The organism is uncultured Dokdonia sp. (genome assembly GCF_947492535.1).
Taxonomy (GTDB): Bacteria; Bacteroidota; Bacteroidia; order Flavobacteriales; family Flavobacteriaceae; genus Dokdonia.
In genome coordinates, this window is sequence record NZ_CANLNH010000001.1 from 230,686 (window position 1) to 288,356 (window position 57,671).

The following is a 57,671-nucleotide window of genomic DNA, read 5'->3' on the forward strand; positions in this document are numbered from 1 at the left end:
TTATGATGGTATTTTTTGAAAGGTTAACATAAGGCATGTAAATTTTAAAACTTTGAATATTGATATTGTAAGGTATGATCGCTTCACTAAGAATGATACGTGTTATTTAATTCAAACGATAATAAGCGGCTACTTCATTATAATTATTGCTGTGAATACCTTTTTCTTCAAGTTAGTTTTTGATAATAGGTATGATCTATTAGTTAGTGACCGACGTAGGTTGATCTGCAATAGTGATATTTAAAACACCTTCTGTAATGTTAAAAGGAGGACCACTTTCACCTCCAAAATCTTCTACACGTATATAGAAGGTGTCAAGAATTAGATCTTCATTCATAAGCATAGTTGTAAATGATCCAGAAAGTAGTTGTGCCGTAATCGCATTGTTTGGGTCTCCGTTAAATCTCATAGTGGTAGTAAGACCATTATTGATTGTTACCCACGGAGCTGGTATGGGAGTTGTAATCTGAGTAATATCTGGCGTGTGTTGAAACTGAATTTGACGTACACCTCCATTATCAATACCGCCTAACAGAAAATCGTACGAGACGCCTGCACGTAGATTAAGTTGTATGTTTTCAAGATCATCATCTTGTGTAAATGTCCTGTCAAATCCATCACCCGTCACTTTAAAAGAAAAAGCAGGAGCAATGGTATCTACTTCTGGCACATCTGTTTCACAACTTGAGATGCCAAATGCGATGAGTGTTAGATAGAAATATATAAGTGTTGTTTTCATGATATATTGGTTTAATTAGTTGAATTTTTTTGTATACATTTTTTGTGCTTTGACAGGCTAGTGCAAACTTAATTTTTGCGAAAATGTTATTATTATTAATTCAATATCATCACTTAGGACGCATCTAAGTCTAGCACCACACAAATACTTAGATGAGGTGTCCTTTGTGATTATATTTATATCTGTTAAAACTCAAAATGAACTAATATTTGTTTCTGTTACTTTTATATTTAAGTAGAAAAAAACGTAATTATTGATGATGCTGTATTTGTGATTCAGTGGTTCTGACTAATAATATTTAAACAATTTAAAGTATATAGTCTTTCGCGAAAGCGTATAATGAAAAGCCCAATAATAGTTTAGTGAGATCGGTCTTATTGACTGTAATACCGTGAGTTTTTTATTATTGGGCTAAGATCTAGACTGACTATAGGTAATCTGTTACTTCATTTAAGAGTGAACGGCTCATGAGTCTGCCATTTTCTTTATACGTTTCTTGTTTTACCATACCGATTCCTTCTGCAATCCAATCAGTGCATTGGTAACTTCTTGAAGCGACTCTTCCTCTCATTTCATTGTTGTATGTAATGACATAGCAGTCAAAGGTGCCAGCAGGCGTTTCTATTTGCTCTCTACGTACTACTCTTCTATTTGATAAAACGATATCAAAGTTGATTTCTAGAATCTGTGCATTTAAACTAATCGAAGCACTCGCATCAGGCAAGGTTTGTCCAATCTCTAAATCATTAGGAATCGCAAGCCTATCTGTAGTGGTCACCGTATATTCCATATCTTCATATTGACTCAATAAATCGGTCATGATAGATTCTGGAGCTAGGTATGTTGTTCTGTTGTTACAACCTAATTCTAGCTTACCTCCTGTAATATGTTCGCCGCGTTTATCCCAGAGATTAAAATTCATTTGGATTCCTGAAGAGTTGGCACTCTCTACATTATATTCTGTGGTCATGCTATGACGCTCTCTCTTGTCATATACTTTGTGAATTAACTTTCTTCCAGGTTTTGAAGCATAGTATTTACTACAATTACTTTGTGCAGTTATTGGTGCAAAGACCAATACCGCAATAACAATTAATATTGTTTTCATGAGTTTCTTTTTAAAGGGTGAGATTGGTTTTTATAATTTGATGAGAACCACTAATAATAGACGATGCATTGATCCAGAAATTTGTACCATCAAAGGCGATTCCATTTGCTCTGAATCCTTCTAGTTGAATAGCTTCAAGAATCTGAAAGGAAGAAGAGACGTCACATTTGTATATATTCCCATTGGAACATACATACAATAGACCATCTTGATAATCCAATCCATTTATACTTGCTTGTTCTAATGGTATCGTTCGTTCTATAACTTGAGAATTAATAAATGTATAATCAAGTAGGCTCAATGAACCAGGACTAGATAGCCATATTTGAGTGGAATTAATGGATGCCAATCCAAAAATACTAGAACCAAGTTCTATAGAGGTAAATGCTTCTTCATTTGTGTTTTCAAAGTTGGCTTGAATAGTTGTAGATACGCCACTAAATCTTTGAAAAATGTATTTATCAGGTAAATCAAACTTTTCAACTTCGACAGCTTGGGTAGCTAGAGTAGTTATAATCTCACCATCAAGTGTTAAAGTTTCTGGATTCAATAGGTCAATATTGTTTCCTGACTGAGAATTACTTAGCAGAATATGCGTCCCATTAAAGGCAATATCTGTAAATGCATTTCCAGCGGGTGCATCTACTTGTGCTAGAATCTCTAGTTTTGTAATCCATTCATCACTAGAAGGAGCTTCTGTATTTCTAATAAATGTACTTATAGTACCATTAGCTTGAAGTAATTCTAGTATATTATCTTCAATAGTATAATTAAGTATATTAGGATTTCCAAGGCCAAATTGTATAGTTATTTGCCCTTCTGTGTTTGTAAAATTTCCTTTTCCTTCACCCCTAAATCCTAGATCATCCTCTAGTAGCATAGTTACAGTGTTATCAAGTGCTATATGGAGATAATCTGGTTCCGCAAATAGTAATGTTCCAGAAATTCGCTCCCAACTTCCTATAATAGAGGCTGTTTCGATTTCCATTTCTTGAGGTGAATTGGAATTGTCATCATCGTTTCCACAACTTATGAGTATAAGAAGTAGGAATAGGCTTGTGGTTTTTAAAAGTGTTTTCATATCTATTAATTTTAGCCTTTTAAAGTTTTATAAACTCAACACGCCTATTAAGTGCTTTTCCTTCTTTTGTGGTATTAGATGCGACAGGCTCACTGTCACCCATTCCATCTGTACTAATTCTAGATGCATCTATTCCGTAGGCAGAAGTCATCATTTTTTTTACAGCTTCGGCACGCTTTCGCGAAAGCGTACGATTGCTCTCTTTCTGTCCATCAGAATCGGTATGTCCTATAATTTTTATGCGTACCTCTGGATTTTGCTCTAAAACATTAGCAATTTCTCGAATCGTAGAAAATGAAGTGTCTTTAAGTGTTGCGCTCGCCGATTCAAAAAGAATATTATTGGTGGTGAGACGTCCTTCAGTGAGTAATTTACTACGATTATCCTCTCCAATTTTTGTCATGCTGAAATTGGCAATGTAGACTTCATCAAGCCCTTCAGGATCTCTAAGACCTCTCGTAGCAAGTTTAAAACTATTAGCTCCTTCAGGAATGAGTCTTGGTATATCGATAATCTTATTTTCATTAAGCCATACACGCATACGTGTTTTATTTACGGCAATAGAAATATGTGACTTCCCATTAATCGCATCTCTGTAGTCTTTCCCTATCTGATTACGAAGCTGTCGTTTTCCATTGGCTACTTTTTCTACTACACCTTGATTTCCTATAAACTGACAAACGGAAAGTTCTGTCATACACCAATTTTTAGATCTTGTAAACCCAGTATTATCTTCGATGAGTAATGTTAAGAACGCTTGAGAGCTTGTTTTTTTATCAAGGCCATTGGTAAATAGATCAAACTCTATGGTATAGTTTTCGGGAAGAGCTTCTTTAAGCATAGGCACATACTTAGATTTCCCACTTAGACGCATCCATTTTTCATTATTTATCATAGCGACTTCACCACTGCCATTGGTGTCCCATTGTGCTGGAAAATCCCCCGGATTGTCTCTAGTAAATCGATCCTCAAATAGGATGATGTTTCCAGGTGTGAAATCAGAGCTTCGCTTTATTGTATACGTAGGTTCTGTAGTCTCATTGTCTGATGTTGAGCTGTCTTCTTTTCCTTTTTTGTTCTTGTTTTTACGTTTCTTTTTCTTCTTCTTTTTTTTCTTTTTCTTACTGAAGACACTATCAAGTGCTTGATCTGTTTTTTTGGTAGTTTCTTTTTCTACTCTTCGTTCTACTGCACGTTCGGCAGATTTTTCAGCAACTTCTCCTAATTTTTTTAAGAGCTGTGCTTTCGCTCCTGAACCACATAAAAGAAGACAGAAAACGAAAATGATTTGTAATGCTTTCATGATGTTATCCTTTGGTTTTTAAGTTGTCTTTTTCTTGACCTTCCTTCAGTGCTTTTTGTAGCATTTGGGATAGTTTACCTTCCATTTCTTTCTTCTTTTTTGGATCGTCACTTAAAGCCATGATTTTATACTGTTCAGTAAATTTTTGCTTGAGTTCTGGAGATAAATTACTTTTCTTGAGAAGATCCATATATCCATCGATACCTTGCATTTCTTTTACGCCTCCGATATCCCCAAATACATTACCTAATACCTGTGCTTGTTGGTCTAGTAAGTTTCCATCTGCAGGAAGGTTGTTTTGGGTTTTAGGTTTTTCTGTTGTTGAAGTAGTCTGTGCTTTCGCGAAAGCGCAAACCCCTATTATCAAAATTAAAGTGAGATAAAATTGTGTTTTCATGATATTGATTGTTTTGTGTTAGTTATTTATTTTTATAGAGCCAATAGCGCCAGAGAGTCCATCTTCTTGTACGCCTCCAAAAATCCATAGTTCATCTTCATAGAAAAGAGTTTCATGCGCATAGAGTCCATCAAAAGGAATTTCTCCATCGTAGTTTATCCACGTAATTCCGTCTTGAGAATACCAGATATGATTGTTGTATTGATTGGTACTACTCCATCCTCCTATAAGCCATAATGCATTGTCATAAGTGTTTAGGGAGTGAAAGACAATAGGATTTACAAAACTTCCAGATGGGGTGACTTGCGTCCAGGTAATTCCGTCGTCAGACGTCCAGATATCGTTTAGGAAGTTCGTGTCATTAGTACCTCCAATGAGGTATATTTTATTATTGAATACAACAGTTTCTGCGGCTGAACGAACAGGAAATACATCAGTAGCGATGAGGTCCCAGTTAAATCCATCATTAGATCTGTATATAGCCATCATTTGAGTGCCATCATCATCTTCATAATCGTCTGTAATTAGATAAAGTTGATCGTTAAAAGCAACAGTACTATGAAACGATACAGAACCAAAAGGGAGAATATCGGATCCTAAGGTCCAGAAAAAACCGTCATTACTTATCCATATTTCTTCTAGTTCGTTATCATCATTGTCTGCTCCTCCGATAAGAAATAAATCCCCATTAAATTCAGTAACCGAATGACCTCTACGCTCACTTCCAAATGATGCGTCAGAATACCAAGCAACACCATCATCACTGTGCCATACGCCAAGGTTGTAAGGTGTTTCAGTAGTTGCGCCAAGTCCAGCTCCGTAATAGGAGTGTACACTTCCATTAAATACAGCCATTTGATGAAATGCAAAATCTCCTATTTGGTCTTGCTGCGTATGCATGGTAAATGTGAGATCAAGATTTGCAACATCATCATCATTATCAGGAGTGTCATCCATTGGATCTTCCATGCCTATTTCTGGTTGTGTGGCATCATCATCACTATTACAGCTCGAGAGTAGTACAATTAGCGATAATGGGATAATGAGTAATTTGATTATTGTGGTTTTCATAATTAATTGTTTTAGTAAAATTTAAAAGAAAGAAGAAAGTGCATATCGGTTATTTTCTAAGAGTATATTTGCTCTTAGAATGGAAATATTATCGATAGTAATTTCATTTTCCCAAATAAGGTTTTGCGTTTTATAATTAAGAAGTTGTGAGCGTGTAGCGCCTGTGTTAGGATCTGAAATAATGAGGAGGTAATCGTCAAAATTTATGAATTCTATTTCGCTAGCATCATTTAATGCAGGAATTGCGAAATTAGAATTAGCAGTTCCGTTAGTTATATCCAGTTCATTGATTAAGAATGTATTATCTGAAAAGTCTCTAGTGACAGACCATGCCGTAGTATTCTCTGTAAAAAAATCTGATATAAATAGGTCAGGAAGATGTTGAGACCAGTTTATAAATCCGGTTTGAAGGTCAAGTGCGTAGATGAATTCATCTCTTGAATGAAAGAGAAATTGATTCCCTACAATAGCCCCTCGTTGTACATTTGAATTGTCAGTTTCAAATGTCCAGTTGATAGACAGGTCTTCGTCAATACTATAGACCTTATTACTCCAAGACATGACAATAATTTCATTAGCACCTGGAATTATATGTGAGATACGTTCATCAACTTGCCATTGGTTTAGAATACTTCCATCTGAGATATCACGACTCGTAATGCGTGTTTCATTATTAAAAGTTTCTACCGTGATCATTCTATTATTGAGGATGGCGATACGTGTAAACTCATATTCCGTTTGATTTTCTACCCAAATAGTAGTTCCTGTAGTTGCATCTACAGCTAAGAGTGTGGGAAATGGTGATGGTAAACTAGGGTTTTCAGTTACATAGTTTAGGTATAATACACCGTTATGAATGAGCATTTGAGATCTATTAAAATCAAACTCAATATCACTTCCGTCTACAAAATCAATTTCCCACAACTGCTCTCCTAAGAAGTCTACATCACTATTACGGACGATACGATTTTCTAATAACCCTATAAAAGAATTTTCATAAGTGACGCTAGCTATAAGTCTTTCGTTTTGTGTAGTAATGGGATTGCCTGTTTCCAAATCTATAGTAGCAAGTGTATTAAATGTGGCAACAGATGCTGTGGCATTTACAAGGTTTGAAGTATCAATTTCTTCATTAACTGCAGTATCATCATCATTATTACAAGAGACATATATGATGCATAGAAATAGGAATAATAGTTTGTATGTTCTCATATCCTTATTTTTTAAAAGTTGTTTTTTTAATGACCTTATTCTTATTAATAATCTTTAATTCATATTCACCTTCATGCAATGCATTTACATTGAGGTAAATTTTATGATCAGGCATTGGAGGGAGTTTACCTTTGAGTTTTTTAGACTTTTTATTCATAGATTCTAAAAAGGGAGATTACTAATGTTGAGACAAAACTATTTTAGAACTACCCTGAAGATTAGCACAGATGTAACAAAGCCTGTCACATATGTAACAGGCTAGTAATAATGGGGCTTTAGCCCCGATGAGAAAGGGGTGTTTTTAAGCCTTTTTGGCGTAATCAGAAGGGGAAACCCCGTAGTGTTCTTTGAAGCATTTTGTAAAGTAAGAGTGGTTATTAAAACCAACAGCATACCCTACTTGTGATACATTTATATCAGATTTTTTAAGTAGTTGTGCGGCTAATTTTAGACGCTGACTTCGTATAAATTCAGTAGCAGAAAGTCCTGTAAGTGCTTTTAGTTTTCTATGCAATTGCATACGACTCATACCTAATGCCTTTGAAAAAGATTCGGTTGTAAAATCAGATTCTATGATTTGTGTATCGACTATTTCTTTAAGATTGTCAAGAAAACGTTCATCGGCACTATTAACAGCAATGTCTTTAGGAATTAATACCACTTCTTGGCTAAATCGTTCTTGTAATCTTTTGCGTGTTTCTAATAGATTATGCGTAGTGGTTTTAAGAATCTCTGTATTAAACGGCTTTGTGATATAAGCATCTGCACCAGTTTCTAAACCTATAAGTTGATTTTCATCACCTGCTTTAGCGGTAAGCATTACAATAGGAATATGAGAAGTGGTCTCAGAAGCTTTACAATTTCGCGTAAGCGTAATCCCATCATCTTTCGGCATCATCAAATCTGTAATGATCAAATCAGGAACGATAGAAGATGCCATTTCAAATCCTTCCTGACCATCTTGCGCTGTGTGAATAGTGTATTGATCTTCAAATAACGAACTCACATACGTTCTTAAGTCTGCATTATCATCTACGATAAGAAGGATAGGATTGGTGTCTTTAGAGAAAATATCGACTTCTTCTTGGATGATTTCTTCGTTAGAGGTTGTTATTTTCGCTCCTGCATCGTTGGCAGGCAGGTTTGTGAAAGTGGACATTTCCATAACTCCTGGTGTTTTTTCACTATCTAAGAATGCCGATTCTGTCACTGGAATTGTAATGGTAAATGCCGTTGTGTTATGCTCACTTTGCGCATGAATGGTTCCTTTGTGTAAAGAAACTAACTCTTTTGAAAGCGCAAGGCCAATTCCCGTTCCTGCGGTCTGTTCATCTGTGCGGGCAAAACGATTAAATATGGTCTGTAATGCCTCGTCAGAGAGTGTAGCTCCAGAATTTTGAATAGTGAAGTGTAGTTTTTGATTTTCTATAGCGCCTGTAATTACTATAGATTCTCCATCTGGACTATATTTTAGAGCATTACTGATCAGATTTGTGATGATCTTTTCTAAGGCGTCAGCATCAAAATAATAGGTGTTTTCTGGGACGTTAATAGTAGCAGTGTATTCTTGATTGTTTTCTTGGGCTAGGTAAGTAAAAGAACTGGTTAATGATTTTAAAAAAAGCGGGAGATCACCTTGTTGTACGTTGAGTTTAAAATGCCCTGCTTCTACTTTTGAAAGGTCTAGTAATTGATCTACGAGGGTGAGTAAGCGTTTGGTATTGCGTTTTGCGATGCTTAGATTTTTCTTTTCAGACGTGTCAATATCAGGTTTCTGTAATTGTTCTTCTATAGGACCAGAAATGAGAGATAGCGGTGTTCTAAATTCATGAGAGATGTTTTCAAAAAAGCTAGATTTCATAGTATCTAACTCACGTAATTTGTTATTTATTTTTTTGCGGTTTCTAAATCCTAAAAAGAGGAATATTCCTGCGATAGATGTGAGCCCAAGACCTCCTAATAAGAGGTTGCGTTGGTTTTTTTTCTGAGCTTCTACAGCTTTATTTTGAGCTTGAAGTAAGGCAATTTCTTGTTCTTTTTTTTCGGTTTGATATTTGGTTTCGAGTTCTTTGGCTTTGTCTTTTCGATCTCGATTTGCAATGCTATCGTCAACTATTTCATTTAAAATGATATACTGATAAGCATTCTTATAGTCCCCTATTTTACTATAAACATCTGATAAGTTTTTGTAAATACCAGATAAACGACCATAATCAGGCGGATCTAATGAAGCAAAGAAATCGGCGCTTTGCTTATTCATAGTTATACTTTGATCGTATTTTTTAGAGAAAAAAAGTGCATTTGCATATTCCTTTTGGCCTAATGCTCTTACAAAATTAGATCTGCCATTATTTTTAATGTCATATGCAAGTTTAACATACTTAATATAATTAATTGTATCACCCATTTTGAGGTATAGCGATCCGTAATCATTATAATAGTTTCCTAGGTAAATATATTTTAAATAATGGTTTTCTACTTTATTAAAATATTTTTGCGCTTCTTCAAAATTACCTAGGTTACTTTGAACACTGCCTATTCTTGTATAAGTCTTTCCGATGTCTATAGAATCTTTTAAATCTTGTGCTACAATTAGTGCTTTCTTATAATAAAACATAGCATTGTTATATGCTTCTTTTTTTTCACTATCGGAGGTTATAGAACGTCTATATAGTTCTGCGCGATCTGAATGTGCTATGTATAAATCTCTGTTCTTTATATTATGTTCCGTTAAGATAGAGTCAACTTTTTGATAATAACCCATTGCATCACCTATATTCCAACGATAGAATTCTACAGCACCCATAAATAGATAGTTTCGCCCAATGGTTTCAGGGTCATTAAAACGTAATGAATAGGTTAATGCTTTTTTTGCATACATCATTGCGCTATCGGGTTTTGTAGCACGTCTATATTGGTTGCCTAGTTTTATGTAGTTTCTTGCAGTTATACTATCATTAGTTGAATTTTTTATAATAAAATTTAAGGAATCTATTTTCTGTTTGTTTTGCCCATTGGTAGAGTAGATAGTTAACAAAATAAGCGTTAGTGAGTATAAAATCCGCATGGCAATAAGAAGTTAGTAAGTGTTATAAATGTACGCAATTATAAAAATACCAACTACTTACTAGTATCAGTTATGTAACAGATATGTGTTACATATATTATAATATGACTAAGATGTATGCTTTAACAAGGGTCAAGCGAAGATTTATGATAAATAAAAGGCTATCTAAAATACATTTTAGATAGCCTCTACTATTTTTAAACCATATATAATATGATTCGATTAGATTTTTGTTTTATAATAACCTAATTGTCAAAAAGGAGTGCCAGGTTGGTTAACATATCCTCCATCAAATCTATGACAATCTGCACTTATATTTCCAAGATCATCGGTACAAAAGTTAGTGTCATTACCTCCATGTATTACTTTTAAACTAGAACTTTTCAATTCTTTGATTCCTTTAATTTGTAACATTTTCTTTATCATAATTTTATTTTTTAAAATTAGTGTCTGACTAAATATACAAAAAAGTATTGCTTTTAAAGCTTGTGTATCTATGAGATACTAAGGTGTCACCCTAAGATTATTTAATTAATCTGATAAATCAAAATACTATTCGCATCTCCTTGTGTAACAAAACCTACATTTTTATTGCGTTCTAAATAATCAAAATGTGCGGGACCAATTCCGTATACTGGGAAGTTGTCTATAGATTCTCCTTTCTCATTAAAACACAATACCTGACTCGTTTCTGTATTGGTAAGTGTAATATATATGTTCTTACCTACTTTAAAAATTTCTGGGGTTGTATAGGTGCCGTATTCTAATTCTATGGCTTTGTTATTAATGATTAAGTTGTTTTCTAATAAAGAGGTCATGGTATTTCCCCATGTGTTTACAATAGTGTTAGTGGTATTGTCACTTTGAGTGCGTGTTAGTTTCCCACTGGTATTAATACTTATTTTGCCTCCATTGATGTCATAGGTGGTAAATGTATTTTTCTCTTTGAAAATGGGTGTATCTCCAAATTGTATCGTTTCTTTTACAGTAACACGTGATTTTCCTGTACGACTTAAAATATTGAGTTTCCCACTGTTTTCTGCAATAACGATATAATCTTTGTTGCTTATTCGTATGTGTTTAGGCGGGTAAATAATAACACTTTCTGCTTTTGTAAAGCCAAATCCTTTGACAATTTTTGCTTCTTTATCAAACATCTGTAATTGTGTTCCTTGTGTGATGATAAAACGATACTTACGATTGTTTTCATAATCAAATACAGCGAGTGGCTGTGTGATCGTCTCATTAAAGCTAATAGGAAAGGGTTTTACTTCATTACCATTACGATCTAAAATATAGAATGTCTTTGGAGTGACAAAGGCTAATTGGAGTCTGCCATTACGATATAAATCTACTTGCTGTACATCTCCTAAAATAGGACCATCCAATTCTTTTTGCCACAATAATTTTCCACTATTGCTTATAAGGTGTAATGCATTTGACTCGTCTTGTAAAAGCACATCTGCGCCCTTGGTACGGTGGTTTTTGACAAGTTGAGGAGCGCGTGCAATAGATTTTTCTAGTTTTGTACTCGCAATTTGTGTAATAGCCCCTTCTTTTTGGGTGTTTTCATTTTTATTGATTACCGCATTCAAATGCATGAAATTTGAATCTTGAATAAGCTGTAATGCAGCAAATGGATAGGCCGTGATTTCTATATTTTTAAAAGCCTTTGCTTCTTTCTCAGAAACCAAATCTTGATAAGCAATCTTTTCTGTATTTGTGATTCTCAGGAAGCTAGCAGCATCGCTTAATTGGGATTTCGTATTCTTATACGCTCCAGAAAATAGTAGCGTTGCGTTATTCTGATAGTTTGCAATAATAGTCTCTAAGTGTTCTTGCTCTTCTGCAAACACATAATAACTATCTAAAACGCAGTATCGTTGTGCGGAAGGTGTTTTGATAATAGACTCATACGTTTTTGTGAATAGTGTTTTCTCTTTAAAACGATATATAGGAACCTGTCTATATACCGTTTCTTCTTCTTTGAGAGAAGCAACAGCATCTTCTGTAAGTGTAGGGTCTATGGTATGTGCAGCAATTACAACCCCAGCATCTAATTGGATACTTCCTATTTCATCAAAAGTGCTTAATACATCTTCTGCTTTTATGTCAAATTTTAAAGGATCTATTTTACGAAGATCTGCCAAGTTGTTTTTAAAAGCACTCCAATTATCATAAGAGATTGAGGTGACACTTTGAGCAACAATAGGTGCTATCTGATCTATCGTATTGGTAACAGGTTTCGTGTTTTTAAAGACTAATAAACGTTGCTCTGTCGAGTCTTTTGTAAGTGTAACACCGCTTATTTTAATATCATTCTGAGAAATGTCTAAATCTCCTAATGACCATGAAAAAGCCTCTCGTAATGGATGCTCTTTGGATGTTGGATATAAGGTCGTCCATAGATCATCCATTTCACTCCCTTTTAAGAGAATACTGGCTGTTGCATTACTCGTAGCATTATAAGCGGTTATAAAATCCTTGTCTGTTGCAAAGCTGTTATCTTCTTGCTCTCTAAGGGTATTCTCTAACAGTAATTGAGACGTACTCGCTATAAAAACATCATCTATGATCAGGGTATAAAAAGTAGCGTCAGGTGAGGTTATTTTTGTAATTGCAGGCGTTGTATTGCCTATGGTCGTTTTTTTAATTTTAGTACTGTCTGGAGTAAAAACTTTTGCTGTTGCTTTTGTGATAACACTTACATCATAGGTGTTATTTCCTATTTGGGTGTAGCAAATTAAGGTTTCGTTTTTTGATTTTATATCTTGTAATAACGGAGTGCTACTGGCTAAAAAATCCTGATACCTTGTTTTTGCAAAAGCTTGCATAAGATCATTATTCTTAATGGCAGATCGCAACCCTTTAAGATTAGTAGTTTTTACAATAACACTCGCTTTACGGGGGATATATTTTGTAAGTGTTGATGTTGCCGTAGATTGCTCTTGCTCACAAGCAATAAAACATAAGACCATTGCAATTAAAAAAAATCGTTTCATACGTGTAAATCCCTTTACTCAAATGTAAGGACTTGTATAAAAGAAATAAGCGTTTACTTTGAGGAGTTATCTACTGGGTTTTTAACAAGAGAATATCCTTCAAAATCTAGCTCATATTGCTCGGGAAGGAGTTTAAAGCTTTTACGATGATACTTGGTGATGCCATATTTTCTGATAGCTTCACGATGTTCCTTGGTAGGATATCCTTTATTTTTTTTCCAATTGTACATGGGATATTCTTCATGGATACGTTCCATAAAATGATCTCTTTCTGTTTTGGCAAGTACAGAGGCTGCGGCAATCGGTAGATATTTCCCATCTCCTTTGATAACACATGTGTGCGGAATGTCTGGATACGGTTTAAATTTATTTCCATCTACAAGAATATGTTGTGGTATACGCTTTCGCGAAAGCGTATATAGCATCGTATCAATACTGCGATGCATTCCCAATATGGAAGCATTTAAAATATTAATTTGATCAATCTCATCCATCATAATATGTGCAACTCCAAAGGCAATAGCTTCATGTTCAATAATAGGTTTGAGCTTTTCTCTTTTATGTTCGGAGAGTTGTTTTGAGTCGGTAAGGATCTCATTTTTAAAATGATCAGGAAGGAGTACGGCAGCTGCAGTCACAGGGCCAGCAAGGCATCCGCGACCCGCTTCATCGGTGCCACATTCTATAAGATCTGGATGAAATTTAAGCTTTAACATGGTTTTAGAGTTGTAAAATACGTGATTACGGGTAAAAAAATTAACTTTGGCTCTTCAAAATTATCTATGAAGGCATTTTTCATTTTATTTTTTATACTCGTTGCGTCGTCTGTATATGCGCAATTTCCTACGCTGCAACAAGGAACTAGAAATACAGGAGCTCAAGGCAACATAAGTAATAATAAGGTCGCAGATTTTGTGAGGCCTCCTATCGAAGATTATAAAATAATATCTATTAAGAGTGATACCATTACCGTAGATACATCACTTACCATTGCAAAAGATTATAAATTTAATTACTTGCGTAAAGATCGTTATGGGTTGTTACCATTTGCAAATACAGGACAAACACATAATACATTGGTATATCATTTTGATAAGCAATCGACACTTCCTAATAGTGTCGCACAATCCAGACATTTTAATTATTTAGGGGTAGAAGATATTAAGTATTACTATTTACCCACGCCTGTCACTGAATTGTACTTTAGAAGTGCCTTTGAACAAGGGCAACAATTGGATGCTTTTTTTACAATGAATACGTCACCAAGACTTAATTTTTCTGTTGCTTATAAAGGATTGCGAAGTCTTGGAAAATATCAAAACGCATTAACAAGTACAGGGAATTTTCGACTTGCGGGAAGTTATAGAACAAAAAATAATAGATACCGAATTAACGCGCATTGGGTTGCTCAAGATTTATTGAATCAAGAAAATGGTGGGTTGCAAGAACAAGCTATAGAACAGTTTACAAGCAATGATGACCAATTTAATGATCGATCAAGACTCTTAGTAAATTTTCAAGATGCCGAAAATATTCTTGATGGAACACGCGTATATGTAAAACATCATTATAAATTAATTGGCAAAAAAGATAGTATTGCTGATTATGCTCTCAAAATAGGACATGTTTTTAATAGTGAAAATAAGTTCTATGAGTATCGACAAAATGCAGCTAATGCTATTTTTGGAGATGCATTCCAGCAATCTAATTTTAGAGATAGAACCGATAATGAAGAGACCTATAATGAGTTGTATGCTGAATATAATGATAAGAATTTAGGAACGCTTACATTTCAAGCAAATACAACATATTATAACTATGGTTATAATTCAGTATTGATACAAGATGTTGATAATGATGGGATAGAAGAACGTATTCCTAATAGATTACAAGGAACCATTATTGCCGTTGGAGGCGGGTATAAGAATACAATTGGAAAAATAAATATTGAAGGTACTGCTCAGGTTAATGTCACTGGAGATTTTGATGGATTTAATGTCTTTGGGAGAGCTTCTTATGATATTGCGCCAGATAAAACATTTTCGGCAAGTATACTGAGTAATTCTAGACCAGCAGCCTATAATCATTTATTGTATCAGAGTAATTATATTAATTATAATTGGCATAATGCTCCTACCTATGAAAATGTACAAACAAATACACTCGCTGCGCGTTTGGAAGCCAATAAATGGATTAATATAGATGCTTCGGCGAGTACGATTTCTAACTATGCCTATTTTGGAATAGATGAAACAGATGGTTTTGTAAATTCTTTTCAAACAGATGAAACTATAAATCATCTTAAGGTAACTGCAAATAGAGAAGTCACCGTTGGTAAATTTGGATTAGATGCCACCGTCACTTTCCAGAATGTAAGCGGAGCAGAAGGTATTCTTAATACACCAGATATTTTAACAAGAGGAAGTTTATATTTTACGGATAGATTATTTAAAAGAGCATTGTTTTTACAAACAGGATTTACCGTACAGTATTTTACGGAGTATAATTTGAATTCTTATGACCCAGTTCTTGCAGAGTTTTATGTGCAAAATAATCAAGAAATAGGTGGTTTTCCTTTGATAGACTTCTTTGTAAATATGAAAGTGCGCCAAACAAGAATATTCTTTAAGGCAGAACATTTAAATAGTGGTTTTACAGGGAATGATTTCTTTAGTGCACCTGGATATCCTTATAGAGATTTTAATGTACGATTTGGGATTGTATGGAATTTCTTCTTATAACATACTGTTGAATTCTAATTGTTTAACTTTTTATTATACATAATCTAGCTTTTTTTGTTTTATTAAACAATTAATTGGGTTTTTATTAGTTTTAATAATTATGATTTTAGATTATGATTTAGCAGATAATACGATTGCGTATGTATTTGATGGGCCTATGGATGCTTCAACCATTGAAGCATTACAAGGTCAAATAGAGCGTAAATTAGAAATTCACGCACGTATTAATGTCTATCTAGAAGATAGAGGCGTTGAGTATTTTACATTATATTCTGTCATAGTAGGGATTATTTTTCCATTACAGCATTATAAGCGTTTTAATAGAGTTGCTATGGTGACAGATAGATCATGGATTCATTTGTTGTCAACTATTAATAATCAGTTTATTAGTGGAGATATACGTAATTATACCTCAGAAAAAAGGGTAGAGGCTATGCAATGGGTTTCAAATAGTTAATTCTTATTTTGTATATTACAACATAATCGACTCCCCTAGATTACTATGTTAGCAGATTTTAGCTTTGCCGATAATACTGTAGGTTACCTAATAGAAGGTACTATGAATAAAGAAGCCATCTTAGAGCTTCGTTCTCAAATTTTAGAGAAGTTTGAGACACACGATAAAATTAACTTGTATTTAGAAGATAGTAATATTGAGCATTTTTCATTGAGTGCTGCCACTATAGGTGCTCTTTTTCCATTAGAATATGCAAAACGATTTAATAAGATTGCGTTGGTAACAGATCGAAAATGGATTCATGCTCTTGCTGCGGTAGATAATGTCTTAATAGGCGCAGATCTTAAATATTTTCCTGTAAAAGATCGCATGTCTGCTATCTCTTGGATAGCAGAAGTAAATAGCTGATATATAGTAATTCATTCTCTTGTTTTTTGCCGCTAAAATCAATTTTTAAAAGAATAATAATTTTTTTTATTAAAAAGTTGTTTCTAACAAAAAAACGGTTGTATATTTGCCGTCCGCTAGCGCAGTACTGATGGCCTAATCAAGAAAAGTGTTACTGGAACATATATCGCGGGATAGAGCAGTAGGCAGCTCGTCGGGCTCATAACCCGAAGGTCACTGGTTCGAGTCCAGTTCCCGCTACTAGAAAAATCAAGCCTTCACAGAAATGTGAGGGCTTTTTTTATGAAATTTTCCCAACCTAAAATATATTGATAGAAAACGGTCTTCTGCTTTAAAACCAAGTAGTTCTACGTATTTAACAATGTGAAAATTTTGTTAAGTTTGTAATACCCTGAAAATGAAACATTAACCATTAACCGACTGAGTAATGAAATTTAAATCTATTATTTTAAAAAGTGTATTAGCCTTAGGGCTTGTATTACTTTCTTTTAGCGCTTGTGATCAGAAAAAACAAGAAAAAACAACACCAGAAGCAAAACTTGAGGCCTATAGTGATTTAGCGGTAGCTACTTCTACGGCATCAACCTCTTGCGATTGTGAGACAAATTGGTTCCCACATTCACAAACTCCAGCACCTGAAGAAGGAAAAGGGAGTCCTTTTGACACAGAGAATACCACCAATTGTATGTTTCAGCAATGGTCGTTTCAAAAGTTTTTATGGTTGACAAAACCTGAAGCAAATGGAAAACCACTATTCTTAAATACCTTAAAACAAGTAACAAACCAGATGGAAACTGTGAAGATTCCTTCTGGAACCTCTGTCGCATTATCTAGTATTAATCAAGCAGGACTAGATGCTGTTTTGCAGACAGTCCCAGAATATAGCGCAGATGGTAAAACATCTGATACGGTCTACTATTCTATACATATTAATGCTACGCTAGAAACTGCTATTACCAAGTATGTAGATAGTATAAAAAAGGGAACGCTGTCTAGGAATAACAATGCAACCTTCCCGATAGGATCTCTAGAAACTAAGGTTTCATGGGTGCCCGTAACATCATTACCAAGTGAGGATATTGCCAAAAACAACTATTATACAACCATGGCTGCTGTGACACAAGGAGATGGAACAGTCGTAAAAGAACAAGTAGCTTTATTAGGAATGCATGTAGTAGGCGTTGTCATTAATCACCCAGAATTTATCTGGGCAACTTTTGAGCATAATTCTTTAGCTCCTGTATTTGATGTACCATCAAATACAGCAAGTTCAGATGTCAATACACTTATCTTTAAGAAAGGAAGCGTTACAGGTGTTGATGGTATACGTTGGAAATCTGGAAAAGCAGTAAAAGCAGAACAAACTTTCGGTCTGTTTAAATATGGAGTAGCTGCAAAAGGACCTAACAACTATGTGAAAACGAGTCAGCCAGAGCCAGATAACTATAATAAAATAGATAGTCTTAATATGTGTGTATCTGCTAATCTTAAGAAAGAAAGCGATGTATGGCAAAATTACCAATATGATGGTGCTATTTGGCTAAATATGGATGGTTTAACAACGACACAACAAGCCGATACTATTGTGTCATTGTATAGACATATTAAAGATGCAACACCAGGATCGATGGCAAGAGGATCACTAGCTTCGGCAAATCTAACGATGGAAACATTTACGCAGACGTATCAAACAACTACAGATGAAATTACAGATGCATCAAAACTAATAAATTGCTTTAGCTGTCACCGTGGAGCTCCAGATACAGGAAGTGATACGATACGATCTCCGTTGTATTTAAGTCATGTGTTTAGTGGAAATGTTTCTCTTATTGTAGACGAGCAAACGCCAACAGAAATTGAAGCTAATAAACTAAAAGCCTTTATGAAAGTAATGTCTAAATCTAAATAGGTGTAGAAATTAGTTTTATAAGGTGTAATAGGATTCGTTCGCATTTATAAAATAAGAAAGAGGCTGTCTAAAAAGATGTAACTATCGTCAAACTGAAATGAATTCAGAATCACGTATTAAGTTGCTTTTTAGACAGCCTCTTTTTTTCATATGCTAGTTTCATTCATTTTCTTCTGAATTTTATCCAAACACAAATTCCCCATACTTCCTATATGTGTATGCTCTTTTGCAGATTCAGGACTATACATTCCAGATTGTACTTGAGATCCTATCTGTTGATAGGCATCCCTAAAAGAATGACCATCTATAACTAAAGTATTAATACTATCTACAGTATATAAATATTGATACTTTTCATCCTGTAGGTCAATATCTTTGATAATAATCTGTTTGATCGCATAATTAAAAATGTCTAGGATGCTTTCTACTTCTTGAAAAGCAGTTATACTATGTTCTTTCAATAGTTGAAAATCTCTATGATAGCCACTTGGAAGGTTATTTGTGATGAGAAGCATCTCTGTATGTAACGCCTGAATTTTATTGCATTTTCCTCTAATGAGTTCAAATACATCAGGATTCTTTTTATGTGGCATAATACTACTTCCCGTTGTTAATTGATCTGGGAAGGAAATAAATCCAAAATTCTGACTCATATACAAACAAATATCCATAGCAAACCTTCCTAAAGTATTACATAAACTACCTAAAGCACTTGCAATAGTACGTTCATTTTTTCCTCTACTTAATTGCGCTGCAATGACATTGTATTTAAGGGTAGAAAAACCAAGTTCTTTTGTGGTGAAATTTCGATCAATAGGAAACGAACTCCCATAACCTGCCGCCGATCCTAGTGGGTTTTGATCGACGGTTTTTAAAGCAGCATTTAGAAGATATATGTCATCTATCAACACTTCTGCATAGGCAGAAAACCACAAGCCAAAGGAAGATGGCATCGCTACTTGTAAATGAGTGTAGCCTGGAATTACTGCATTTTTATGCGTTTCGGCGAGTCCTAAAAGTGTGTCAAATAAGGTTTCAGTTTTTGAAACAACCTCTTGTAAATGCTCTTTGTAAAATAACTGTAAAGCCACCAAGACCTGATCATTTCTAGAACGTGCTGTATGAATCTTTTTGCCTACATCCCCATATCTAGAAGTAAGTTCATATTCTATCTTAGAATGCACATCTTCAAATTGCGTTTCTATAGTAAACGTTCCTTCTTCTATATCTTTTGCAATGTCGTGTAATCCTTTTTCTAGAAGTTGTAATTCTTCCGAAGAAATGATCCCAATGAACGCTAGCATTTTTGCATGAGCTACAGAAGCTTGTACGTCATATATTGCAATATGAAGGTCGATTTCTCGGTCATTTCCTACCGTAAATTGTTCTATTTGTTGATCTATTGTAATTCCTTTATCCCAAAGTTTCATACTACTATTTTTAAGGTGTTTTATACGCTTTCGCGAAATGAAATGAAGCAGAAGTTTATGCTGAGTTCATCGAAGTACGAAAGCGTACTCAATATTATTCGTGTTTTATATAATCGCTTTTTCTAATAAAGCAGTGTATAGTTGAATCGCCTCTTCAATTTCGGCGATATAAATAAATTCATCTGCGGTATGTGATCGTTTGCTTTCTCCTGGACCTAATTTTAAAGAAGGACAGGTTAATATCGCCTGATCAGATAAAGTTGGAGATCCATAGGTCTTTCTACCTAATGAAATTCCTGCTTGTACAAGTACATGTGCTGGTGAAATGGAAGACGAATTTAAGCGTGTGCCACGAGGTGTGATTTGTGTACACGGACTCTCTCTTTCTAAAATATCACAGATTTCCTGATTAGAATATGCGTCATTCACACGCACGTCAATCACTAAGTTTACTTCTGCCGGAATTGCATTATGCTGTATGCCTGCATTGATTTGAGTGACCGTCATTTTCACATCTCCTAATACCTCTGACGTTTTTTTGAATTGATATTCTTGAAACCATTTCAAAACTTCAATAGTGTTGTAAATAGCATTGTTGTTATTAGGATGTGCTGCATGACTAGGAGTACCTTTTACGACAGCATCAAATACAACCAATCCTTTTTCGGCGATAGCGAGTTGCATATTTGTAGGTTCTCCTACAATTGCAACATCTATTTTTGGAATTTGGTTAAGGATACTATGTAACCCTTGAGGTCCGCTATTTTCTTCTTCCGCCGAAGCGACAAATAGTAGATGATACTGTAGGTCTTCTCTATGATAATAATAGGTAAATGTAGCAAGCAAAGAAACCAAAGCACCTCCTGCATCATTACTGCCTAAACCATATAATTTTCCATCTTCAATAATAGCTTTAAATGGATCTTTCGTATATCCTTTATTCGGTTGTACGGTATCATGGTGTGAGTTTAATAATAAGGTAGGCTTGCCTTTGTCTACCGACGAGGTAGTTTCGCGAAAGCTTTTATTAACCGCCCAAATATTATTATTGATCTTGTTATACGGAATCTTATATTTAGTAAACCATGCTATAATAAGTGCAGCCGTATGATTTTCTTCTCCAGAAAATGAAGGTGTCTCAATTAAGCTTTTGAGAAGTGTAATGGCATTTGTTGTAAGCTGTTCTAGTGTTTTCATTTTTGTATAGAAGTATAAATAGTGTTGGTAGTAAATAACATATCAGATAAACCAATAGATACGCTATGTACATTGTGGTTAAGTGCATAAAAGCAGTTGTCAATTTTTGGAATCATACCTTCTGTGATAATTCCTTGATCGATAAGTGTTTTATAGTTGTTTTGATCTATCGTTTGAATCACAGAGTCTTCATCTTCGATAGATTGTAACACTCCTTTCTTTTCAAAACAGTAATACAACTCAACTTTGTATTTGTTTGAAAAAGCAATGGCTAATGCTGACGCTATGGTATCTGCATTCGTATTTAATAACTGTCTTTGGGTATCATGAGTAATAGCACAAAAAACGGGAGTGATGTTATTCTTTATAAGAAGTTCTAACGTCCTTGTATTCACTTGTGAGACATCGCCTACATATCCAAAGTCTATTTCTGTGATGGGTCTTTTTGTAGCAATGATAGTATTTCCATCAGCGCCAGAAAGTCCAATGGCATTACACTGATGTGCTTGTAAAAGAGCAACTATATTCTTGTTGATTTTACCAGCATAGGTCATCGTGATAATGTCTAATGTATCTGCATCCGTAATACGTCTTCCTTGATACATTTTTACCTCAATATTTAGCTGTTGGGCTAGGGAAGTAGCTAATTTCCCTCCTCCATGAACTAATATCTTTGGACCTTGTAAAGAAGCAAATTTCTCTAAAAATGGTAGTAATTTTTTAGTATCATTAATGATATTGCCTCCTATTTTTATAACCTTAAGTATTTTCATGACGATAGCTGTTCTAATAGGTTTTTTAATACAATTTGAGCTGCAAAGGTTCTATTGTTTGCTTGCGGTATGACAATAGAATTTTCACTGTCTAAAACAGCGTCTGCGATCACCATGTTTCTACGTACAGGTAGACAATGCATACAGGAGGCATTTCCTATCTTTTCTTTTGTGATCATCCAATTAGGATCTTGACTTATCACCTGTCCGTACTGATCGTAACTACTCCAATTTTTCACATAGACAAAATCGGCATCTTGTAGAGCTTTTTTTTGATTGTAGAAAACAGGCGTGTCTTTTATAATCTCAGATGCTAGATCATATCCTTTAGGATGTGTAACCGAAAGATCTACATCTAGTAATTGCATGGTTTTTATAAAAGAGTTTGCAACAGCATGTGGCAATGCTTTAGGATGTGGTGCCCATGACAAAACTACTTTTGGTTTCTTTTTGATCGCATGTTCTGTAATAGTGATGGCATCAGTAAGTGCTTGCAACGGATGTGCGGTAGCACTTTCCATATTAACAATTGGAACCGAAGCATACGTTTTAAAGCTATTCAAGATATACTCAGAGGCATCTTCTTCTTTGTTTTTTAAACTAGGAAAAGCTCTTACAGCGATGATGTCTGCATACTGAGAGATGACTTGCGCTGCTTCTTTGATATGTTCGGCGGTTTGTAAATTCATTACCGTACCATCTTTAAATTCTAGATTCCACGTATTACTGATGTCTAAGATCATCACATCCATACCTAAGTTTTTTGCTGCTTTTTCTGTACTTAATCGGGTACGTAAACTAGAATTAAAGAATAACATCACTAGTGTTTTATGTTTTCCTAGGGTGTCAAATTGAAACGGATTTGCTTTCAGTGTAATGGCTTCCTGAATGGTTTTAGATAGGTTTTTGATGTCGTGTATAGAAGTATAGTTATTCATCTATTTTTAGTTTATTCAAAATATTGTCAAATGCCCATTATGGGCCTCATAATTCCTGTTGTAATGCGTGTATAAGTTGATCTACGTGTTCTTTCTGTATGGTTAAAGGCGGAAGAATTCGTAATAGGTTTGGATTTTTAGAATTCCCTGTGAATATGTGATGTTTATGAATGAGTGTTTTTCGAAGTTCTGCAATTGGAAAATCAAACTCTAAACCTAGCATGAGTCCGCGACCTTTAACTGTTTTAAGTTTAGAAAGTGACTGTGCTTTTTCAATAAAGTAGGTAGAAAGCGCTTTTACGTGTTGCATCAATTGCTGTTCTTCTATAATAGCTAGTACTGCAATAGAAGCAGCACACGCCAAGTGATTTCCACCAAACGTAGTTCCTAACATTCCAAAAGAGGCTTTTAGATTCGGATGAATCAAAATACCTCCTACAGGAAATCCATTTCCCATCCCTTTTGCTATGGAAATAATATCTGGCGTGATGCCATGCTTTTGAAAAGCAAAGAAATCGCCTGTTCTCCCAAAGCCTGATTGTACTTCATCAGCAATAAATAAGGTGTTATATTCTTTACAAAGTTTCGCGACAGCGGTATAAAACGCCGTAGGCATTTCATCCAGACCCCCAACTCCTTGAATACATTCAACAATCACAGCACAAGTCTTGTCTTGTTTTAAAATAGCTTCAACCGTTTGAAGATCTCCTAACGTCACAAAATCTACTTCTTGTTGTGCATTAATCGGAGCAACAATTTTAGGATTGTCTGTTGCTGCAACGGCGGCAGAAGTTCTTCCGTGAAACGAATTTTTAAAGGCAAGGACTTTTTTCTTTCCAGTATAAAAAGAGGCTAGTTTCAATGCATTTTCATTGGCTTCGGCTCCAGAATTACAAAGAAATAGTTGATAGTCCTGACAGCCTGATAATAGCCCTAGCTTCTTTGCTAATTTTTGCTGTAATGGATTCTGTACCGAATTACTATAAAATCCGATTTTTTGTAATTGCTCACTAATAGATTGCACGTAATGTGGATGTGAGTGGCCGATAGAAATAACAGCATGGCCTCCATACAAATCGAGATATTTCACACCCTTCGTATCATACACAAAGACATCTTTCGCGGAAGCGGGAGTAATATCAAAGAGTGGATATACATTAAATAAACTCATAACTGTTCTTTTTTTATAGTGTTGATTTTATTGAAAGATGCTACCATTCCTTGAATGAGAGAAGAACTCAATCCTTTATGCTCCATCTCATTTAATCCTTCGATGGTGCATCCCTTTGGTGTAGTCACTCGGTCTATTTCCTGTTCTGGATGTCGTTTGTTTTGAATCAATAAACTGGCAGCGCCTTCACTCGTATACATAGCGAGTTGTTGCGCTTCTTCAGCATCAAACCCTAATTGAATAGCAGCCTGAGTAGTCGCTCTAATCAAACGCATCCAAAAAGCAATCCCACTCGCGCAAACTACTGTTGCAGCTTGCATTTGAGGTTCTGGGATTTGTAATGAGTGTCCTAGTTGATTGAATATCGTTTCGGCTATTTTAATATGTTGTTTTCCTTGTGTATTACTGCATAAACATGTCATCGATTTTCCTACAGCAATAGCAGTATTAGGCATGGCTCTTATGATCGCTTTGTCTTGACCAATACTATGTTCTATAGCTGCTATTGAAAATCCAGTGATGGTGGAAATGATACTGTGATTTTTAGTTAATAATGGTTTTGCATCGATGAGTATTTGTGCAGCTTGGGCTGGTTGAACTGCTAGTAGGATAACATCAGATTTTTGAATCGCCAAGGCATTGTCTTGCGTTATAATAACCTGTTTGTTATCTTCAAATTCTTTGAGTTCTTGTATGTTTCTTTTTGTGAGGTAAAGACTAGTTACATCTTGATTGCTTAGCAACCCTTTTGCAATAGACTTCCCTAAATTCCCTGTTCCTATAATGGCTATTTTCATATCTGTTATTTTTTAAAAATGAGACCCTTTTAAGAGTAGTCCATCTGTTTCTACAAGACCAAAAGCTACATTCATATTCTGAATTGCTTGTCCTGAAGCGCCTTTTAATAGATTGTCAAGCGTACTTGTAATTAATAATTTGTCTTGATGCTTTTCTATATGGAGGACACATTTATTGGTGTTTACTACCTGTTTTAAGTGAATACTATTATCGGATACGATGGTAAAAGGAGCTTCTTGATAATAGGTTTTATATATACTGGTTGCTTCTTCTAAGGTTCCTTTAAAATGGGTGTACGCTGTCGCGAAAATGCCTCTCGAGAAATTCCCTCGGTTAGGAATAAAATGAATTTCACTATTAAAGTTAGACTGTAAATGCTTCACCGTCTGGTAGATTTCTCCTAAATGCTGATGGTTAAATGCTTTATAGTGAGAAAAATTATTATCTCTCCATGTAAAGTGTGTTGTTTGTGAAAGGGAAACTCCAGCGCCAGTCGCCCCAGTAACTGCATTGACATGAATATCTGATGTTAATAGATTCTGAGATGCTAAGGGAGCAATGGCTAACTGAATCGCCGTCGCAAAACATCCTGGGTTTGCAATATGTTGCGCCTTTTGAATACTCTTTTTATTTACTTCTGGTAAACCGTATGTAAACTGCTTTGCTTTATAATGTGCATCTTCAGAAAGTCTGAAGTCATTGCTTAGATCAATGATTTTTGTGTCTTGAGAAAAAGAATGTGTGTCTAAAAATTCTTTTGATTTCCCATGACCTAAACATAGAAATACGACATCTACCTGTGGATTGATTGTATTTGTGAATACTAGATCTGTATACCCTAAGAGGTCTTGGTGGACTTTATGTACATTATTTCCAGCATTAGATGTGCTAAAAATAAAATCAATACTTGTTTTAGGATGATGTAATAAGACTCTTATGAGTTCTCCAGCAGTATAGCCAGCACCTCCTATGATTCCTGCTTTGATCATGATGTTGTGTGTATTTGTTGGTATATCTTGTTTTGATTTCCATTAATTTTTATAAATCCCTTTGCTTCTTCGGCAGTCCACTGTGTGTTCATTTCGCCATAACTACCAAACTTAGAACTCATTAAATCATTCTTAGAAATGATGCCTTCTAAGAAAAAGTGATATGGTTGTAATGTTACAATCACTTCTCCAGAAACTTTGTCTTGACTATTCGTTAAGAAAGCTTCCATATCTCTCATTACGGGATCTAAGTATTGGCCTTCGTGTAAATGCATTCCATAGAAGTTTGATAGGTATTCTTTATGTTGTAATTGCCACTTGGTAAGCGTGTGTTTTTCTAATAAATGATGAGCCTTAATAATGATGAGTGCAGCAGCAGCTTCAAACCCTACACGTCCTTTAATACCCACAATCGTATCACCTACATGGATATCTCTTCCTATAGCATACGGAGAAGCTAGGTTTTGTAAGAGTTCAATGTTTTTTTCTGGAGTTTGTTTATTTCCATTGATAGCGATGAGTTCTCCTTTTTCAAAGGTTAGGATAACATTCTCTTTTCCATCTTTGGTGAGTTGGGAAGGGAAAGCTTTTTCTGGTAATCCTTTTTCTGAAGTTAATGTCTCTTCTCCTCCTACACTGGTTCCCCAGAGACCTTTATTTATAGAGTACTTTGCTTTTTCCCAAGAGGCATCTATATTGTGTTTTTGTAAATAGGCTATTTCTTGTTGTCTAGAAAGCTGTTGGTCTCTAATAGGTGTGATGATTTCAATTTCTGGAGCAAGTGTTTGAAAAATCATATCAAATCGTACTTGATCATTTCCAGCACCAGTGCTTCCATGTGCAATATGTGTTGCTCCGACACTTTTTGCATATTCAATAATCTCAATGGCTTGAACAATACGCTCTGCACTTACAGATAAAGGGTAGGTATTGTTCTTTAAGACATTTCCGAAAATCAAATACTTTATTACTTTTTCGTAGAATGAAGTAATAGCGTCTATATTTTTATATGTGGTTACTCCTAATGTATATGCCGTTTTTTCTATACTATTGATTTCATCAGAAGTAAAACCTCCTGTATTAATACTTACTGCATGTACTTCAAATCCTTTTTCTTTTGATAAGTGAACGGCACAATAGGATGTGTCTAAACCGCCACTGTATGCAAGTACTATTTTTTTTGATGTATTCATTTCTTTTTGTTTTTTAAAAACAAGGTTTGTTTGATGCTTTTTAGTCTTGTGAACGCTTTTGTTGTTATCTTTTTAGGTGTTGTACTTACCTTGTTATTTGGATCGTATAACATTCCTGTACAAAGACACATTGATTGATTGGTGCGTTGGAGTACATCATAATTTTTACACGTTTGACAGCCATCCCAAAAGGTTTGATCTTTGGTGAGTTCAGAAAAAGTAACAGGCGTATATCCTAGATTGCTATTTAATTTCATAACGGCAAGTCCTGTAGTGATGCTAAATATTTTTGCATCAGGAAACTTACTTCTTGAATGTTCAAAAACATGTTTTTTGATTTGTGTGGCGAGTCCTTGACCTCTATAATCTGGATGGACAATCAAACCAGAATTTGCAACAAACTTTCCATGACTCCATGTTTCTATATAACAGAAGCCTGCAAATTTATTTTTGTCAAGGGCAATAACAGCATTCCCTTTTTTCATTTTTGAAATGATATATTCAGGCTTTCGTCTTGCGATACCTGTGCCTCGTGTTTGTGCTGCTTTTTCTATAGTCTCACATATGACTTTTGCATATGCGATGTGTGTTTGATCAGCAATAATGATTTCCATTGTTGTTGATTTAAAAAGTTAAAATGTATTGTGATGAATTTTGAAAGAAGAACCGGACTCACCTAAGTTCCATAAATAGAAGTGCACCCTTACGGGCGGCGAAAGAAAAAGGGGCGTACCAACCGTGTGCTATTGTTTAAAATAGCATTGGTGATAAAATAAGATTTGAAATTTAAATGGTACACAATAAAAAAATAAAAACGTAATGAATATAACTCGTCGAACTAAAAAGAATTAGCGTCGGCGTCGCACGGGGGGTGCGATTGTTATAATACGTGTTTTATTTTTTGAAGTATTCATACTGCAAATGTAGTACATTTTTGAAATAATAACAGGGTTGAATATGTTTTTTCATGAAATAACTGAAAATTCATGATAAGTGACTCTTCAGTTAGCAAATGGTGTTATATATTTTTGAAGGATATTTTGAATCATATAAAATAAAAAATAGCGACCTGTTCGGGACCGCTATTTTTTTGAATAATAAAACATACTTTAAGAATGAAGTACCAGTTTATTCTTATTGTACTATTTTAAACTAAACTAATTTATATAGAATGTTGCTTAATTCAATATGAATTAATCTTCAAGAGTGATTTGAATAACACTTTCCATTCGTACTTTTTTTCCTTCAATTTTTGCTTGTAGGAAGATATCTTCTGCTTTTATTTTAGCAGCTTCTAGTTCTACAATTCTATCTCTGTCTGATGCACAAGAATCACTGTGATCTGTTTCAAAGAGCGACATACGCTTTATTTGGTGAAAGTTTATTTTTTTAGCAATCATAGGCGTAAGGATATCTTGTGCTTCTGATGCTGTAAAACAACCATCTATCAAATTAATCTGATGTTTGTCTTTTGCTACTTCTGGAGATGATACTAATGTATTCATAGGTGTTTATTTTAAACTGCATTAATTTTATAGTACAAATGTCTTATTAATTATTTATATATTTTTATTTATATATTTAATGTATGTTATAAATAAAAATTATGATCATTGAATGAGGTGTAAATATAATGGCATTCCAAGAGTGATATTGAAAGGAAAGGTAATTGCTAATGCCATGGGGATGTATAAACTTGGATTTGCTTTTGGTGCAGCAAGTTTCATCGCTGCGGGAACTGCAATGTAAGATGCACTGGCAGCTAGTATTGCAAATAAGAGTCTGTTTCCTTCACTTTCTATAAATAAACCACTAATTATTGCGACAGCACATCCATTTATTATGGGGATTGCAATAGCAAATATGAGGGCAAACCAACCTTTCTTTATGAGGTCTGATAATTTTCGTCCACTTGTAATTCCCATGTCTAGTAAAAATACAGCTAGAAAGCCTTTGAAAATATCCGTAGTGAATGGTTTTATGCCTTCGGCTTGGGCTTCACTGGTTAAGAATCCGATAATTAGACTTCCTATAATAAGGAGTACACTCCCATTTGTGAGTGCATGATGAATTACCTTTTTCATGGGGACTCTATCTTTCTTCTTGTTTTTTGCAAAAATGGTAATAAGTAATAACCCAACCATAATAGAGGGTGCTTCCATAAGCGCCATAACGGCTACCATATGCCCATTAAAAGCAATTTGCTCCATCTCAAGAAACGAAATGGTAGTCACAAAGGTTACGGCACTTACAGACCCATAAGCTGCAGCAATAGCACCAGAGTTTTCTAAAGAAAACTTTTTTCGTAAGATGAAAAAAGTGTAGCAAGGAATTACGATGGCGAGTAACATTCCAAATAATAATGACCATAAAATTTCATTGTTAAATGTACTGTGAGCTAATTCTTGACCTCCTTTAAATCCGATACATAAGAGTAAATAGAGGGATATGAATTTTGAAGAATTTCCTGGGATGCTTAAATCACTTTTTACTTGTACTGCGATGATTCCTAGAAAGAAAAAAAGTAATGCAGGGTTAGTTAAATTGTCAAATAATAAATGTAGATCCATTTTAAATATGTACTATTTGTAGTTGTATTGTTTACTGTTCTTTTTTAAATAATAATAACATGCATATAATACTGGATCCAATTAGTATTTCTTTTAGGAATAGATGATTGCTAATTAAGGATAGCCCTATAAAAAAACTAAATATTAATAGTATTGCTATGTTGCTTAAAGATACTTTAGAGCCCTTTTTGTTAGATTTTTTTAATCTTGTGATTCTTACTTGATCCTGTGTGTAATTTTTATGTTTCATAGGTATATGTATTTTGTGTAGGCAAAGATTATTTCTTTAATTCATATATTTTTATTTATATTTATTATAAAATACATAATCATTAATTATGAATTATACATTACATCAATTAGAGATTTTTCATAAAATAACAGTGCTTAAAAGTGTTACAAAGGCTTCTGAAGAACTGTTTTTAACACAGCCTGCTGTTTCTATTCAGCTCAAGAAATTTCAAGATCAATTCCAGAACCCTTTATTTGAGGTAGTAGGAAGAAAAATCTATATCACTGAATTCGGAGAAGAAATTGCAAAAGCAGCAGCAAATATTTTAGAAGAAGTACATGCGCTTAATTATAAAGCACTTTCTTTTCAAGGAGAATTAGCTGGGAAGTTAAAAATAGCTATTGTTTCTACTGCAAAATATGCAATACCTTATTTTTTAACTGATTTTATAAAAGAACATGCGGGCGTAGATCTGATAATGGATGTGACTAATAAAGCAGAGGTAGTACGTTCTTTAGAAAATAATGATGTAGATTTTGCTATGGTATCTACAATCCCTAAAAACCTTAAGATAGATCGTGTCCAACTTATGGAGAATAAATTACACTTGGTAGGTGGGAAACAGTATCAACATACAGGTGATAATTTAAATTCAAAAATATTTGAACAATTACCTCTTATATATAGAGAACAAGGGTCTGCTACTCGTAATGCCATGGAACGATTTATAGCTTCTAATAAGATATCTACCTATAAGAAAATGGAACTAACCTCTAACGAAGCAGTTAAGCAAGCAGTGGTTGCAGGTTTAGGGTTTTCTATTATGCCACTTATTGGTATTAAAAACGAACTCAATAATGGGGATTTACAGATCATTCCTGTAAAGGATTTACCAATAGTAACTAATTGGAATCTCATATGGTTAAGTTCCAAGAACCTTTCTTCTATAGCAAAACACTTCGTAGCACATATTAATGAAAATAAATCTACTATTATGAAGGACCATTTTAATTGGTTTAATGATTATTAATTTTTTGGTATTTATATAGGTAGAGATGGGTAATAAAAATATTTTTTGAATAGACGTTAATGTTAATATTTTAATAAATAAAGTTAGATTGTTTAATATTTATGTAATTTGGTTGAACAAAATATAATTTTAACTATCCATCATGAAATTAATTTTATTCAAAATCAGCACCTTAGTTCTTCTATTATTGTTGTCAGTAAGCCCTAATCCGGTTCAAGAATTTCAAGGTCAAGCCTATTATTCTTCCAAATCTACCATGGAGCTTGGTAACTGGGGAGCACGATTAAGTGAGGCTCAGAAAAAAGATGTTCAAGCACGTCTTAAGAATAGATTAGAAAAAACGTATGTATTAAATTTTAATAAAGAAGAATCTCTATTTATTGAAGAAGATAAACTAGATGCCATGTCTGGTGCTACAGATTCTTGGGGGCAAAATTTTACCCAAGGCAGACAATATAAAAATGTGAAGGAAAATGCCTTAGTACAGAGCCAAGAATTTTATGGAAAGCAGTTTTTAGTAAAGGATAAACTGCAAGCTATAGATTGGAAGATGGGGACAGAATCTAAACAGATTGGCAAGTATATGTGTTTTAAAGCTACGGCTTCTATCCCAACAGCTGAATTAACATGGTACAATTTTTCTTGGGGCGAATTAAGGCAATCAGATTCAAAAGAATCAGACTTAGCCGATGGAGAGCCAGAGGTCAACATGACCGAAGTTGAAGCATGGTACACTCCTCAAATTCCTGTAGGACATGGTCCTAGTGAATATTGGGGACTTCCAGGACTTATCCTAGAAGTGAGCGCTGGGAATACAACATTACTATGTTCTAAAATTGTGATGAACCCTAAAGAGACTATCAAAATTGAAGCTCCTAGCAAAGGAAAAGAAATTACTAAAAATGCTTACAAAGAAACGATTACAGGTAAAATGAAAGAAATGCGAAACAATAGAGGCCGAAGAAGAGGCTAATATTGATGTGTTCAGAATACCCATTTAACAAGTAAGCAACTCATACCATGAAATATATTTACTGTATACTACTATTCTTTATAGTAGCTATTTCTTACGCTCAAATAGAAGTAAAGGGGGTTGTCACAGATAGCTTAAATACGCCATTAGAACTAGCCAATGTTATTGCAATAAATCAGGCAACAACAGGATTGGAATCTTTTAGTGTGACTAATGTGAATGGAGAGTATACATTAGAATTAAGCCCAAACACAACGTATAAAATCCAAGTGAGTTATATAGGTATGAAATCCTCCGAAGAAATCCTTACTATAAAAGAAAGTGGATTGACTAAAAATTATAGCTTAGTATTTGATAATTCATTAGATGAAATTGAGCTTACCTATGAAATGCCAGTGACTGTAAGAGGTGATACATTGATTTATAATGCAGATTCATTTAAAAATGGATCTGAACGAAAATTAGAAGATGTACTAGAAAAACTCCCAGGTGTAGAAATTAATGAAGATGGACAGATAGAAGTAGAGGGGAAGGTGGTGAGTAAATTGATGGTCAATGGGAAAGATTTTTTTGATGGAGACACCAAATTAGCTACAAAAAATATTCCCTCCAAGGCAGTTGATAAAGTACAAGTACTCCGTAATTATTCGGAAGTAAATCAATTAAGAGGCGTTACCAATAACCAAGATAATGTAGCTTTAAATATAAAACTCAAAGAAGGCAAAGAAAACTTCTGGTTTGGTAATGTGACAGCTGGAGCAGGAACTTCTCCAGATAATGAACTCTATTTAGTACAACCTAAGTTGTTTTATTATAATCCAAAATACAGCCTTAATTTTATTGGAGATATTAATAATATAGGAGAAGCGGCTTTGACTCGACGTGATATCCGAAATTTCGGAGGAGGTTTTAGAGCGCCTAGTAGAAGCAGTGGTACTAATATTAATTTAGGAAATAATAGTCTTAATTTCTTGACAACTCAAGGAAATGCGTTAGAAATTGAGAATAAATTGGCTACAGGAAACTTTAGTTACTCTCCAAATAAAGCATTGGATTTAAGTGGGTTTCTTATTTATAATAGTAGTCGTATTCTTTCTAGAGAAACAAGTCTTATACAATATACAGATCCTAGCTTAGGCATTCCAGATGAAGCGACTGAACAATCAAGTAGAGAACGATCCGATCAAGGACTATTAAAATTGAGTGCATCCTACCAACCTAACATTAATAATCAATTAGATTATGATGTATTAGCTCGGATATCTAACGATACGCAAAATCAAAATGTTTTTTCTTCCGTTATTGGAACTACCAATCAACTAGATGAAGTAACTCCCTATAGTATTAATCAAAATCTAAATTATTACTATACGCTTAACGAAACCAATATATTCTCATTTGAAGCTCAGCATTTAATCAAAAATGAAGATCCATTTTATAATGCTATTCTAACAAATGATCCTAACGATGAAGATGCGTTTGATACTACAGCAGATGCTTTAGGATTAGATACCTCTTTAGCGACCTATGATTTAGGACAGAATAGACGTATTAGATCTAATCAAGTAGATGCCAAGCTAGATTATTTCAATATCCTTAATGCAAAAAGTAATTTGAATGTGACTTTAGGTACGATCTTAAGTCGTCAGCAATTTAATTCTTCAATTTTTCAATTTTTAGGAGATGGCTCTCAACTCAATCCAACACCAACATTTAATGATGGACGCGCAGTCAATGATGCCGAGTATAATTTTAGTGATGTCTACCTAGGATTACATTACCGTTTGAAAACTGGTAAGTTTACCATTACACCAGGTTTTTCAGTACATGCTTATGGAAATAAAAACACACAGTTTGGAGAAACCTTTGAAGACAATTTCTTTAGATTGTTACCAGATTTCGAAACCCGAATCCAGTTTAAGAAAAGTGAAGCCTTGACATTGCGATATGATATGCGTAATCAATTTACAGACATAACACGACTGGCAGAAGGACTCGTATTGAATAACTTTAATAGCATTCAATTTGGAGAATCAGATTTACAAAATGCCTTGTCTCATAATGTAAGTTTAATCTATAGTAGTTTCAATCTATTCAATTATACCAATGTTTTTGCCAGAGCATCCTATTCAAACAATATAGATCAGATACGAAATCTAACTAATTTTGAAAATGTGATTAGAACGAGTACGTTCTTCAATTCAAACTTTGCGGATGAAAATGCTACTGTTTTTGGGAGAGTACAACGTACTTTTGGTAAAATTAGAGCGACATTAAATGCTAGTTTCAATTATAGTAAAATCAATCAATTTATTCAAGAACAGCAATCACTTAATGAAGGGTATACACAAACCTATACACCAGGCATACGAACAAACTATAAAGTAGCACCTAATGTAAGCTTGAGGTATCGTTATAGCGTGACAGATAATATTCAGGGAGGACGTAAAACAACATTTACGACCAATTCACCGTCTGTTGAGGTAGATGCCTATATCTGGAAGTCTGTTACCTTTCGTACTAATTATAGCTATACCAATCAAAATCTGGGAAATGGAAATTCTCAGTCATTTCAAAATTGGGATGCTACCCTTTCGTATAGAAAAAATAGAGATGCCAAATGGGAATATGAAATTAAAGCTACTAATATTTTAGATATAGATTCTCAAGTACGAAATAGCGCAAATAATCTTTCAGTGTTCTCATCAGAAACATTTATCCAACCACGATTTGTAACCTTTAGGTTTGTGTATACGTTATAATTCTATACATAATATACTTTATATATAGCATCTAGTGCTAGCTAGATGCTATTTTGTATAAAATACCTAAAGATGACAAAAGTCATCTTTTTCTCGTCTTCCATATCATAGTTTTGACCTGTAATTAAAAAACAGATACAACTATGAGCACACTATATGCAAAAATCAGTACCGATTGGCAAGAGAACTTTTTACTATACGCAGCTTCTGCTATTATTGTTTCTACGTGTTTAGGAGGCATTACCGTATTGTCTATTTTTCAAAACGGTAGCGGGTTATTACAAATGATTCAACTATTTATAGTCGTTGTATTATGTAATGCTGTTTTAGCTTCCATACTGACAGTGCAAAAACCAGAAGTTGTTTTAAAAGCATCTATTGCTAGTCTTTCTATATGTTCATTACTAGCGACTATTAATTTTATTTTCTAAACACTGTGTGTACACTCATTTCAAAATATAATGTCGCAGGACCTAGATATACAAGCTATGCTATAGGACTATATTGATACATGAGTTACTTTTATTTAAGTAAATCAATACAGGAACATTGTTTTTAACTCTTTGTCTTTGGTTACGATATCGAGTATCTTTATATCATTATACGAAAGGGATGGAGGACCACCATGAAGGGAGATGTGAAAACTGTATTATACGGCAGTTAAATGCACTAAAAGCCTTAAGCAAAGAAGAGCTTAAAAAGATATCAGATAGTAAAGTCACAAAGTCTATAAAGAAAGGAGATGCTCTTTTTGAAGAAGGCGAAAAACTCAATGGTGTTTTTTGTGTGCGTAATGGTGTGTCTAAACTTTCTAAAATGAGTGATAATGGCAAAGATCAGATTGTAAAAATTGCTACAAAGGGTGAAATACTTGGACAACGTTCTGTAATTACGGAAGAGAGTACCAATTTAAGTGCTGTAGCACTTAATGATATGGAGGTGTGTTACATTCCTAAAAATCATCTTACAGATACTATTAGTAATAATGTTGCTTTTATAAAAGCAATCTTAGTACACATGGCAAATGATTTAAAATTTGCCGATGACGTGATTGTAAATATGGCACAAAAAACGGTGCGTCAACGTATAGCAGAAACATTACGATACTTAGATAAGAATTTTGGAGTAGATCAGGATGGGTATATTGCGATGACGCTTACGCGAGAAGATATTGCAAATGTTGTAGGGACAGCTAAAGAAGCCTGTATACGTACCCTTACTTCGTTTAAAAAAGAAGGATGGATCACCACAGATGGGAAACGTATTAAGATAGAAGATGACAAAGCCCTCCATAAATTGATAGAAGGCTTGTAATCATATTTATCTACTACTTCAACAACGTCAGTATTTTATTTCGCGAAAGCGAGAATAACAAAAATCTTTTGTAATATAAAGAAGCCTGATAATATATCAGACCTCTTTGAAATATTGAATATTTAAAAAGTGAAGACTACTCCATATTTTTCTTATGCCATTGCGCCCATTTTTGTAGACATGGAAATAATACATTCTTTCCGTTGGAGCCATTTGTGAGCATAATGATGCCTGAATTAGTTTCAAAGTTGAACATCATTCCCGATTGCCATCCATCATTAGAACCTGCATGTCCTATAATTCTAAAACCAAAACGATCCATAACCATATATCCTAAGCCATAATCGTTATTAGCCACTTCTGTAGGGGTAATGAGTGTGGTGAAACTTTCTGAAGACAAAATTGGATTTTTAGAAAACGAAGCTTTAGAAAATAAAATTAAATCATCTAGTGTTGTATGTAAGCCCGCGGCTGCTTGTGCGGTAAAACGCACAAGATACATTTCGTTCCCTTCTTCATCATAAGGCGTTGCAGAGTCTTGAAGGATATGTGAACTTAAATTAAAGCTAGTATGCTTCATTTTTAAAGGTTTAAAAATTGCCTTATCCATATATGCCGAAAAAGACATTCCAGTAACCTCTTCTATCACTAATTGCAAGATTGTATACCCTCCTCCAGAATATTTGAATTTAGTTTGAGGTTCTAGTATAATGTCTACCTTTTCGTTTTCATTTGCAGGTCCGTTTTCTCCATTAAGGGACGCTTCTAGTGTAGGTAAGTTTTTGGCAGATGAGAAGCCAGGATATCCATGTACAGACAGCCCGGCTGTATGATTTAAGATGGCTCTTGTCGTTACTTTATCAGTATCATATTTTGAGGCCGGAAATTGCCATCTGGTTAAGTATGTAGTGACTGGAGTATCAAGATTGAGCTTACCTTGCTCCACGAGTTTCATAACGCCCCAAGCGGTAAATGTTTTAGAAATAGATCCTATATTAAAACCTGTATGAGTACTAATCACCTCTTGTTTTTGAGTATTTCCATATCCAAACCCTTTCTTGTAATAGACCTTTCCATTTTTTAAAATGGCAATAGCAATTCCAGGTGTTTTATGCTCTTTTAAAAGTATTGGGATTTGTGCTTCAAGAGTAGCTTTAATATCATGTTGACTAGAAGTCTGTCCATATACTTGTGTGAGTATACAAGCTAATAGAATATTAAAAATAAACTGTTTCATTTTTATGTTTTTTGATGAATATGAGGCAAACGTATAGGGAGTGAAAACGATAACATATTTTTTTTGATGAATCTTATGTTTCTATGGATGATTCCTTCTTTTAAAAGGATCAATAGGGTTATCAGGTAGTACGATTTGTTTATAATAGGAAATGACCAGTTGATCAAATAAATGAGGCGATCGCCCATAACTACGTATATTTTTGAATTTCAATATTTAATACATTTGAATTATGAATTTTAAAAAACAAGTGATTATTGCGGGTATTGGCGTTGCTATACTTCTTATTTTAAGGGTTGTTTTTGCAAATGCGCAAAGTGAGTTGCCTATTTTTATTACGCTTTTAATAGGAAGTACACTGGCATATATCATTTTTTTATACCTATTTAAAATTGGGAAGTTGAAAGGGGAAACCCATTGGAACTGGAGACGATTTATGGTATATGCCATAGGAATTATCTTGTTAAGCGTAGCATTAGATTATACGTCAAAGATTCATAATCATGAGTTGAGCGATAGTATATGGATAGATGCTCATGGAAATGCTTGGATAAAGGATGTATTTGGTGCGCTTCTAGCACTATTGATTTTTTATATTATTTTTTCTTCGTTATACGAGCATTTTAAAGGAATTCAGAAACTAAAGTATCAGAAATCGACGGCAGAACTAGCCTTATTGAAAAATCAAATGAACCCTCATTTCTTTTTTAATACATTGAATAATCTATATTCTTTAATAAAAAAAGACCCAGAAATTGCTCAAGAATATGTATTGAAACTTTCTGATGTCATGCGATTTACAATAGAAAAAGGCCAAAATGATATGGTAAAACTAAAAGATGAAATCAGTTATTTGAATAATTATATAGAACTTCAAACATCGCGGTATCATAGAGATATACGTGTTAATTTTGAGCATTCAGTAAAAAATCCTTCTTATGGAATTGCGCCATTACTTTTTATTAATCTTGTAGAAAATGCATTTAAACATGGGGTAGAAAAAATGACGCATGATGCGTTTATACATATTACATTAACTGAAGATGATATGACTGTTCGTTTTAAAATCGAAAATAATTTTGACCCAGAAACTATAGAAAAGAAAGAAGGGATAGGTTTGATAAATTTAAAAGAACGACTTCATTTGTCATATCCTGATACGCATGAATTATGTATTTCTAATAAAAATGAAATATATTCAGTGTATGTAACACTTTTTAAATAATGATTAGATATATCATAGTAGATGATGAAATTGCTGCTCACGAGATTATTACTGAGTATGCTAAAGAATTGCCTCAATTACATTTTGTGAAGAGCTGTTATAATGCATTAGAAGCCATTACCTATTTACATACGCATGAAGTTGATTTGATCTTTCTAGATATTAACATGCCAAAACTTTCTGGATTTGATTTTTTAAAAACGCTAAAGACATATCCCAAAACGATTGTAACATCGGCATATTCTGAATATGCCCTGGAAGGGTATGATCTTAATATTTCAGATTATTTATTAAAACCATTTAGTTTTCAGCGGTTCTTGTCTGCTATTCAGAAAGTTTCAGAATCAATGTTAAAAGTGTCTTATGATAAGAATATGACAAAGAGCGAAGAAACCCCTTCTCATATTTTTTTAAAAGATGAAAAAAAGCACATCCAAGTAAAAATAACAGATATTTTATTTCTAGAAGCTTATGGGAATTATGTGAAAGTTCATTTTGATGATCAGGTTATTATAACACACCAGACACTATCTTCTTTTACGGAGGTTCTTCCAACGCATCAATTTATGCGCGTACATAAATCGTTTATGATAGCTATACACAAAGTAACATTGATTGAAGGGAATAGGATAACGATTGCAGAGCATAAGATTCCTATTGGACAAACGTATAAAAATGCTGTAAGTACATTATATCATTATTGAGTACGCTTTCGCGAAAGCGTATAAAGCAACATCTAAATCATTTAATGTGGTAATTTATCTTTAAGTAAACCATATAAAAAAGTGCCTAAGACAGCTGCAATAATAACAACCAAAATAGGTGTAAAGCCAGCTCCTATAAGTGTAAACATAGGGCCTGGGCAAGCACCTGTTAATGCCCATCCTAATCCAAAAATAATTCCACCAATTAAATAACGTTTCCACCCTTTTTCTTTAGAAGGAATCTGTATTTTCTCCCCATAAAATGATGAAATATTAAAACGCTTTATGAGGTAAGTAATCGTAATACCAATACCTAACGCCGATCCTATAATCCCATACATATGAAATGAATCAAAGGAAAACATCTCATAGATTCGAAACCAAGAAGCCGCTTCAGATTTGTACATGGTAATTCCAAATAAGATGCCTATACATAAGTAAGTGAATGTTTTCATAGTGTAAATACTAAAGGGAAAAGAAGATGAATCATGATAAGTCCTCCTATAAAGAAACCTATAACAGCAATAAGGGAAGGGCGTTGTAAATTACTTAAACCAGAGATCGCATGTCCTGAAGTGCATCCTCCTGCATATCGAGCGCCAAACCCCACCAATAATCCTCCGATACTCAGTAAAAGAAGTGTTTTTGGGTTTGTGAAAATAGCATTGTCAAATAGCTCTGTAGGAAGGTAACTACTTCCTGCGCTTTCAAAACCCATGTTTTTTAAATCCGTAATTGTATCAGGATGGATAGCTACCACTTCATTGTTTGATAGCAAATGTGCACCTATATAGCCTCCTATGACGGCACCTATCACAACGATAAGATTCCAACGGTGTGCTTTCCAATCAAACTTAAAAAAAGAGGATGCATTGCCTGCACCACATAGTGTACAAAACGTTCGTAGGTTAGAAGACATTCCGAAGTTTTTACCAACCATAAGGAGTAAAAACAAAATCAAAGCAATCATAGGTCCTCCTATATACCAAGGCCAAGGATCATATATCCAATTCATGTATAAAGTGTTTTTACAAAAAAACACCTTTTGATCATGATACTTGGTAACCTAAGTTACATAGCGAAAAGATAAAAAGAATACGATCTATGTTTCTTAATGACGCTCTAGAATTTTAATCATTTTAAAAGACTTTAATAAATGAAAAAGACCCGGCAAAATGACACAGCCGCCTATCAAAAGCGATATGCCTAAAACCTTAATCACACTATCTGGTGCGATATTTTCTAAAATACTGATACCTCCGTCTGTGGTAAATAAAATCATTGGGTAATGTGGTATAAGCGCCGCTATTAAAATAAGAAGTACTTGACTGCCAGCAAATAATCGACTAAGAACTCTACGTCCTTTACGTATACTAGACCATAATGGGATAAGCAAGATAGCAGATATTAAAATAATTGTCATTGCATAGAGATTAGATACAAAATCAATCACAAACTGTATTTCAGAAATATACCCATACAGTATGGTGATAAATCCAAAGAGAACCACAACAATAGTCGCAATAGTTGCTTTTTTTACATATATTTTTTTATCTCCATAAGAAGCTTCTCCAATAAGTAATACCGCCGATAAAAAAGCACATAATGCAGCAAAAAAGAATCCGGTTAGTATTGAAAATATATGCAGCCAAGAGTCTATATATAAGATCTTAAAGCTATAATCTATAGGTGTAGTCGTATGAATAATTTTACCGCTAATCATAGCGCCAAAAGTGATTCCTAAAAAGATAGGAGTGACTAAACTGGAAATTTTAAACATCCAGTCATATAAGATTTGAGATTTGTCTTTATAAGCATCATAATGTCTAAACACAAAAGCAACGCCTCGTAATGTAATACCTAGTAACATAAGCGTAAGCGGAATGTGTAAATAGATCACTATAATGTTATAATATACAGGAAATGCCACCCATAATATGACAATCATAATAATGATCCAGATATGATTTGCTTCCCATACAGGTCCCATGACTCTATACACTGTTTTTTTAGTAATTGCTTGATTCTTTTTAGAAGAAAACAATTCGATAATGCCTGCGCCAAAATCGGCACCAGCTAAAAGGACATATAGTACTAACGAAAAAGCTAGAAAAAAGAGAACGACATAAATCATACTGCTACAGATGTTGGGTTATTCAATGCTTTTATTTGTCTAGCCATAAGCCAAGTCACTGCAATGGTTAGCATACTATATAAAGCCACATACATATAAAAGCTATATACAATACCCGGAACAGGTGTAACGGCATCTTTGGTTTTCATGATATTATGAATAATCCAAGGTTGTCTTCCTACCTCAGTGACTATCCACCCAGCTTCTAAGGCTATAAATCCCATAGGCGCCAATACGATAAATAATAACCAAAACTTTGGGGAGTTAAGCCATGTACGCTTTCGCGAAAGCGTAATAAAAAACAATACTCCTGCGAGTAATAATAACGTTCCTAAACCAATCATCACCTGAAAAGCGTAATGAACAATGGCTACATTGGGATGTTCGTCTTCTGGGAAGTCATTGAGTCCTTTTACCTCAGCATCAAAATCTCCAAAAGCTAAAAAAGACAACGCCTTAGGAATAGCTATTTTATGAGTAACCTCTTGTGTTTCTTGATTTACAATGCCTCCTATATATAAAGGCGCTCCTTTAGACGTCTCAAAATGCGCTTCCATCGCGGCAAGTTTTACAGGCTGTCTTTCGGCAATGTCTTTTGCAGATAGATCCCCACTTATAGGCTGCAAAATAGCAGCAATAGCTCCAAATGTAATGGCAATTTTAAACGCCTTTTTATGAAGCGCTACATTTCGTTTTTTAAATACCTGATAGGCATGTATTCCAGCTACAGCAAATCCTGTAGCTGTAAATGCAGCAAGTGTCATATGCAATGCTTGTGTAAACCAAGCAGGATTAAATAATGCTTTTATAGGATCTATATTTAAAAACTCTCCGTTGATATAATCAAAACCAGACGGGGCGTTCATCCATCCATTTGCAGAGACCACCAAAATCCCAGAAGCAACTCCGGAAATACCTACAATTACACCTGTCCACCAGTGAAACTTTTCAGGTATTTTATTCCATCCGTAGAGATAAAATCCAAGCGCGATAGCTTCTACAAAGAAGGCGGCGCCTTCTAGTGAAAAAGGCATTCCAATGATAGGGCCTGCATGTTTCATGAATTCAGGCCATAAAAGACCCAATTCAAAGGAAAGTGCAGTGCCAGAAACAGCTCCTGTAACAAAGAAAATAGCAACACCTTTTTGCCATGATTTTGTAAGTGTTAAGTAAATTTGATTTCGAGTATTTAGCCATTTTTTATGTGCGACGACCATAAAAAAAGGCATTACCATACCTACGCAGGCAAATACGATATGAAAGATAAGAGTAAACGCCATTTGAAGTCTTGCAGCATCTAAATTTTCCATACGATATCGTCTTATAAATGTAACATAGTAAAGATACGATACACTAAAAGATTGTATAGGACCCTATAGGTTCTAAAAAGAACGATCAACGGTTTATTTTTGGTAAAAACCGACCTGTTCTTTTTTTATAGCGAAGATAGTTCTTAAAGGTGTATGTTAACCGCTGTTCTTCATACCGAGATTTGAAAACAAATAGAATGTAAAGGAGGAGTGTAATCAATACTTTATATCCTGATGAGGTGTAGAGGCTATATCCTGAAAAAACAAATAAAATACCTGTGTAAATAGGATGACGTATGTATTTGTAAAGTCCACTTTGAATAAGTTGCGAACCTGATTTTGGAGATGGGAAAGGAGATAGATTTTTATTGAGTTGAAGTAACGCAATACCAATAATGACACTTCCTAAGATAGCAATGCTCAATCCTACGAGTGTAACTATATACGGAAGTTCTAATTGTAATTGAGAGATGTCAAAAATGAATAGAAAAAACAATACGAATTGAATTAACACAAAAGTAATATCAGCGGTTTGTAATTTCATAATGACAAGATACTATAAACATGCTTTATGCATTAGAAAATCTATTGCGTATTGAGTTTTCAATCCTCATAACGAATCCCTAATGCATAAAGCGGGTTAAAAGCTCGGTTGTCAATAACACGAGCTTTTAAGATAAATTATATGTATTGTTTCTCGACCTAATTAATTGTCTTTAGGAGTTTCTTTTGTGGTCTTCAATCCAACTAAAGCATACAGAGGACAAAAACTAATAAAACTTGTAAGGAGGAATATAGCAGAAGCAGCAAGAAGCACATATGCTAATGTACCGCTGATTATATTTTGCCAGTAAAGTATTCCAACTACGGCAGCAATTAAAATTCGAACAACACGATCTGTAGCACCCATATTCTTTTTCATAGGATATATGTTTATATATTATACGTTTTCTATTACGAAATAAGCTATTGCAAATATGCTTGAACATATCAAACAGACAAGTAGTAACTTGATTCCTTTCTTCATTGTGTAAATGTATTCTATGGAGATATCAATTCCTGTGACATATGTTACATGTGTTACTTGATAGAAATGATGCATGAGTTTTTCCGACTAGTTGGGAATAATAATACTATGATTGGTGACTTTTGTTACATAATAGCTAATTACTTATTAGTATTTTTGGAATAAACTATATGTTAGGAAGAATGAAAATGGTTGTATTCATAGTTGCGATGTTATATATGGGTGCTTGTAATCAAGATGATCGTTCAGGAGCATCTGAAGTTATAGCTCCAGAAAATGAAGTAGAGGCAGCTGTTGTAAGTGTTGTAGTTTCAGGAGAAGGAGATACCTATACATTTAATGTAGGTGTTTCAAGTCCGGATACAGGTTGTGATCAATATGCCAATTGGTGGGAAATCGTCTCTGAAGATGGAACATTAATGTATAGAAGGATTTTAGCGCATAGTCATGTAAATGAACAACCTTTTGTACGTTCAGGAAGTACAATGAATATAAATGCAAATCAAGAAGTTATTGTCAGAGTGCATATGAATACGACAGGCTATAGTGTAAAAGGCTATAAAGGGTCTGTTGCTAATGGATTTGCTGAATTTCTGATTTCAGAAGATTTTGCAAGTGAATTAGCAAACCAATCACCACAACCAGATGGTTGTGCTTTTTAAAACAAAAGAATGATGATGAAGTACGTAGATGCATTTATAAACGCTTTTTTAGGAACGATAGATTGGACGTGGAAATCTATCCTGTTTGAAGTGCCTTGGTATACCAATTACTTTTATGGACTTATCCTAATTTCTGTTGTTATATGGGGATTGGAAATTGTATTCCCTTGGCGAAAAGAACAATCTATATTTAGAAAAGACTTTTGGCTAGATGGATTTTATATGTTCTTTAATTTCTTCATTTTCTCTATTGCAATTAGTGGGTTTTATAAAGTACTAGAAGTATTATTTAGCGATATTTCTATCACTGCGAAAAGTCTAGCGGTCATAGATCCATCAGGCTGGCCAATGTGGTTACAGTTACTCGTGTTTTTTATAGTACTAGACTTTGTACAATGGTTTACACATACATTACTTCATAAGTTTCCATTGCTATGGAAATTTCATAAAGTACATCATAGTGTGAAAGAGATGGGCTTTGCAGCGCATTTACGATATCACTGGATGGAGAATGTACTTTACAAGCCTTTAAAGACTTTTGGAATTATGATTTTAGGAGGCTTTGAGCCAGAGCAAGCCTATATTGTTCACTTTATAGCTATTGTAATAGGTCATTTTAATCATTCCAATATTAAGATTACGTGGGGACCTTTAAAGTATATTATCAATAATCCAGTAATGCATTTGTATCATCATGCATATGTATTGCCAGAAGGAAAATACGGAGTCAATTTTGGGATTAGTTTAAGTCTTTGGGATTACCTGTTTAAAACAAACTATATCCCTGAAGATAGTGGACAAATTACATTAGGTTTTGAAGGAGATGAGAATTTTCCAAAAGATTTTATAGGACAAAATACCTATGGTTTTCGGAATAAGGAAGCTAAGTAATATTAGGCGTATGATACTATTTCTATAGTACCTTGTTTTAATTTGACCATCCCTTCATTTTCTAGCTTTTTGAGTAACCTAGAAATCACTTCTCTTGATGATCCTAATTCATAAGCGATCTGTTGATGTGTGGTATGTAAAATAGCACTCCTTTTAAGAGCCACTTCTTTTTTTAAGTATTCTAGTAATCTGATATCTTTATTTGAAAAAGTAAGAATTTGTATAACCGTAAGTAACTCTTCAAACTTTACATTAAAGAGATCATAAATAAACTCATTCTATTTAGGATATTTTTTAGCAATTTCCATGGCTTTATCTGAAGGAATCACAACGACCTGTGCATCTTCTTCAATAACTGCTTTTACTTGACTAGCTTCATTGCGTACCATGGTAGTAACAGACATCACACAACTCTCACCAGGTTTGATATAGTATAGAAGTACCTCATGACCATCTTGGTCTTCTTTAAATACTTTTGCGAGTCCAGAAAAAAGTAAAGGGATGAGCTTAACATATGCACCTTGTTTTAAAATAACAGTTCCAGCTTCGAGTGTAACAACCTTACTTATTGCAATAATATCTTGCTTAAGTTCTGGCATGGTTGCTAGTTTAGGAAAGTATGTATCTAATGCTTTTGCAATCAATGATTTTACTTTTTAAACATTTTTATAAATAACTCTCTTTCTGCCCTACTAGTAACAGAATTTGTAGCAGGTTCCATAATTTCAATATCAAAATAAGGACTGAATAATGCCTGATATTCTTTTTTGTTTCCACCAAAAGGCGGATGGTCTTCATACAAAGGAGCATCAAACAATAGTCCTACAATTTTCCCATTAGGGACTAATACGCTATGCATTTTTTTTACATACGCAGGTCGTAAACTAGGTGTTAATGCGCAAAAGAACGTCTGCTCAATAACAAGATCAAATGTCATATCTAGTTCAAAAAAATCAGCTTGAATCAATTGGTCTTTTGGAAAGTCAGGAATTCGCTGTTGAATATTTTCCAAAGGTGATGTTGCAATATCAATGACATATACATTTTTGAACCCATTGTTAAATAGATATTCAGCTTCGTGAGAATTGCCACCTCCAGGAATTACAATTTTTAATTCTTTATCCTCTAATTGATCTATATATTCTTTTATGGGTGTAGAAATTCTTCCTAAATCCCAACGGGCAGTTTTCTCTTGGTATCTGTTTTCCCAATAATCTTCATTAAGTTCCATAGTAGATACTGTCGGTTTTATTGTCTATTCCATGCACTCCAACCTCCTTTAAAATCATAAATAGTTGTAAATCCTAGTTCAGTCATCAGTTTACTAGCTCTATGACTACGTACGCCTGCATGACAATAAATGTAAACAGGTTTTGTTTTATCCAGTTTTTGAATTTCTTTTGAGAATGTAGCCTTATCGGCAATATTAATATTAATTGCATCATCTATATGGCCTTGACTGTATTCTTTTTCGGATCTAACATCTACGAGTTGTACATCTTTACCAATCACATCTGTTTTTAGTGTTTGGAGACCTATGATATGAGCGTCTTTACTTTTTTGCGCATTACAAGAAAGGCATAGTATAAACAGGGGTATGAAAAATAAGTTTTTCATGGTTATTTTTTTATAGTTGTTGGACATACATACGAAGTTACAGGAATTTGAGCATCTTTAATAGCTTTAAAACCACCTGCAATATCAATACTATTATGAATCCCTCTACTTTTTAATATAGAGATGGCAATCATACTGCGATAACCTCCTGCACAATGTACATAAAAGGTAGTATCATTAGGATATGTATCTAAATAATCATTTAAAAAGCTCAAGGGTGTGTGATGTGCATTTTCAATATGTTCTGATGTGTATTCTCCTTGTTTACGTACATCAACTATAGGAACCTCTTTTTCTTCTATAATCTTTTTGAATGCTGTAGCTGTGATAGAAGTCACAGTATCGTATTCCATAGCAGCTTTTTTCCAGCTATCAAATCCGCCTTTTAAATATCCTATAGTGTGATCAAACCCTACACGAGATAATCGGGTGATGGTTTCTTCTTCTCTACCTTCAGGAGTGATTAATAATATAGGCTGCGTTACATCACCTATCAAAGCGCCTACCCAAGGTGCAAACCCTCCATCTATTCCTATAAAAATAGAACGAGGAATATGGCCCGCTGCAAAGTCTTTTTGATGACGAACATCTAATAGTATGGCACCAGTTTCATTAGCGGCAGTTTCAAACTCTTTTGGAGAAAGTGCATGCGACCCTCTTTGGATAACCGTTTCTATATCTTCATATCCTTCTTTATTCATTTTTACATTGAGCGGAAAGTATTGAGGAGGAGGCGTTAATCCATGTGTAACTTCTTTGACAAACTCAGCTTTTGTCATATCTGCCCTTAATGCATAATTACTTTGTTTTTGACCACCTATCGTTCCTACAGTTTCTTTACTTAAGTTTTTTCCACAGGCAGAACCAGCTCCATGTGCTGGGTATACAATAACATCATCAGCAAGCGGCATAATCTTGGTGCGTAAACTATCATACAACGTTTCAGCAAGTTGCTCTTGTGTCATGGAAGCCGCTTTTTGAGCAAGATCTGGACGTCCAACATCTCCTAAAAATAAAGTGTCTCCGCTAAAAATAGCATGATCTTTTCCCGAGGTATTCCTTAAAAGGTAGGTCGTGCTTTCTATTGTGTGACCTGGTGTGTGAAGTGCTATTATGGTAATGTCTCCTAGTTGAAATTCTTGGCCGTCTGTAGCAATAATGGCATCAAAAGAAGGATTGGCATTTGGACCATAAACAATCGGAGCACCTGTTTGTTTTGACAGCGTGACATGACCACTCACAAAATCGGCATGAAAGTGTGTTTCAAAAATGTATTTGATCTTTGCATTTGCTTTATTTGCTTTTTCAATATAAGGTTGTGTTTCACGTAAGGGATCTATAATAGCTACTTCTCCATTACTTTCAATGTAGTAGGCTCCTTGGGCTAAACACCCTGTGTAGATTTGCTCGATTTTCATGATATATATGTTTATGAGTACGCTTTCGCGCCTGCCTGCCGGTAGGCAGGAAAGCAAAATTAGTACGCTTCCCATTGGTATGCAGTAACATTAGTTACAAAACTACTTCGTAAATTCTTTGAAGATGATATAAATTCCCATAATGAGGACAAACCAGCCAAATCCTTTTTTTAATTTCTTGCCGTTTATAAAGTTTGTAAGCCACATCCCAATAAAAATACCTGCGATAGAAATACTCGTAAAACTTAATAAAAAGGACCAATCTATTGTTAAGTTTTCAATATCACCTATAAATCCTATTAATGATTTTATGGCGATGATTAATAGGGAAGTAGCTACTGCTTTTTTCATAGGAAGCTTTGCTAGTAATACAAGTGCAGGGATAATAAGAAAACCTCCTCCAGCTCCTACAATGCCTGTGAGTACTCCTACAGCAATACCTTCTATAAAGATAATGGGATAATTATAACGAATCGCGGTCTCTTCTTGTTGCTTTTCACGTTTTGTAATGATCATTGAAATAGATGCTAATAGCATGATTACAGCAAAAAAAGTCATAATCCCAACATCTTTAGTAACGACATAATCTCCTATAGAAAATAGCCTTTCAGGAATAGTAGGAACAATAAACTTTCTAGTCGTATATACAGCTAGTAATGCTGGAATAGCAAATACAATAGCAGTTCTAAAATCAACGAGTCCTTTTCTTATATTATGGATAGCGCCTACCAGTGCAGATACACCCACCACAAAAAGAGAGTATGCGGTAGCGATTACAGGATTAAAATAGAGAAGGTATACTAAGATTGGTACCGTTAATATAGAACCTCCGCCTCCTATAAGACCCAATATAATACCTATGCATAAGGCACCAATGTAACCAAAAATTTGGATGATATCCATTTAATATTAGTAGGAGTAGTTTGTTGTAAATGTACTAATAGTTTTCATAATCAGATTTAGGAAATTTGCTTTTACAATGATTTTATATGTATACTGTTTCTATGTAATTCTATTTTACCTTGATTCTCTAAGTTTTTTAAAAGTCTAGAGATGACCACTCGTGATGTATGAAGTTCATAGGCAATTTCTTGATGTGTACTATGAATTATGCTACTATCATTTACTTTAGATTTGTCTTTAAGGTACTTTAGTAAACGTTCATCCATTTTTAAAAAAGCAATACTATCAATAGTTTCTAGCATTTCCATGAGACGTGTATGATAACTTTCAAAAACAAAATTCCTCCAGCTTTTATAGGTTGCTGTCCAGGTTTCCATTTTTTCTATAGGAACCATAATGAGTTTCGTATCGGTTTCTGCAATAGCACGTATTTGACTTTTTGTTTCTCCAAGACAACAACTCAATGTCATTGCGCAAGTATCTCCTTTTTCTAAAAAATATAATAATAATTCATCCCCATCTGAGTCATCCCTTAAAATCTTAATAGCACCACTTATTAATAAAGGCATAGATTTTACATATTGGCCTATTTCTATCATCTTAAAACCTTCAGGTATTTCTTTAAAAGTACCTACTCTAGATATTTCTTCAAGAAGCGTTGCTTCAAAAAGATGCCCGTAACTATTTTTTAGTTCTTGAATCATCTTGTGAATTTACAGTTTTTGTGGACCATATTTTCCTTTAAAAATAAATCTAATGTGTTTTAAACAAAAGTAAAATGATCTATATGTTCATACAGTAACAATAGTTACATAAGTAAAATAATAGGAGAACTATCATCAAAAGAATAGCTCTATATCATAAAAGGATGTGTAGCTTTGCAAGTCCAAAATAATATGATGATAGCATTTAATTCAGTAGAGGTAGTAGGGTATTTAGCTAGTTTATTTGTATTACTATCTTTTTTTAGAAAAGATATAAGACAACTCCGAATTGTAAATTCAATTGGATGTGCATTTTTTGTAGCGTATGGAATCTTACTCACAAGCATCCCAATTATTATTACAAATGTGGCCATTTTAATAGTAAATGGATATTATCTTTTTATGAAGAAACCGTCTTAAAGAAGGAATAAAAGCACTCCAAAAGGTAAGATATAGCCATTTTTCTGATGTATTTTTGTTTATAATTTGAGGTGATTAATTCTTTAAATCTCCATGTTTTGTTAAACAAAAAATGGATTATAGTCACTATTTATTGACTATAATAGGAAAATTAATAGTTTTTTTATGATTAAAAGAAGCTATTTGATTACTATCTTATTTGAAAATAAGTATTTGAAAAACAGTTACTTAATAATAAATTTATGTATCATTGTATAATAGTGTATATAAACAAAATGTTAACATAAACATAATCAATAGATCTTTTTTGTCTAATAAACTTTGTTTATTTACATTTACAAACTTTCAAACAACTATTGAATAAACAAATAATAAGTATGGATATTTTAACTGAAGCGGAAGCTTTTGAAAATTCCAAAATGAGTCATATGTCGACAAGTGATCGTGTGGTAGCTTCAAGAGAAGCGAAACGACTCATTTTAGCAATTAATGAAATTTATAAGGAAACAAAAGAACCGGAGCTGATGGATATGATGAAGAGGCTTACAGAAAAAAAACGTAAGATAGAAAAGCGTCTTAAAGGACGTCCAGATACTGCTTAAATATACAATGGCTCGCAATCGCGAGCCATTTGTTTTTTAATGAAATTCTACATTGAGAAGTCTGTAAAACGAACTCAATATAGCATATTGAATTAATCTTGTAGAAAAGCAAGACGTAAACGTATTACGATTTATAAGAAATTTGCAACCTTTTGGATGCTATTTCTTCTTTAGAGATAATAATTCTTGTGCTGCACTAAAAGGTGATATCGTATTTTTAGATAGCTGTGCTAATACTTTAGGTAAATGCTCTTTTACTGTAGCGTCTCTATAGAAATTTTCTTTTAAGCTATTTTCAATAGTTTGTAATAACCAGTAGGTGTTTTGCTTATGGCGTTTTGTTGTAAAATACTCATTTTCTTGTGTGAGTTCTTTATAAGAAAGAATGAGCTCCCATATTTCTGAAATTCCTTTGTGTTCTAGCGCACTACAGGTACTTACTTTAGGCGTCCAGTTGCTATCTTTTGGTGGGTATAAGTGTAACGCTTTCGCGAAAGCGGTCTTAGCCAGTTTTGCAGCTCTTTCATTTTTACCATCAGCTTTATTAATGACGATAGCATCTGCCATTTCAATAATTCCTCTTTTAATTCCTTGTAGTTCGTCGCCAGCTCCTGCCAATTTTAAAAGTAAAAAGAAATCTACCATAGAGTGTACCATAGTTTCGCTTTGGCCTACTCCCACAGTCTCTATAATAATGGTGTCAAAACCTGCGGCTTCACATAAAATAATAGCCTCTCGGGTTTTACGTGCCACACCACCTAAAGAATCTCCAGAGGCAGAAGGTCTTATAAATGCATTTTTATCTTGAGAAAGTTCTGCCATTCTCGTTTTATCACCTAGGATACTTCCATGAGATAATGAACTAGAAGGATCTACTGCGAGGACCGCTACTTTTTTTCCTAAACCTGTAAGATAGTTTCCAAAAGACTCTATAAATGTGCTTTTTCCAACCCCAGGAACACCTGTAATACCTATACGGATAGATTCGTTGGTCTGTGTTAGGCATTTCTCTATAAGCAATTGTGCTTGGTCTTGATGCGTAGCGACAGTGCTTTCTACTAACGTAATTCCTTTAGATAGCGCTGTGTGATTACCAGCAATAATATTTTGAGCAAGAAGAGGTATATCAAGAGCAGGTTTTGCCTTTTGTCTATTCCCTCTTGTAAAGGCAGGATTGATACTTCTGTGTATATCAGATTTCTTAACTGTCATAAGAAAAGCTAAGGTACAATTTTACTGTTTTAAAAAATAATGGGTAAGAAATATGATAAGGCATAACATAAGAGTATAAAAACTTTTAAAAATTAATATTATGAAAAAAATTATTTTAACATCAATGTGCCTTTTAACAGCTTTACTAAGTTATGGACAATGGGCAGGAAGTACAAGTACGTCAGGAAACACCTATAGGTTTGGAAATGTAGGAATCGGAACTAGTAACCCTCAAGCGAAGCTTCAAGTTGGAACGGGTATATTTTTTCACAATGGAGGAACACAGCAAATAGGTTTTCGATTTAATCCAGATACAGGTTTAGATACAGATTCATCTAGATATGGGGGAGCTATTAGGTTTGATCCAACTTCAGGACAGTTTAGCCTTGGGGTTTCTTCTACGTTTACAAATACTCCATCAAGAATTTTAGTTGCTACCAGAACACTACGTGTAGGAATACGTACAGCACTTCCTGATGCAACGTTAACTGTAAACGGTGATATTCACGCAAAAGAGGTGCGTGTGGATTTAAATATTCCTGCAGATTATGTATTTGAAAAATACTATACAGGGGAATCTACTTTAAAAAGTGATTATGTGATGCCAACATTAGAAGAAGTAGCTGCCTATACTAAAGAGAATAATCATTTACCAGGTGTTCCATCTGCACAAGAGATCCAAGAAGAAGGATTGCATCTTAAAGAAATGACAAACTTGTTATTACAGAAAATAGAAGAGTTAACACTCTATACAATTGAGCAGGAGAAAAGAATTCAAGAATTGGAAGCTAAACTATAAGATTATGAAAAGTTATACTATACAACTATTCATAGTTTTGTTTTTAATTTCTCATGTAAGCAAAGCACAAGATTCTTTTTTTAGAGCTTCAACTAATTCTGAATTTGAAATAGATGAAGAAACTAGAGAGGCGATGACGCGTTTTACTACTAGTGAAGATAAGACGACTAATATTAATAGAAGTTATGTTTTTAATATAGAGGAAGATATTTTCAATAAACGTACTATTTCTTTTCAAATTGAAGGCACAACTATTTCTGCCAGTCTTCTAAAGCAAAATGTTAGAGGCGGAAATGGCGATTTCACGTGGTTTGGAAAAACAAGTAATGGGCAAGGCATCTTTTTTAGGATAAAAAATGGATCAGTGGTGTCTTACTTCTCAATCAATGGGTTTAACTATGTATTAACCCCAGTTTCTGGAAAAAATAAAATGCACATACTTTATGAAGTTGCAGATAATGACGAACATAATGAATGTGGAACCATAGGGGAAGTAACACGAGAACGTGTACCTTCAATTCCACCACCTTTACCAAGTCTTGATGATGAAAATTGTACGTTAAGACTACTGGTTGCTACAACACCAAGTGTACGAAATGCCCGAACTGATTTTGAAATACGTAATAGAATAAATACGAGGATAGATTATGCAAATATGGCTTATATTTTAAGTGGAATTGATCTTACTGTCGAATTAGCTGTTTTAGTTTCTACAAATTATCAAGAAGTTACGACATCTAGCGGAGATGGAAATATATTTCAAGATTTAACAAATTTCCGAAATGGTTCTGGGGTGTTGCAAATAGTTCATGAGTATCGTGAGAGATATCAAACCGATTTAAACATGCTCTTGACTAATACAGATACACCCGGTTCAGATGGTATGGGTACTATTGTTGGTCTTGCAAATGGCTTACAAGGCGCTCCTTTTTTGACTAATGCTGCACGAGGATTTTCTGTATTGGGACAAAATGCATTTGTTTTTGGAACTAATGTAACTACGTTTACTCACGAATTGGGACACAATCAGGGAGCATTTCATGATAACAATTCACCCAATCCCTCTTTTGCAAGAGGATTTAGATCTGATGCTTCTTCGGAAAGTACTATTATGGCAGTTTTTCAAACAGGATTTTCGAGAATTCAGTATTTCTCTAACCCTAATATTTCTGTTAGTGGCGTTACTATTGGCACATCAAGTAGAAATAATGCTAGAAGACTCAATAACACAGGAAGATTTATCAGAGGTTATAGGATAGTTCCTGTAAATAATAATTTAGATAATGAAATTATACCCTCTGGTTTCATTTCTAATCATTTAGGAAAAAATACTGTGAGTACTACAGGCAGTACGATTACCTATAGGAATGGAAGTGTTGGAGAGATACGAGCTTCAGAAGAAGTTATACTTTCTCCAGGGATTACTATCGAATCAGGGTCAGAATTCAGAGCTTACATTGACAGAGAGTCTTGTTTGGTGAATACAAGGAGTAATATTGAAGTAGAAGTTCCTTCATCTCAAGTACTAGATGAAACAATTAAAACAGTCTCTCTATTTCCAAACCCTGCACAGGATATTCTCCATATTGAAAGTGATGAAGACATAATAGGGATAGAAATCATGAGTCAAATTGGTGTTCTAAAAGAACGTAGAGAGTCATTTATAGATCCTAGAAAAGGAGAGTTTGATGTGAGTAGGTACAAAACAGGTATTTATTTTATAGTCATCACTTTTAAAGATGGGAGTACCTTGAATAAAACAATGATTAAGAAGTAGTAGGTTTTTTGAACCTAAGATATGCTGAATGAAAATCCAGATGTAAAAACCTGGATTTTCATTTAATAACTACTGAAATAGAATGTGTATTCTAACAATACATGGTAATAAAAAAGAATTAGTAACTAATTGAAAATTAATATTATGAAAAAAATTATTTTAACATCAATGTGTCTTTTAACTGCTTTACTAAGTTATGGACAATGGGCAGGAAGTACAAGTACGTCAGGAAACACCTATAGGTTTGGAAATGTAGGAATCGGAACTAGTAATCCTCAGGCTAAGCTTCAAGTTGGAACGGGTATATTTTTTCACAATGGAGGAACACAGCAAATAGGTTTTCGATTTAATCCAGATACAGGTTTAGATACAGATTCATCTAGATATGGAGGAGCTATTAGGTTTGATCCTACTTCAGGACAGTTTAGCCTTGGGGTTTCTTCTACGTTTACAAATACTCCAACAAGAATTTTAGTAGCAACAAATACATTACGTGTAGGAATACGTACAGCACTTCCAGATGCAACGTTAACTGTAAATGGAGATATTCATGCAAAAGAGGTGCGTGTGGATTTAAATATTCCTGCAGATTATGTATTTGAAAAATACTACACAGGGGAATCTACTTTAAAAAGTGATTATGTAATGCCAACACTAGAAGAAGTAGCTGCATATACTAAAGAGAATAATCATTTACCAGGTGTTCCATCTGCACAAGAGATCCAAGAAGAAGGATTGCATCTTAAAGAAATGACAAACTTATTATTACAGAAAATAGAAGAGTTAACACTCTATACGATTGAGCAGGAGAAGAGAATTCAAGAATTAGAAAATAAGCTTAAATAATTTATAAATAATCATTTAAATATATATATGATGAAATTTATAAATTATAAACTTTTGTTGCTGTTTCTATGTATAGCTACTAGTAATACTATAGAAGCACAAGTGAGAAAAATTGACGGGATACCACAAAATAATAGAAATTATAGTGCTGTAAAAGAAAAGCTCACAGCGTTTGATGTGTATCAAATAGATACTGAAGAACTAGTATCATTTATGGGCGATAAAACAAATGCAAAGCAGTATATAGAATTTAATTTACAACTAGGAGATAAACACAATTGGAACATTTCTTTGTTTGAAAACGATATTAGAAGTGAAGATTATAAAGTTACTTTTGGAAACTCAGGTGAAAGTTCTTATCAAGCTAAAACAAATAACATCACGTATGAAGGATATGAGAGTTCTAAAAATGAAGTGCGACTTACGATAACAGAAAACTTTATTAGTGGTTTTGTAGAAGTAAATAATCTTGTTTACTATATAGAACCTCTTGGAAATTTTACAAAGAATAATAATTCACAGAATTTATTCATAGTATATACAGGATCATCTGTAATTCCTAATACTAAAGAGAAATGCATTTTTGAAAGTATAAAAGAGTATAACGTATCCTCTATAAACTTAGAAAATAAGAGCAGTACATCAGATTGTTTAATTGCAAGAATAGCTCTTGCAAATGATTATCAAATGTATTTAGAATATAGTTCTAATGTTCAAAATGTTATTAATCAAAATTTTGCAGTTATTAATGCGATGGGATCTAAGTTTGATGACGAATTTGACGCAACAGTAATTTTTCAATTAGTAGAGCAATATTTCAGTACGAGTCCCTTAAGCGATCCTTGGGATAGTACTATAGAATGTATTCCTTTATTAGATTCTTTTAGGAACTGGACGATTACAAGTGGTTTTAATAATGAATTTGATTTTGCATCATTATGGACAGGAAGAGATCTAGTACAGGGGCCTATAAATGCTGGCGGATGTACTTATCCGTTTGGGTTAGTAGAAGACTGTCCTAATAGTAGTAGGCAAATGCATGTTTTAGAAAACTCAAGTAACCTTACTTTAAATACGATTAGACAGACCCACGAAATTGGTCACAACTTTATAGGTAATGGTCATAATAGTCCTTCAGTAAATCGAATTATGGATCAGAATCTAGGTAGTAATACAAATCTTGAATGGAGTTCAAATTCAGTAAATCTTATAAATAATAGAATTGCAGTATTTGAAAATGCATTATCAGATACTCCTTGTATCTTTGATTGTAATTGTCAAGAAGAGATTACAGTGAGTAATACAGTGACTACATCACAAAATAATCAAGCCTTTTCGCAATTGAATGTTCGTAGCAGAATAAACAATGGCGCTTCAGCTACGTATAAAGCAGGAGAGACGGTAATACTTGAACCTAATTTTCATGCTCGTCCCGGATCTACGGTAAGTGTTTCTATAGGAGAATGTACTTTTTCTACCAGAGATAGTGAGACAAAAGATCGCTTTACAAATAGGGAAGTAGAAAATGTTGATGCATTAGAGAAAGTAGTCTCTTTATATCCAAATCCGGTACAAGATATTCTTCATGTTGAAAGTGATACAGATATGGTAAGCATAGAGATTACAAATCAGATCGGTGTTTTAAAAGAACGTAGAAATACATTTTTAGACTCTAGGAAAGGAGTATTTGATGTGAGTGATTATAAGACAGGTATTTACTTTATGGTCATCACCTTTAAAGATGGAAGTACTTTAAAGAAAACAATGATTAAAAAGTGATTTATTTTAAGTAAATAGACTACTAAATATACATTTTTGTTAAACCCAGATTTTAAAATCTGGGTTTTTTGCATGTTCTAATTATAAGATATATTGCCTATATTATAGGTTATTACGACATGATAGTACATTTGAATCAAACTTTTTTTATTTTTTTTGCAACATCATAAAATTCGTATCGTCTTTAGATCGAATAGCAAATAAAAAGCACCTCATTTTAAAAGGTGTATGCACTAACCAAAAACGACATTTTGCTTACAACTGATATAATAGAACAATGTAAACGCAACGATCGAAAAGCACAGTTGCAACTGTACAATAAATACTGTGATGGTATGTACCACGTGGCTTTCCGATTTTTGAAAAACACATTTGAAGCAGAAGAAGCGATGCATGAAGGATTTATAAATGCCTTTGCAAAGTTACATCAGTTTACCGGTGATGTTACTTTTGGAGCCTGGTTAAAACGTATTGTGATTAATAAAAGTCTCGATATGATTAAGGCAAAAAAAGCAACCATTATCCCACTTAATGAAGAA

The 57,671-nt window shown here is 34.0% G+C and carries 57 protein-coding genes and 1 tRNA gene (1 of these 58 running past the window's edge); 21 read left to right on the forward strand and 37 right to left on the reverse strand.

The annotated features are described in order from the left end of the window. Positions 1 to 199: 199 nt before the first annotated feature. The 11 genes from Q1A60_RS00995 to Q1A60_RS01045 form a co-directional block, all read right to left on the reverse strand. Positions 200 to 739, reverse strand: coding sequence for a hypothetical protein (locus Q1A60_RS00995; protein ID WP_299763053.1), 540 nt, complete (start codon positions 737 to 739; stop codon positions 200 to 202). Between the two features lie 427 nt (positions 740 to 1,166). Further along, on the reverse strand, positions 1,167 to 1,847 hold the full coding sequence (locus Q1A60_RS01000) for a hypothetical protein (protein WP_299763055.1): 681 nt from the start codon (positions 1,845 to 1,847) through the stop codon (positions 1,167 to 1,169). A gap of 10 nt (positions 1,848 to 1,857) precedes the next feature. Then, complete coding sequence (locus tag Q1A60_RS01005; protein WP_299763057.1) at positions 1,858 to 2,928, reverse strand: hypothetical protein; 1,071 nt, start codon at positions 2,926 to 2,928, stop codon at positions 1,858 to 1,860. Positions 2,929 to 2,947: 19 nt separating this feature from the next. Then, complete coding sequence (locus Q1A60_RS01010; RefSeq protein ID WP_299763059.1) at positions 2,948 to 4,231, reverse strand: OmpA family protein; 1,284 nt, start codon at positions 4,229 to 4,231, stop codon at positions 2,948 to 2,950. A 4-nt stretch (positions 4,232 to 4,235) separates the two neighbouring features. After that, positions 4,236 to 4,628, reverse strand: a complete 393-nt coding sequence (locus Q1A60_RS01015) for a hypothetical protein (protein ID WP_299763076.1) — start codon at positions 4,626 to 4,628, stop codon at positions 4,236 to 4,238. 18 nt (positions 4,629 to 4,646) lie between these two features. Continuing rightward, the gene (locus Q1A60_RS01020) at positions 4,647 to 5,699 is read right to left on the reverse strand and encodes a hypothetical protein (RefSeq protein WP_299763078.1); all 1,053 of its coding nucleotides are present in this window, start codon (positions 5,697 to 5,699) and stop codon (positions 4,647 to 4,649) included. 21 nt (positions 5,700 to 5,720) lie between these two features. After that, positions 5,721 to 6,911 carry a PQQ-binding-like beta-propeller repeat protein gene (locus Q1A60_RS01025; protein ID WP_299763080.1) on the reverse strand — a complete coding sequence of 397 codons (1,191 nt, stop codon included), beginning with the start codon at positions 6,909 to 6,911 and terminating at the stop codon, positions 5,721 to 5,723. 301 nt (positions 6,912 to 7,212) lie between these two features. Next, positions 7,213 to 9,948, reverse strand: a complete 2,736-nt coding sequence (locus Q1A60_RS01030) for a response regulator (RefSeq protein ID WP_299763082.1) — start codon at positions 9,946 to 9,948, stop codon at positions 7,213 to 7,215. 282 nt (positions 9,949 to 10,230) lie between these two features. Further along, positions 10,231 to 10,404, reverse strand: coding sequence for a hypothetical protein (locus tag Q1A60_RS01035; RefSeq protein ID WP_299763084.1), 174 nt, complete (start codon positions 10,402 to 10,404; stop codon positions 10,231 to 10,233). Between the two features lie 101 nt (positions 10,405 to 10,505). Further along, entirely contained in the window at positions 10,506 to 12,980 is a 2,475-nt protein-coding gene (locus Q1A60_RS01040; RefSeq protein ID WP_299763086.1) for a hypothetical protein, read from the reverse strand. Between the two features lie 53 nt (positions 12,981 to 13,033). Next, positions 13,034 to 13,696, reverse strand: a complete 663-nt coding sequence (locus Q1A60_RS01045; protein ID WP_299763088.1) for a ribonuclease HII — start codon at positions 13,694 to 13,696, stop codon at positions 13,034 to 13,036. Positions 13,697 to 13,762: 66 nt separating this feature from the next. On the opposite strand from Q1A60_RS01045, the gene Q1A60_RS01050 reads away from it, so the two are divergent. From Q1A60_RS01050 to Q1A60_RS01070, 5 genes are all read left to right on the forward strand, one after another. Further along, the gene (locus Q1A60_RS01050; protein WP_299763090.1) at positions 13,763 to 15,721 is read left to right on the forward strand and encodes a putative porin; all 1,959 of its coding nucleotides are present in this window, start codon (positions 13,763 to 13,765) and stop codon (positions 15,719 to 15,721) included. Positions 15,722 to 15,821: 100 nt separating this feature from the next. Further along, positions 15,822 to 16,178, forward strand: coding sequence for an STAS/SEC14 domain-containing protein (locus Q1A60_RS01055; RefSeq protein WP_299763092.1), 357 nt, complete (start codon positions 15,822 to 15,824; stop codon positions 16,176 to 16,178). A 45-nt stretch (positions 16,179 to 16,223) separates the two neighbouring features. Further along, a complete protein-coding gene (locus Q1A60_RS01060; protein ID WP_299763094.1) occupies positions 16,224 to 16,586 on the forward strand; it encodes an STAS/SEC14 domain-containing protein in 363 nt (120 codons plus the stop codon). A gap of 167 nt (positions 16,587 to 16,753) precedes the next feature. Then, a tRNA-Met gene (locus tag Q1A60_RS01065) sits at positions 16,754 to 16,826 on the forward strand. Between the two features lie 187 nt (positions 16,827 to 17,013). After that, a complete protein-coding gene (locus Q1A60_RS01070) occupies positions 17,014 to 18,495 on the forward strand; it encodes a hypothetical protein (protein WP_299763096.1) in 1,482 nt (493 codons plus the stop codon). A 146-nt stretch (positions 18,496 to 18,641) separates the two neighbouring features. On the opposite strand, the gene argH is transcribed toward Q1A60_RS01070, so the two are convergent. From argH to Q1A60_RS01125, 11 genes are all read right to left on the reverse strand, one after another. Then, positions 18,642 to 19,925: an argininosuccinate lyase gene (argH, locus tag Q1A60_RS01075; protein WP_299763098.1), complete on the reverse strand. Its 1,284-nt coding sequence runs from the start codon at positions 19,923 to 19,925 to the stop codon at positions 18,642 to 18,644. 105 nt (positions 19,926 to 20,030) lie between these two features. Further along, complete coding sequence (locus Q1A60_RS01080) at positions 20,031 to 21,122, reverse strand: M20 family metallo-hydrolase (RefSeq protein ID WP_299763100.1); 1,092 nt, start codon at positions 21,120 to 21,122, stop codon at positions 20,031 to 20,033. Then, positions 21,119 to 21,895 (reverse strand): acetylglutamate kinase, encoded by a 777-nt coding sequence (gene argB, locus Q1A60_RS01085; protein ID WP_299763102.1) that lies wholly within the window; start codon positions 21,893 to 21,895, stop codon positions 21,119 to 21,121. The genes Q1A60_RS01080 and argB overlap by 4 nt, the downstream gene beginning before the upstream one ends. After that, complete coding sequence (locus tag Q1A60_RS01090) at positions 21,892 to 22,833, reverse strand: acetylornithine carbamoyltransferase (RefSeq protein WP_299763104.1); 942 nt, start codon at positions 22,831 to 22,833, stop codon at positions 21,892 to 21,894. Before Q1A60_RS01090 ends, argB begins: the two co-directional genes overlap by 4 nt. A 46-nt stretch (positions 22,834 to 22,879) precedes the next feature. Beyond that, positions 22,880 to 24,004 carry an aminotransferase class III-fold pyridoxal phosphate-dependent enzyme gene (locus Q1A60_RS01095; RefSeq protein WP_299763106.1) on the reverse strand — a complete coding sequence of 375 codons (1,125 nt, stop codon included), beginning with the start codon at positions 24,002 to 24,004 and terminating at the stop codon, positions 22,880 to 22,882. Beyond that, positions 24,001 to 24,801, reverse strand: a complete 801-nt coding sequence (gene proC, locus Q1A60_RS01100) for a pyrroline-5-carboxylate reductase (protein ID WP_299763109.1) — start codon at positions 24,799 to 24,801, stop codon at positions 24,001 to 24,003. The genes Q1A60_RS01095 and proC overlap by 4 nt, the downstream gene beginning before the upstream one ends. 12 nt (positions 24,802 to 24,813) lie before the next feature. Then, positions 24,814 to 25,791 carry an N-acetyl-gamma-glutamyl-phosphate reductase gene (gene argC / locus Q1A60_RS01105; protein ID WP_299763111.1) on the reverse strand — a complete coding sequence of 326 codons (978 nt, stop codon included), beginning with the start codon at positions 25,789 to 25,791 and terminating at the stop codon, positions 24,814 to 24,816. Then, positions 25,788 to 26,984: an argininosuccinate synthase domain-containing protein gene (locus tag Q1A60_RS01110; RefSeq protein ID WP_299763113.1), complete on the reverse strand. Its 1,197-nt coding sequence runs from the start codon at positions 26,982 to 26,984 to the stop codon at positions 25,788 to 25,790. Before Q1A60_RS01110 ends, argC begins: the two co-directional genes overlap by 4 nt. After that, positions 26,981 to 27,598, reverse strand: coding sequence for a GNAT family N-acetyltransferase (locus Q1A60_RS01115; RefSeq protein ID WP_299763115.1), 618 nt, complete (start codon positions 27,596 to 27,598; stop codon positions 26,981 to 26,983). Before Q1A60_RS01115 ends, Q1A60_RS01110 begins: the two co-directional genes overlap by 4 nt. Before the next feature lie 579 nt (positions 27,599 to 28,177). After that, a complete protein-coding gene (locus Q1A60_RS01120; RefSeq protein ID WP_299763117.1) occupies positions 28,178 to 28,489 on the reverse strand; it encodes a hypothetical protein in 312 nt (103 codons plus the stop codon). Positions 28,490 to 28,594: 105 nt separating this feature from the next. Next, a complete protein-coding gene (locus Q1A60_RS01125; protein WP_299763119.1) occupies positions 28,595 to 29,554 on the reverse strand; it encodes a sodium-dependent bicarbonate transport family permease in 960 nt (319 codons plus the stop codon). A gap of 338 nt (positions 29,555 to 29,892) precedes the next feature. On the opposite strand from Q1A60_RS01125, the gene Q1A60_RS01130 reads away from it, so the two are divergent. The 5 genes from Q1A60_RS01130 to Q1A60_RS01150 all read left to right on the forward strand — a co-directional run bounded on the left by Q1A60_RS01130 (position 29,893) and on the right by Q1A60_RS01150 (position 35,865). Further along, positions 29,893 to 30,816, forward strand: a complete 924-nt coding sequence (locus Q1A60_RS01130) for a LysR family transcriptional regulator (RefSeq protein ID WP_299763121.1) — start codon at positions 29,893 to 29,895, stop codon at positions 30,814 to 30,816. A 142-nt stretch (positions 30,817 to 30,958) separates the two neighbouring features. Then, on the forward strand, positions 30,959 to 31,789 hold the full coding sequence (locus Q1A60_RS01135; RefSeq protein WP_299763123.1) for a GLPGLI family protein: 831 nt from the start codon (positions 30,959 to 30,961) through the stop codon (positions 31,787 to 31,789). Between the two features lie 47 nt (positions 31,790 to 31,836). Then, positions 31,837 to 34,551 (forward strand): TonB-dependent receptor, encoded by a 2,715-nt coding sequence (locus Q1A60_RS01140; protein ID WP_299763125.1) that lies wholly within the window; start codon positions 31,837 to 31,839, stop codon positions 34,549 to 34,551. Between the two features lie 143 nt (positions 34,552 to 34,694). Beyond that, on the forward strand, positions 34,695 to 34,982 hold the full coding sequence (locus tag Q1A60_RS01145; RefSeq protein WP_299763127.1) for a hypothetical protein: 288 nt from the start codon (positions 34,695 to 34,697) through the stop codon (positions 34,980 to 34,982). 181 nt (positions 34,983 to 35,163) lie between these two features. Next, positions 35,164 to 35,865: a Crp/Fnr family transcriptional regulator gene (locus Q1A60_RS01150; RefSeq protein ID WP_299763129.1), complete on the forward strand. Its 702-nt coding sequence runs from the start codon at positions 35,164 to 35,166 to the stop codon at positions 35,863 to 35,865. A gap of 136 nt (positions 35,866 to 36,001) precedes the next feature. Here Q1A60_RS01150 and Q1A60_RS01155 read toward each other — a convergent pair whose 3' ends face one another. Then, positions 36,002 to 37,102, reverse strand: coding sequence for a serine hydrolase domain-containing protein (locus tag Q1A60_RS01155; protein ID WP_299763131.1), 1,101 nt, complete (start codon positions 37,100 to 37,102; stop codon positions 36,002 to 36,004). Positions 37,103 to 37,334: 232 nt separating this feature from the next. Between Q1A60_RS01155 and Q1A60_RS01160 the strand changes: the two genes are divergently transcribed. After that, positions 37,335 to 38,327, forward strand: a complete 993-nt coding sequence (locus Q1A60_RS01160) for a histidine kinase (RefSeq protein WP_299763133.1) — start codon at positions 37,335 to 37,337, stop codon at positions 38,325 to 38,327. Next, the gene (locus Q1A60_RS01165) at positions 38,327 to 39,031 is read left to right on the forward strand and encodes a LytTR family DNA-binding domain-containing protein (protein WP_299763135.1); all 705 of its coding nucleotides are present in this window, start codon (positions 38,327 to 38,329) and stop codon (positions 39,029 to 39,031) included. The genes Q1A60_RS01160 and Q1A60_RS01165 overlap by 1 nt, the downstream gene beginning before the upstream one ends. 41 nt (positions 39,032 to 39,072) lie before the next feature. Here Q1A60_RS01165 and Q1A60_RS01170 read toward each other — a convergent pair whose 3' ends face one another. The 6 genes from Q1A60_RS01170 to Q1A60_RS01195 form a co-directional block, all read right to left on the reverse strand. Further along, complete coding sequence (locus Q1A60_RS01170) at positions 39,073 to 39,486, reverse strand: DUF6691 family protein (protein ID WP_299763137.1); 414 nt, start codon at positions 39,484 to 39,486, stop codon at positions 39,073 to 39,075. Then, complete coding sequence (locus Q1A60_RS01175) at positions 39,483 to 40,046, reverse strand: YeeE/YedE thiosulfate transporter family protein (protein WP_299763139.1); 564 nt, start codon at positions 40,044 to 40,046, stop codon at positions 39,483 to 39,485. The genes Q1A60_RS01170 and Q1A60_RS01175 overlap by 4 nt, the downstream gene beginning before the upstream one ends. A 96-nt stretch (positions 40,047 to 40,142) precedes the next feature. Then, positions 40,143 to 41,165, reverse strand: coding sequence for a cytochrome d ubiquinol oxidase subunit II (locus Q1A60_RS01180; protein WP_299763141.1), 1,023 nt, complete (start codon positions 41,163 to 41,165; stop codon positions 40,143 to 40,145). Next, positions 41,162 to 42,475: a cytochrome ubiquinol oxidase subunit I gene (locus tag Q1A60_RS01185; protein ID WP_299763143.1), complete on the reverse strand. Its 1,314-nt coding sequence runs from the start codon at positions 42,473 to 42,475 to the stop codon at positions 41,162 to 41,164. The genes Q1A60_RS01180 and Q1A60_RS01185 overlap by 4 nt, the downstream gene beginning before the upstream one ends. Positions 42,476 to 42,560: 85 nt before the next feature. After that, positions 42,561 to 43,019 (reverse strand): isoprenylcysteine carboxylmethyltransferase family protein, encoded by a 459-nt coding sequence (locus Q1A60_RS01190; protein ID WP_299763145.1) that lies wholly within the window; start codon positions 43,017 to 43,019, stop codon positions 42,561 to 42,563. A gap of 162 nt (positions 43,020 to 43,181) precedes the next feature. Next, the gene (locus tag Q1A60_RS01195; protein ID WP_299763147.1) at positions 43,182 to 43,397 is read right to left on the reverse strand and encodes a DUF2892 domain-containing protein; all 216 of its coding nucleotides are present in this window, start codon (positions 43,395 to 43,397) and stop codon (positions 43,182 to 43,184) included. A 275-nt stretch (positions 43,398 to 43,672) separates the two neighbouring features. Between Q1A60_RS01195 and Q1A60_RS01200 the strand changes: the two genes are divergently transcribed. Beyond that, the gene (locus Q1A60_RS01200) at positions 43,673 to 44,164 is read left to right on the forward strand and encodes a hypothetical protein (RefSeq protein WP_299763149.1); all 492 of its coding nucleotides are present in this window, start codon (positions 43,673 to 43,675) and stop codon (positions 44,162 to 44,164) included. Between the two features lie 12 nt (positions 44,165 to 44,176). After that, positions 44,177 to 45,055, forward strand: a complete 879-nt coding sequence (locus Q1A60_RS01205; RefSeq protein WP_299763781.1) for a sterol desaturase family protein — start codon at positions 44,177 to 44,179, stop codon at positions 45,053 to 45,055. A gap of 2 nt (positions 45,056 to 45,057) precedes the next feature. On the opposite strand, the gene Q1A60_RS01210 is transcribed toward Q1A60_RS01205, so the two are convergent. The 7 genes from Q1A60_RS01210 to Q1A60_RS01240 all read right to left on the reverse strand — a co-directional run bounded on the left by Q1A60_RS01210 (position 45,058) and on the right by Q1A60_RS01240 (position 49,697). After that, on the reverse strand, positions 45,058 to 45,219 hold the full coding sequence (locus tag Q1A60_RS01210; RefSeq protein WP_299763151.1) for a helix-turn-helix domain-containing protein: 162 nt from the start codon (positions 45,217 to 45,219) through the stop codon (positions 45,058 to 45,060). A 114-nt stretch (positions 45,220 to 45,333) separates the two neighbouring features. Then, positions 45,334 to 45,699: a Crp/Fnr family transcriptional regulator gene (locus Q1A60_RS01215; protein WP_299763153.1), complete on the reverse strand. Its 366-nt coding sequence runs from the start codon at positions 45,697 to 45,699 to the stop codon at positions 45,334 to 45,336. A gap of 5 nt (positions 45,700 to 45,704) precedes the next feature. Continuing rightward, positions 45,705 to 46,286 (reverse strand): methyltransferase domain-containing protein, encoded by a 582-nt coding sequence (locus Q1A60_RS01220; protein ID WP_299763155.1) that lies wholly within the window; start codon positions 46,284 to 46,286, stop codon positions 45,705 to 45,707. A gap of 17 nt (positions 46,287 to 46,303) precedes the next feature. Further along, positions 46,304 to 46,672 (reverse strand): rhodanese-like domain-containing protein, encoded by a 369-nt coding sequence (locus Q1A60_RS01225; protein ID WP_299763157.1) that lies wholly within the window; start codon positions 46,670 to 46,672, stop codon positions 46,304 to 46,306. Between the two features lie 2 nt (positions 46,673 to 46,674). Continuing rightward, positions 46,675 to 48,090 (reverse strand): MBL fold metallo-hydrolase, encoded by a 1,416-nt coding sequence (locus tag Q1A60_RS01230; RefSeq protein WP_299763159.1) that lies wholly within the window; start codon positions 48,088 to 48,090, stop codon positions 46,675 to 46,677. A 102-nt stretch (positions 48,091 to 48,192) separates the two neighbouring features. Beyond that, positions 48,193 to 48,993: a sulfite exporter TauE/SafE family protein gene (locus tag Q1A60_RS01235; RefSeq protein ID WP_299763161.1), complete on the reverse strand. Its 801-nt coding sequence runs from the start codon at positions 48,991 to 48,993 to the stop codon at positions 48,193 to 48,195. A 71-nt stretch (positions 48,994 to 49,064) separates the two neighbouring features. Further along, on the reverse strand, positions 49,065 to 49,697 hold the full coding sequence (locus Q1A60_RS01240; protein WP_299763163.1) for a Crp/Fnr family transcriptional regulator: 633 nt from the start codon (positions 49,695 to 49,697) through the stop codon (positions 49,065 to 49,067). A gap of 192 nt (positions 49,698 to 49,889) precedes the next feature. On the opposite strand from Q1A60_RS01240, the gene Q1A60_RS01245 reads away from it, so the two are divergent. Together Q1A60_RS01245 and Q1A60_RS01250 are read left to right on the forward strand one after the other, a co-directional pair. After that, complete coding sequence (locus Q1A60_RS01245) at positions 49,890 to 50,117, forward strand: YgjV family protein (RefSeq protein WP_299763165.1); 228 nt, start codon at positions 49,890 to 49,892, stop codon at positions 50,115 to 50,117. Positions 50,118 to 50,494: 377 nt separating this feature from the next. Then, entirely contained in the window at positions 50,495 to 50,719 is a 225-nt protein-coding gene (locus Q1A60_RS01250) for a hypothetical protein (RefSeq protein ID WP_089374008.1), read from the forward strand. Between the two features lie 159 nt (positions 50,720 to 50,878). Here the strand turns inward: Q1A60_RS01250 and meaB are convergent, their stop codons facing one another. Continuing rightward, on the reverse strand, positions 50,879 to 51,931 hold the full coding sequence (meaB, locus tag Q1A60_RS01255) for a methylmalonyl Co-A mutase-associated GTPase MeaB (protein ID WP_299763168.1): 1,053 nt from the start codon (positions 51,929 to 51,931) through the stop codon (positions 50,879 to 50,881). Positions 51,932 to 52,031: 100 nt separating this feature from the next. Here meaB and Q1A60_RS01260 point away from each other — a divergent pair, with 100 nt between their 5' ends. The 5 genes from Q1A60_RS01260 to Q1A60_RS01280 all read left to right on the forward strand — a co-directional run. Next, positions 52,032 to 52,730, forward strand: coding sequence for a hypothetical protein (locus Q1A60_RS01260; protein WP_299763170.1), 699 nt, complete (start codon positions 52,032 to 52,034; stop codon positions 52,728 to 52,730). 4 nt (positions 52,731 to 52,734) lie between these two features. Then, the gene (locus Q1A60_RS01265) at positions 52,735 to 54,507 is read left to right on the forward strand and encodes a M12 family metallo-peptidase (RefSeq protein ID WP_299763172.1); all 1,773 of its coding nucleotides are present in this window, start codon (positions 52,735 to 52,737) and stop codon (positions 54,505 to 54,507) included. 144 nt (positions 54,508 to 54,651) lie between these two features. Further along, positions 54,652 to 55,353 carry a hypothetical protein gene (locus Q1A60_RS01270; protein ID WP_299763174.1) on the forward strand — a complete coding sequence of 234 codons (702 nt, stop codon included), beginning with the start codon at positions 54,652 to 54,654 and terminating at the stop codon, positions 55,351 to 55,353. A 27-nt stretch (positions 55,354 to 55,380) separates the two neighbouring features. Further along, on the forward strand, positions 55,381 to 57,132 hold the full coding sequence (locus Q1A60_RS01275) for a 3-coathanger stack domain-containing protein (protein ID WP_299763177.1): 1,752 nt from the start codon (positions 55,381 to 55,383) through the stop codon (positions 57,130 to 57,132). Between the two features lie 251 nt (positions 57,133 to 57,383). Next, a protein-coding gene (locus Q1A60_RS01280) for a sigma-70 family RNA polymerase sigma factor (protein ID WP_299763179.1) crosses the window boundary here: on the forward strand, positions 57,384 to 57,671 show its 5' portion. 261 nt of this gene lie beyond the right edge of the window; only the first 288 of its 549 coding nucleotides appear in the window; it begins with the start codon at positions 57,384 to 57,386; the stop codon falls past the right edge of the window.

Coding starts and splice junctions, on each gene's coding strand:
- Q1A60_RS00995 (WP_299763053.1), bottom strand. CDS start 739: ATGAAAACAACACTTATATATTTCTATCTAACACTCATCGCATTTGGC.
- Q1A60_RS01000 (WP_299763055.1), bottom strand. CDS start 1,847: ATGAAAACAATATTAATTGTTATTGCGGTATTGGTCTTTGCACCAATA.
- Q1A60_RS01005 (WP_299763057.1), bottom strand. CDS start 2,928: ATGAAAACACTTTTAAAAACCACAAGCCTATTCCTACTTCTTATACTC.
- Q1A60_RS01010 (WP_299763059.1), bottom strand. CDS start 4,231: ATGAAAGCATTACAAATCATTTTCGTTTTCTGTCTTCTTTTATGTGGT.
- Q1A60_RS01015 (WP_299763076.1), bottom strand. CDS start 4,628: ATGAAAACACAATTTTATCTCACTTTAATTTTGATAATAGGGGTTTGC.
- Q1A60_RS01020 (WP_299763078.1), bottom strand. CDS start 5,699: ATGAAAACCACAATAATCAAATTACTCATTATCCCATTATCGCTAATT.
- Q1A60_RS01025 (WP_299763080.1), bottom strand. CDS start 6,911: ATGAGAACATACAAACTATTATTCCTATTTCTATGCATCATATATGTC.
- Q1A60_RS01035 (WP_299763084.1), bottom strand. CDS start 10,404: ATGATAAAGAAAATGTTACAAATTAAAGGAATCAAAGAATTGAAAAGT.
- Q1A60_RS01040 (WP_299763086.1), bottom strand. CDS start 12,980: ATGAAACGATTTTTTTTAATTGCAATGGTCTTATGTTTTATTGCTTGT.
- Q1A60_RS01045 (WP_299763088.1), bottom strand. CDS start 13,696: ATGTTAAAGCTTAAATTTCATCCAGATCTTATAGAATGTGGCACCGAT.
- Q1A60_RS01050 (WP_299763090.1), top strand. CDS start 13,763: ATGAAGGCATTTTTCATTTTATTTTTTATACTCGTTGCGTCGTCTGTA.
- Q1A60_RS01055 (WP_299763092.1), top strand. CDS start 15,822: ATGATTTTAGATTATGATTTAGCAGATAATACGATTGCGTATGTATTT.
- Q1A60_RS01060 (WP_299763094.1), top strand. CDS start 16,224: ATGTTAGCAGATTTTAGCTTTGCCGATAATACTGTAGGTTACCTAATA.
- Q1A60_RS01070 (WP_299763096.1), top strand. CDS start 17,014: ATGAAATTTAAATCTATTATTTTAAAAAGTGTATTAGCCTTAGGGCTT.
- argH (WP_299763098.1), bottom strand. CDS start 19,925: ATGAAACTTTGGGATAAAGGAATTACAATAGATCAACAAATAGAACAA.
- Q1A60_RS01080 (WP_299763100.1), bottom strand. CDS start 21,122: ATGAAAACACTAGAACAGCTTACAACAAATGCCATTACACTTCTCAAA.
- argB (WP_299763102.1), bottom strand. CDS start 21,895: ATGAAAATACTTAAGGTTATAAAAATAGGAGGCAATATCATTAATGAT.
- Q1A60_RS01090 (WP_299763104.1), bottom strand. CDS start 22,833: ATGAATAACTATACTTCTATACACGACATCAAAAACCTATCTAAAACC.
- Q1A60_RS01095 (WP_299763106.1), bottom strand. CDS start 24,004: ATGAGTTTATTTAATGTATATCCACTCTTTGATATTACTCCCGCTTCC.
- proC (WP_299763109.1), bottom strand. CDS start 24,801: ATGAAAATAGCCATTATAGGAACAGGGAATTTAGGGAAGTCTATTGCA.
- argC (WP_299763111.1), bottom strand. CDS start 25,791: ATGATCAAAGCAGGAATCATAGGAGGTGCTGGCTATACTGCTGGAGAA.
- Q1A60_RS01110 (WP_299763113.1), bottom strand. CDS start 26,984: ATGAATACATCAAAAAAAATAGTACTTGCATACAGTGGCGGTTTAGAC.
- Q1A60_RS01115 (WP_299763115.1), bottom strand. CDS start 27,598: ATGGAAATCATTATTGCTGATCAAACACACATCGCATATGCAAAAGTC.
- Q1A60_RS01120 (WP_299763117.1), bottom strand. CDS start 28,489: ATGAATACATTAGTATCATCTCCAGAAGTAGCAAAAGACAAACATCAG.
- Q1A60_RS01125 (WP_299763119.1), bottom strand. CDS start 29,554: ATGGATCTACATTTATTATTTGACAATTTAACTAACCCTGCATTACTT.
- Q1A60_RS01130 (WP_299763121.1), top strand. CDS start 29,893: ATGAATTATACATTACATCAATTAGAGATTTTTCATAAAATAACAGTG.
- Q1A60_RS01135 (WP_299763123.1), top strand. CDS start 30,959: ATGAAATTAATTTTATTCAAAATCAGCACCTTAGTTCTTCTATTATTG.
- Q1A60_RS01140 (WP_299763125.1), top strand. CDS start 31,837: ATGAAATATATTTACTGTATACTACTATTCTTTATAGTAGCTATTTCT.
- Q1A60_RS01145 (WP_299763127.1), top strand. CDS start 34,695: ATGAGCACACTATATGCAAAAATCAGTACCGATTGGCAAGAGAACTTT.
- Q1A60_RS01150 (WP_299763129.1), top strand. CDS start 35,164: ATGGAGGACCACCATGAAGGGAGATGTGAAAACTGTATTATACGGCAG.
- Q1A60_RS01155 (WP_299763131.1), bottom strand. CDS start 37,102: ATGAAACAGTTTATTTTTAATATTCTATTAGCTTGTATACTCACACAA.
- Q1A60_RS01160 (WP_299763133.1), top strand. CDS start 37,335: ATGAATTTTAAAAAACAAGTGATTATTGCGGGTATTGGCGTTGCTATA.
- Q1A60_RS01165 (WP_299763135.1), top strand. CDS start 38,327: ATGATTAGATATATCATAGTAGATGATGAAATTGCTGCTCACGAGATT.
- Q1A60_RS01170 (WP_299763137.1), bottom strand. CDS start 39,486: ATGAAAACATTCACTTACTTATGTATAGGCATCTTATTTGGAATTACC.
- Q1A60_RS01175 (WP_299763139.1), bottom strand. CDS start 40,046: ATGAATTGGATATATGATCCTTGGCCTTGGTATATAGGAGGACCTATG.
- Q1A60_RS01180 (WP_299763141.1), bottom strand. CDS start 41,165: ATGATTTATGTCGTTCTCTTTTTTCTAGCTTTTTCGTTAGTACTATAT.
- Q1A60_RS01185 (WP_299763143.1), bottom strand. CDS start 42,475: ATGGAAAATTTAGATGCTGCAAGACTTCAAATGGCGTTTACTCTTATC.
- Q1A60_RS01190 (WP_299763145.1), bottom strand. CDS start 43,019: ATGAAATTACAAACCGCTGATATTACTTTTGTGTTAATTCAATTCGTA.
- Q1A60_RS01195 (WP_299763147.1), bottom strand. CDS start 43,397: ATGAAAAAGAATATGGGTGCTACAGATCGTGTTGTTCGAATTTTAATT.
- Q1A60_RS01200 (WP_299763149.1), top strand. CDS start 43,673: ATGTTAGGAAGAATGAAAATGGTTGTATTCATAGTTGCGATGTTATAT.
- Q1A60_RS01205 (WP_299763781.1), top strand. CDS start 44,177: ATGATGAAGTACGTAGATGCATTTATAAACGCTTTTTTAGGAACGATA.
- Q1A60_RS01220 (WP_299763155.1), bottom strand. CDS start 46,286: ATGGAACTTAATGAAGATTATTGGGAAAACAGATACCAAGAGAAAACT.
- Q1A60_RS01225 (WP_299763157.1), bottom strand. CDS start 46,672: ATGAAAAACTTATTTTTCATACCCCTGTTTATACTATGCCTTTCTTGT.
- Q1A60_RS01230 (WP_299763159.1), bottom strand. CDS start 48,090: ATGAAAATCGAGCAAATCTACACAGGGTGTTTAGCCCAAGGAGCCTAC.
- Q1A60_RS01235 (WP_299763161.1), bottom strand. CDS start 48,993: ATGGATATCATCCAAATTTTTGGTTACATTGGTGCCTTATGCATAGGT.
- Q1A60_RS01240 (WP_299763163.1), bottom strand. CDS start 49,697: ATGATTCAAGAACTAAAAAATAGTTACGGGCATCTTTTTGAAGCAACG.
- Q1A60_RS01245 (WP_299763165.1), top strand. CDS start 49,890: ATGATGATAGCATTTAATTCAGTAGAGGTAGTAGGGTATTTAGCTAGT.
- Q1A60_RS01250 (WP_089374008.1), top strand. CDS start 50,495: ATGGATATTTTAACTGAAGCGGAAGCTTTTGAAAATTCCAAAATGAGT.
- meaB (WP_299763168.1), bottom strand. CDS start 51,931: ATGACAGTTAAGAAATCTGATATACACAGAAGTATCAATCCTGCCTTT.
- Q1A60_RS01260 (WP_299763170.1), top strand. CDS start 52,032: ATGAAAAAAATTATTTTAACATCAATGTGCCTTTTAACAGCTTTACTA.
- Q1A60_RS01265 (WP_299763172.1), top strand. CDS start 52,735: ATGAAAAGTTATACTATACAACTATTCATAGTTTTGTTTTTAATTTCT.
- Q1A60_RS01270 (WP_299763174.1), top strand. CDS start 54,652: ATGAAAAAAATTATTTTAACATCAATGTGTCTTTTAACTGCTTTACTA.
- Q1A60_RS01275 (WP_299763177.1), top strand. CDS start 55,381: ATGATGAAATTTATAAATTATAAACTTTTGTTGCTGTTTCTATGTATA.